General features: G+C 68.7%; 52 protein-coding genes, 2 tRNA genes and 1 other RNA gene (2 of these 55 only partly in view). 37 read left to right on the plus strand and 18 right to left on the minus strand.

Features of this window, described 5'->3' with window-relative positions; all coding sequences use genetic code 11:
• On the plus strand, positions 1 to 41 hold the 3' portion of the coding sequence (locus AB5S17_RS02070) for an AsmA family protein (RefSeq protein WP_369236116.1). It extends 3,832 nt beyond the left edge of the window; the window shows 41 of its 3,873 coding nt (coding positions 3,833-3,873); its start codon lies off the left edge, out of view; it ends in the stop codon at positions 39 to 41.
• A 37-nt stretch (positions 42 to 78) separates the two neighbouring features.
• Here AB5S17_RS02070 and AB5S17_RS02075 read toward each other — a convergent pair whose 3' ends face one another.
• The 4 genes from AB5S17_RS02075 to ssrA all read right to left on the minus strand — a co-directional run bounded on the left by AB5S17_RS02075 (position 79) and on the right by ssrA (position 1,531).
• Entirely contained in the window at positions 79 to 309 is a 231-nt protein-coding gene (locus tag AB5S17_RS02075; RefSeq protein WP_369235617.1) for a ribbon-helix-helix domain-containing protein, read from the minus strand.
• Entirely contained in the window at positions 306 to 509 is a 204-nt protein-coding gene (locus AB5S17_RS02080) for a DUF4169 family protein (RefSeq protein WP_369235619.1), read from the minus strand. The genes AB5S17_RS02075 and AB5S17_RS02080 overlap by 4 nt, the downstream gene beginning before the upstream one ends.
• Positions 510 to 518: 9 nt before the next feature.
• Positions 519 to 1,112: an SspB family protein gene (locus AB5S17_RS02085; RefSeq protein ID WP_369235621.1), complete on the minus strand. Its 594-nt coding sequence runs from the start codon at positions 1,110 to 1,112 to the stop codon at positions 519 to 521.
• A gap of 55 nt (positions 1,113 to 1,167) precedes the next feature.
• Positions 1,168 to 1,531, minus strand: a transfer-messenger RNA (tmRNA) gene (gene ssrA / locus AB5S17_RS02090).
• A 246-nt stretch (positions 1,532 to 1,777) separates the two neighbouring features.
• Between ssrA and AB5S17_RS02095 the strand changes: the two genes are divergently transcribed.
• The 6 genes from AB5S17_RS02095 (at position 1,778) to AB5S17_RS02120 (ending at position 8,315) form a co-directional block, all read left to right on the plus strand.
• Entirely contained in the window at positions 1,778 to 2,572 is a 795-nt protein-coding gene (locus tag AB5S17_RS02095) for a thymidylate synthase (RefSeq protein ID WP_369235623.1), read from the plus strand.
• A 187-nt stretch (positions 2,573 to 2,759) separates the two neighbouring features.
• Positions 2,760 to 3,512: a dihydrofolate reductase gene (locus AB5S17_RS02100; RefSeq protein WP_369235625.1), complete on the plus strand. Its 753-nt coding sequence runs from the start codon at positions 2,760 to 2,762 to the stop codon at positions 3,510 to 3,512.
• Positions 3,513 to 3,695: 183 nt separating this feature from the next.
• The gene (hflK, locus tag AB5S17_RS02105) at positions 3,696 to 4,901 is read left to right on the plus strand and encodes an FtsH protease activity modulator HflK (RefSeq protein WP_369235627.1); all 1,206 of its coding nucleotides are present in this window, start codon (positions 3,696 to 3,698) and stop codon (positions 4,899 to 4,901) included.
• Complete coding sequence (gene hflC, locus AB5S17_RS02110; protein WP_369235629.1) at positions 4,901 to 6,148, plus strand: protease modulator HflC; 1,248 nt, start codon at positions 4,901 to 4,903, stop codon at positions 6,146 to 6,148. Before hflK ends, hflC begins: the two co-directional genes overlap by 1 nt.
• The gene (locus AB5S17_RS02115) at positions 6,145 to 6,330 is read left to right on the plus strand and encodes a DUF2065 domain-containing protein (RefSeq protein ID WP_369235631.1); all 186 of its coding nucleotides are present in this window, start codon (positions 6,145 to 6,147) and stop codon (positions 6,328 to 6,330) included. The genes hflC and AB5S17_RS02115 overlap by 4 nt, the downstream gene beginning before the upstream one ends.
• 443 nt (positions 6,331 to 6,773) lie before the next feature.
• Complete coding sequence (locus AB5S17_RS02120) at positions 6,774 to 8,315, plus strand: Do family serine endopeptidase (RefSeq protein ID WP_369236118.1); 1,542 nt, start codon at positions 6,774 to 6,776, stop codon at positions 8,313 to 8,315.
• A gap of 72 nt (positions 8,316 to 8,387) precedes the next feature.
• Here the strand turns inward: AB5S17_RS02120 and AB5S17_RS02125 are convergent, their stop codons facing one another.
• Together AB5S17_RS02125 and serB are read right to left on the minus strand one after the other, a co-directional pair.
• The gene (locus tag AB5S17_RS02125; RefSeq protein ID WP_369235633.1) at positions 8,388 to 8,960 is read right to left on the minus strand and encodes a GNAT family N-acetyltransferase; all 573 of its coding nucleotides are present in this window, start codon (positions 8,958 to 8,960) and stop codon (positions 8,388 to 8,390) included.
• On the minus strand, positions 8,960 to 9,856 hold the full coding sequence (gene serB / locus AB5S17_RS02130) for a phosphoserine phosphatase SerB (RefSeq protein WP_369235635.1): 897 nt from the start codon (positions 9,854 to 9,856) through the stop codon (positions 8,960 to 8,962). Before serB ends, AB5S17_RS02125 begins: the two co-directional genes overlap by 1 nt.
• Positions 9,857 to 9,861: 5 nt before the next feature.
• Here serB and miaA point away from each other — a divergent pair, with 5 nt between their 5' ends.
• The 3 genes from miaA to AB5S17_RS02145 all read left to right on the plus strand — a co-directional run bounded on the left by miaA (position 9,862) and on the right by AB5S17_RS02145 (position 13,694).
• Complete coding sequence (gene miaA / locus AB5S17_RS02135; protein ID WP_369236120.1) at positions 9,862 to 10,782, plus strand: tRNA (adenosine(37)-N6)-dimethylallyltransferase MiaA; 921 nt, start codon at positions 9,862 to 9,864, stop codon at positions 10,780 to 10,782.
• A gap of 60 nt (positions 10,783 to 10,842) precedes the next feature.
• The gene (locus AB5S17_RS02140; protein ID WP_369235637.1) at positions 10,843 to 11,625 is read left to right on the plus strand and encodes a GGDEF domain-containing protein; all 783 of its coding nucleotides are present in this window, start codon (positions 10,843 to 10,845) and stop codon (positions 11,623 to 11,625) included.
• 281 nt (positions 11,626 to 11,906) lie between these two features.
• Entirely contained in the window at positions 11,907 to 13,694 is a 1,788-nt protein-coding gene (locus AB5S17_RS02145) for an acetolactate synthase 3 large subunit (RefSeq protein ID WP_369235639.1), read from the plus strand.
• A 100-nt stretch (positions 13,695 to 13,794) separates the two neighbouring features.
• On the opposite strand, the gene AB5S17_RS02150 is transcribed toward AB5S17_RS02145, so the two are convergent.
• A complete protein-coding gene (locus AB5S17_RS02150; RefSeq protein WP_369235641.1) occupies positions 13,795 to 15,177 on the minus strand; it encodes a hypothetical protein in 1,383 nt (460 codons plus the stop codon).
• Between the two features lie 209 nt (positions 15,178 to 15,386).
• Between AB5S17_RS02150 and ilvN the strand changes: the two genes are divergently transcribed.
• The 3 genes from ilvN (at position 15,387) to AB5S17_RS02165 (ending at position 19,407) form a co-directional block, all read left to right on the plus strand.
• Positions 15,387 to 15,959: an acetolactate synthase small subunit gene (gene ilvN, locus AB5S17_RS02155; RefSeq protein ID WP_369235643.1), complete on the plus strand. Its 573-nt coding sequence runs from the start codon at positions 15,387 to 15,389 to the stop codon at positions 15,957 to 15,959.
• 282 nt (positions 15,960 to 16,241) lie between these two features.
• A complete protein-coding gene (locus AB5S17_RS02160; RefSeq protein ID WP_369235645.1) occupies positions 16,242 to 18,176 on the plus strand; it encodes a PAS domain S-box protein in 1,935 nt (644 codons plus the stop codon).
• A gap of 103 nt (positions 18,177 to 18,279) precedes the next feature.
• Positions 18,280 to 19,407, plus strand: a complete 1,128-nt coding sequence (locus AB5S17_RS02165) for an ATP-dependent RecD-like DNA helicase (protein WP_369235647.1) — start codon at positions 18,280 to 18,282, stop codon at positions 19,405 to 19,407.
• Positions 19,408 to 19,458: 51 nt separating this feature from the next.
• On the opposite strand, the gene AB5S17_RS02170 is transcribed toward AB5S17_RS02165, so the two are convergent.
• Complete coding sequence (locus AB5S17_RS02170) at positions 19,459 to 19,860, minus strand: hypothetical protein (protein ID WP_369235649.1); 402 nt, start codon at positions 19,858 to 19,860, stop codon at positions 19,459 to 19,461.
• A gap of 227 nt (positions 19,861 to 20,087) precedes the next feature.
• Positions 20,088 to 22,148 carry a hypothetical protein gene (locus AB5S17_RS02175; RefSeq protein WP_369235651.1) on the minus strand — a complete coding sequence of 687 codons (2,061 nt, stop codon included), beginning with the start codon at positions 22,146 to 22,148 and terminating at the stop codon, positions 20,088 to 20,090.
• 201 nt (positions 22,149 to 22,349) lie between these two features.
• Between AB5S17_RS02175 and AB5S17_RS02180 the strand changes: the two genes are divergently transcribed.
• Positions 22,350 to 23,096, plus strand: coding sequence for a pyridoxine 5'-phosphate synthase (locus tag AB5S17_RS02180; protein WP_369235653.1), 747 nt, complete (start codon positions 22,350 to 22,352; stop codon positions 23,094 to 23,096).
• Positions 23,097 to 23,292: 196 nt separating this feature from the next.
• The gene (locus AB5S17_RS02185; RefSeq protein ID WP_369235655.1) at positions 23,293 to 25,260 is read left to right on the plus strand and encodes a potassium transporter Kup; all 1,968 of its coding nucleotides are present in this window, start codon (positions 23,293 to 23,295) and stop codon (positions 25,258 to 25,260) included.
• A 42-nt stretch (positions 25,261 to 25,302) separates the two neighbouring features.
• Here AB5S17_RS02185 and AB5S17_RS02190 read toward each other — a convergent pair whose 3' ends face one another.
• Positions 25,303 to 26,022 carry a GGDEF domain-containing protein gene (locus AB5S17_RS02190; RefSeq protein ID WP_369235657.1) on the minus strand — a complete coding sequence of 240 codons (720 nt, stop codon included), beginning with the start codon at positions 26,020 to 26,022 and terminating at the stop codon, positions 25,303 to 25,305.
• 246 nt (positions 26,023 to 26,268) lie between these two features.
• Between AB5S17_RS02190 and AB5S17_RS02195 the strand changes: the two genes are divergently transcribed.
• The 4 genes from AB5S17_RS02195 to AB5S17_RS02210 all read left to right on the plus strand — a co-directional run bounded on the left by AB5S17_RS02195 (position 26,269) and on the right by AB5S17_RS02210 (position 29,324).
• Complete coding sequence (locus tag AB5S17_RS02195) at positions 26,269 to 26,913, plus strand: TetR/AcrR family transcriptional regulator C-terminal domain-containing protein (protein WP_369236122.1); 645 nt, start codon at positions 26,269 to 26,271, stop codon at positions 26,911 to 26,913.
• Positions 26,914 to 26,927: 14 nt separating this feature from the next.
• Positions 26,928 to 27,947 carry a ketol-acid reductoisomerase gene (gene ilvC / locus AB5S17_RS02200; protein WP_369235659.1) on the plus strand — a complete coding sequence of 340 codons (1,020 nt, stop codon included), beginning with the start codon at positions 26,928 to 26,930 and terminating at the stop codon, positions 27,945 to 27,947.
• Positions 27,948 to 28,480: 533 nt separating this feature from the next.
• The gene (locus tag AB5S17_RS02205; RefSeq protein ID WP_369235661.1) at positions 28,481 to 28,909 is read left to right on the plus strand and encodes a PilZ domain-containing protein; all 429 of its coding nucleotides are present in this window, start codon (positions 28,481 to 28,483) and stop codon (positions 28,907 to 28,909) included.
• A gap of 339 nt (positions 28,910 to 29,248) precedes the next feature.
• A tRNA-Lys gene (locus AB5S17_RS02210) sits at positions 29,249 to 29,324 on the plus strand.
• 127 nt (positions 29,325 to 29,451) lie between these two features.
• On the opposite strand, the gene AB5S17_RS02215 is transcribed toward AB5S17_RS02210, so the two are convergent.
• Positions 29,452 to 30,273: a tetratricopeptide repeat protein gene (locus AB5S17_RS02215; RefSeq protein ID WP_369235663.1), complete on the minus strand. Its 822-nt coding sequence runs from the start codon at positions 30,271 to 30,273 to the stop codon at positions 29,452 to 29,454.
• A 130-nt stretch (positions 30,274 to 30,403) separates the two neighbouring features.
• Between AB5S17_RS02215 and AB5S17_RS02220 the strand changes: the two genes are divergently transcribed.
• The 3 genes from AB5S17_RS02220 (at position 30,404) to AB5S17_RS02230 (ending at position 33,227) form a co-directional block, all read left to right on the plus strand.
• The gene (locus AB5S17_RS02220; RefSeq protein ID WP_369235665.1) at positions 30,404 to 31,801 is read left to right on the plus strand and encodes a M17 family metallopeptidase; all 1,398 of its coding nucleotides are present in this window, start codon (positions 30,404 to 30,406) and stop codon (positions 31,799 to 31,801) included.
• Between the two features lie 47 nt (positions 31,802 to 31,848).
• The gene (locus AB5S17_RS02225) at positions 31,849 to 32,727 is read left to right on the plus strand and encodes a C40 family peptidase (RefSeq protein ID WP_369235667.1); all 879 of its coding nucleotides are present in this window, start codon (positions 31,849 to 31,851) and stop codon (positions 32,725 to 32,727) included.
• A gap of 164 nt (positions 32,728 to 32,891) precedes the next feature.
• Positions 32,892 to 33,227 carry a DUF4156 domain-containing protein gene (locus AB5S17_RS02230; protein WP_369235669.1) on the plus strand — a complete coding sequence of 112 codons (336 nt, stop codon included), beginning with the start codon at positions 32,892 to 32,894 and terminating at the stop codon, positions 33,225 to 33,227.
• A gap of 1,178 nt (positions 33,228 to 34,405) precedes the next feature.
• On the opposite strand, the gene AB5S17_RS02235 is transcribed toward AB5S17_RS02230, so the two are convergent.
• Entirely contained in the window at positions 34,406 to 34,648 is a 243-nt protein-coding gene (locus tag AB5S17_RS02235; protein WP_369235671.1) for an Lrp/AsnC family transcriptional regulator, read from the minus strand.
• 60 nt (positions 34,649 to 34,708) lie between these two features.
• Complete coding sequence (locus AB5S17_RS02240) at positions 34,709 to 35,569, minus strand: alpha/beta hydrolase (RefSeq protein WP_369235673.1); 861 nt, start codon at positions 35,567 to 35,569, stop codon at positions 34,709 to 34,711.
• 459 nt (positions 35,570 to 36,028) lie between these two features.
• Here AB5S17_RS02240 and AB5S17_RS02245 point away from each other — a divergent pair, with 459 nt between their 5' ends.
• The 12 genes from AB5S17_RS02245 (at position 36,029) to AB5S17_RS02300 (ending at position 48,638) form a co-directional block, all read left to right on the plus strand.
• Entirely contained in the window at positions 36,029 to 36,592 is a 564-nt protein-coding gene (locus AB5S17_RS02245) for a type 1 glutamine amidotransferase domain-containing protein (protein ID WP_369235675.1), read from the plus strand.
• A 289-nt stretch (positions 36,593 to 36,881) separates the two neighbouring features.
• On the plus strand, positions 36,882 to 37,994 hold the full coding sequence (locus tag AB5S17_RS02250; RefSeq protein ID WP_369235677.1) for a BMP family ABC transporter substrate-binding protein: 1,113 nt from the start codon (positions 36,882 to 36,884) through the stop codon (positions 37,992 to 37,994).
• Positions 37,995 to 38,001: 7 nt separating this feature from the next.
• Entirely contained in the window at positions 38,002 to 39,117 is a 1,116-nt protein-coding gene (locus AB5S17_RS02255; RefSeq protein WP_369235679.1) for an ABC transporter permease, read from the plus strand.
• Positions 39,114 to 40,037 carry an ABC transporter permease gene (locus tag AB5S17_RS02260; RefSeq protein ID WP_369235681.1) on the plus strand — a complete coding sequence of 308 codons (924 nt, stop codon included), beginning with the start codon at positions 39,114 to 39,116 and terminating at the stop codon, positions 40,035 to 40,037. The genes AB5S17_RS02255 and AB5S17_RS02260 overlap by 4 nt, the downstream gene beginning before the upstream one ends.
• Before the next feature lie 13 nt (positions 40,038 to 40,050).
• Positions 40,051 to 41,067 carry a formamidase gene (locus tag AB5S17_RS02265; RefSeq protein ID WP_369235683.1) on the plus strand — a complete coding sequence of 339 codons (1,017 nt, stop codon included), beginning with the start codon at positions 40,051 to 40,053 and terminating at the stop codon, positions 41,065 to 41,067.
• A gap of 316 nt (positions 41,068 to 41,383) precedes the next feature.
• A complete protein-coding gene (locus AB5S17_RS02270) occupies positions 41,384 to 42,067 on the plus strand; it encodes a cysteine hydrolase family protein (protein WP_369236124.1) in 684 nt (227 codons plus the stop codon).
• Positions 42,067 to 43,182, plus strand: a complete 1,116-nt coding sequence (locus tag AB5S17_RS02275; protein ID WP_369235685.1) for a ring-opening amidohydrolase — start codon at positions 42,067 to 42,069, stop codon at positions 43,180 to 43,182. Before AB5S17_RS02270 ends, AB5S17_RS02275 begins: the two co-directional genes overlap by 1 nt.
• Positions 43,182 to 44,801, plus strand: a complete 1,620-nt coding sequence (locus AB5S17_RS02280; RefSeq protein ID WP_369235687.1) for an ABC transporter ATP-binding protein — start codon at positions 43,182 to 43,184, stop codon at positions 44,799 to 44,801. The genes AB5S17_RS02275 and AB5S17_RS02280 overlap by 1 nt, the downstream gene beginning before the upstream one ends.
• Positions 44,801 to 45,505, plus strand: a complete 705-nt coding sequence (locus tag AB5S17_RS02285) for a cysteine hydrolase family protein (protein WP_369235689.1) — start codon at positions 44,801 to 44,803, stop codon at positions 45,503 to 45,505. Before AB5S17_RS02280 ends, AB5S17_RS02285 begins: the two co-directional genes overlap by 1 nt.
• Before the next feature lie 5 nt (positions 45,506 to 45,510).
• The gene (locus AB5S17_RS02290; RefSeq protein WP_369236126.1) at positions 45,511 to 45,861 is read left to right on the plus strand and encodes a cupin domain-containing protein; all 351 of its coding nucleotides are present in this window, start codon (positions 45,511 to 45,513) and stop codon (positions 45,859 to 45,861) included.
• A gap of 295 nt (positions 45,862 to 46,156) precedes the next feature.
• A complete protein-coding gene (gene atzF / locus AB5S17_RS02295) occupies positions 46,157 to 47,956 on the plus strand; it encodes an allophanate hydrolase (RefSeq protein WP_369235691.1) in 1,800 nt (599 codons plus the stop codon).
• A 31-nt stretch (positions 47,957 to 47,987) separates the two neighbouring features.
• On the plus strand, positions 47,988 to 48,638 hold the full coding sequence (locus AB5S17_RS02300) for a GntR family transcriptional regulator (protein WP_369235693.1): 651 nt from the start codon (positions 47,988 to 47,990) through the stop codon (positions 48,636 to 48,638).
• A gap of 199 nt (positions 48,639 to 48,837) precedes the next feature.
• Here AB5S17_RS02300 and AB5S17_RS02305 read toward each other — a convergent pair whose 3' ends face one another.
• The 4 genes from AB5S17_RS02305 to AB5S17_RS02320 are packed head-to-tail and all read right to left on the minus strand — an operon-like array spanning position 48,838 to position 52,027.
• The gene (locus AB5S17_RS02305; RefSeq protein ID WP_369235695.1) at positions 48,838 to 49,770 is read right to left on the minus strand and encodes an SDR family oxidoreductase; all 933 of its coding nucleotides are present in this window, start codon (positions 49,768 to 49,770) and stop codon (positions 48,838 to 48,840) included.
• On the minus strand, positions 49,767 to 50,150 hold the full coding sequence (locus AB5S17_RS02310) for a hypothetical protein (RefSeq protein WP_369235697.1): 384 nt from the start codon (positions 50,148 to 50,150) through the stop codon (positions 49,767 to 49,769). The genes AB5S17_RS02305 and AB5S17_RS02310 overlap by 4 nt, the downstream gene beginning before the upstream one ends.
• The gene (gene queG, locus AB5S17_RS02315; RefSeq protein WP_369235699.1) at positions 50,125 to 51,279 is read right to left on the minus strand and encodes a tRNA epoxyqueuosine(34) reductase QueG; all 1,155 of its coding nucleotides are present in this window, start codon (positions 51,277 to 51,279) and stop codon (positions 50,125 to 50,127) included. The genes AB5S17_RS02310 and queG overlap by 26 nt, the downstream gene beginning before the upstream one ends.
• 55 nt (positions 51,280 to 51,334) lie before the next feature.
• Positions 51,335 to 52,027 carry a glutathione S-transferase family protein gene (locus AB5S17_RS02320; protein ID WP_369235701.1) on the minus strand — a complete coding sequence of 231 codons (693 nt, stop codon included), beginning with the start codon at positions 52,025 to 52,027 and terminating at the stop codon, positions 51,335 to 51,337.
• A 321-nt stretch (positions 52,028 to 52,348) separates the two neighbouring features.
• Between AB5S17_RS02320 and AB5S17_RS02325 the strand changes: the two genes are divergently transcribed.
• Complete coding sequence (locus tag AB5S17_RS02325; RefSeq protein ID WP_369235703.1) at positions 52,349 to 53,266, plus strand: undecaprenyl-diphosphate phosphatase; 918 nt, start codon at positions 52,349 to 52,351, stop codon at positions 53,264 to 53,266.
• A 101-nt stretch (positions 53,267 to 53,367) separates the two neighbouring features.
• On the opposite strand, the gene AB5S17_RS02330 is transcribed toward AB5S17_RS02325, so the two are convergent.
• Positions 53,368 to 54,375: a complex I NDUFA9 subunit family protein gene (locus tag AB5S17_RS02330; protein ID WP_369235705.1), complete on the minus strand. Its 1,008-nt coding sequence runs from the start codon at positions 54,373 to 54,375 to the stop codon at positions 53,368 to 53,370.
• 366 nt (positions 54,376 to 54,741) lie between these two features.
• On the opposite strand from AB5S17_RS02330, the gene AB5S17_RS02335 reads away from it, so the two are divergent.
• A tRNA-Leu gene (locus AB5S17_RS02335) sits at positions 54,742 to 54,826 on the plus strand.
• Between the two features lie 419 nt (positions 54,827 to 55,245).
• Positions 55,246 to 55,609: the start of a DUF87 domain-containing protein gene (locus AB5S17_RS02340; RefSeq protein WP_369235707.1), read on the plus strand. It continues 1,202 nt past the right edge of the window; the window shows 364 of its 1,566 coding nt (coding positions 1-364); its start codon is at positions 55,246 to 55,248; its stop codon lies beyond the right edge, outside the window.

A 55,609-nucleotide genomic window follows, 5' to 3' on the forward strand; every position in this document is an offset into this window, starting at 1 on the left:
TTCAGGCGCTTCCCGGCGTGAAGAGCCAGGCCGAGTTCTGAGGCCGCGGCCCCGGTTCGACGTGTCGCGCGTCTCCGGTCAGTCCGCGCCCCTGGCCGCGCGCGCCAGCGCGTCCTCCAGAACGAAGATCCGGATCGCCGAGGACAGGTTGGATGCCGGGTCGCGCTCGGCGTCGATCCCGGCGACGAGTCGCGCGGTCGACAGGCCACGCTCTGCCGCGATCGTCCTCAGACGCTCCCAGAACCGGTCTTCGATGCTGATCGAGGTGGAATGGCCGGCGATCGCCACCGACCGCTTGACGATCGTCACGCCTCGTCCGGCGCGGCAGGGTCGGGCGGCTCGCGCCGCGCACCATCGAGACGGTGCGCCGCCCGGTCGCGCTCGGCCTTCGCGGCCTCGCGCAGGGCCTTCGGCGTCCCGAACTTGACGCGATTGTCGGAAGCGGCGCGCTCTGCCGCGTCGCGCGCCCGCCGCTTGCGGACCTGACGCAGGTTGACGACGTCGCCCACGCCGCGGTCTCAGGTCTTCTTGCGGAAAGCGTCGAGCGAAACGACCTCGGCGTCCTTCTTCGAAACGGCCTTGTCATCGCCCTTCGCGCCCGACTTTCCGGCGCCGGCGGCAGCCGTCTCGGCCTTCTTGGCGGGCAGCTTGGTCGGCGCCTCGCCGCCCGCGGGAACGGGCGCGACCGGTTGCGGCGCCACCGGCTCCAGCGAGGCGATCTCGGCCGACTCGGTCTGGGTGTTGGCGGCGGCCGCGCCCTGCACGTCGAACTCCAGCTCGAAGTTCACCGCCGGGTCGTAGAAGCCGCGGATCGCGCTGAACGGCACCAGCAGACGCTCCGGAATGTCGGAGAAGGACAGGCCGACCTCGAAGGCATTCTCGTTGACCTGGAGGTCCCAGTACTGGTGCTGGATGACGATCGTCATCAGCTCCGGATACTTCTCGCGCAGGCGCGAGGAGATCCGCACGCCCGGCGCGGACGTCAGAAAGGTGATGAAGAAATGATGCTCGCCGGGCAGACCGGTCTTGGCGACTTCGCTCAAGACCTTGCGGATCACGCCGCGCAGCGCGTCCTGTGCGAGAACATCGTAACGGATGAGGTCTTGGCCCATTGCGGTGTCCCGAATTTCCTTCCCCCGGCGATACACAAGGTGCGTATCTCATGAAAGTGGAGGCTTCTGTTGCCAGGCGCCTCCGAGCCCCGCCTAGAAGTGCGAACCCCCAGGACTTGAATTGAAGCGTTCGCGCTGCTTACGCAGCGAGACGAGCTTCCGCATAGTTGTCGTTGGCAACTATTGATACGGCCCGATAACGGCGGAACCATGCCGAGCGAAAATTCGATCTTTACGCCCTCGTCGATCCTATTTCGCCCCCGCCACATCCCAGCACACGCAGGCCGCTGGGATGTGGTGGAGGCGCCGGGTACCGCCCCCGGGTCCGAAAGGTTTATTCCATCGAACGTTTATCGCCATAGTCGGACGAATGCCCGACACGGCGGAATATAAGGACAACGCCGGGCGGTGAAAAGGGGATGGCGGCTTGAATCGGCTACGGAATCGCTCGGGCGAGCCGGTTTGATGCGCAGGGGCGGCCGCGTGGCGCGCCGGGCGCGAGCTGTGGATAGGATGCGCGGCATGACCTGCGGCCATGCGCCGGAGCCGTTTCTCCGCTAAAAGCTCGGCGAAGGCCGAGGCGGATCCGCAACGCGGGACGGCTTCGGGCGACGCGGGGGCGCCGGTCGCAGGACGGGCGCCGGGACGTGCGGAAGGCAGCCTGGATGCGACAGTATCTCGATCTTCTCCAGCTCGTGCTGGACACCGGCGCGGTCAAGTCGGACCGCACGGGAACCGGCACGCGCTCGGTCTTCGGCCATCAGATGCGCTTCGACCTGTCCGACGGCTTTCCCCTGCTGACGACCAAGAAGCTGCATATCCGCTCGATCGTCCACGAGCTCCTCTGGTTCCTGAAGGGCGACACCAACATCGCCTATCTCCGCGAGAACGGGGTGCGCATCTGGGACGAATGGGCCGACGAGAACGGCGATCTCGGCCCCGTCTACGGGGCGCAGTGGCGCTCCTGGCCGGACTATCACGGCGGCCATATCGACCAGATCGCCAATGTGGTCCGCCAGATCCGGACCAATCCGAACTCGCGCCGGCTGATCGTCTCGGCCTGGAATCCGGCGCTGGTCGACGAAATGGCGCTGCCGCCCTGCCACTGTCTGTTCCAGTTCTACGTCGCGGACGGAAAGCTCTCCTGCCAGCTCTACCAGCGCTCGGCCGACATCTTCCTCGGCGTGCCCTTCAACATCGCCTCCTACGCGCTGCTGACGGCGATGGTGGCGCAGGTGACTGGGCTCAAGGCCGGCGATTTCGTCCACACCCTCGGCGACGCCCACCTTTACGCCGACCATCTCGACCAGGCGCGGCTGCAACTGACCCGCCAGCCGCTGAATCTGCCGAGGCTGGTGCTGAATCCGGCGGTCGACGACCTCTTCGCCTTCCGCTTCGAGGACATCGCGGTCGAGGACTACGAGGCGCATCCGCACATCAAGGCGAAGGTGGCGGTCTGAGGCGTTCGGGATGCGTCGGTAGAGGCTTTGCGGCGAGGTGGCCCGCGCCGCAAAGCCGAACGCCTCCGGCCGGTGGACCGTCCGTCCTTCGCGCCCTGGGGACGAGCGCGAGGCGCCGCTCGCAGGCGCTTGTCTCGCCCCCTGAATCCTGCCAACAACCGGCCTCCCGATAGAAGGATCCTCGTCCTTGGCTGGTAGGAAACGAGTCAAGCTGCCGTCGGCGACTGCGCTGGTCGCGCGGTCGAAGGGCGGACACGTCATCGGCCGCGAGAACCAGCTGCCCTGGCATCTCGGCAGCGACCTCCGGCTGTTCCGTCAGCGCACCACCGGCCACGCGGTGATCATGGGGCGGCGTACCTACGAGTCGATCGGCCGGCCGCTGCCGAACCGGCTGAACATCGTCCTGTCGCACCGGCCGATCGAGACCACCGACCAGCTGAAATGGGCGAACAGCCCGTCGACCGCGCTGCTGATCGCCGACGCCTTCAGCATCATCAACGCCAGGCGGGAATTCTTCCTGATCGGCGGCGCGACGGTCTACGAACTCTTCGGGTCCCTGATCAACAAGGTGTTCCTGACCGAGGTCGCGGCGGACGGCCTGACGGGCGACGCCTATTTCGACTGGACCTTCTCCGAGGATTCCTGGTGGCGGGCGCCGGGCGTGCGCTCGTTCCCGGCCTCCGAGCGCGACGACTACGCCTTCGACGTCGCCTGCTACATCAGGCGGGTGCAGCGGCTGCGCACGCAGGTCGAGGAGGACTTCGTCCGCCAATATCCGCATCTCAGGGCGTTTGTCGGACCCTATGAAGACGAGGATGCGGAGGTCGCCGAGGAGACGCAGCTCGATCTCTTCGGCGATCCCGCGCCGATGGCCGGGGCTCCGGACCGCGAGCCGGAGATGACGGAGTTCGAGGCGCGGCAGCTCGACCTTTTCGCCTGACATCGGCCCCGCGGACCGTTGCACCGCGTTCACCATCGCCGGCGGCGCCTGGGCAATTCGGTCGCACGCGCGTTGAAAGCCGATTTGGCAATTCTTATAAGGCCTGAGACACTTTGGTGGGCGTCAAACTGTACGCCGGGAATCTCCCTCGCATCCTAGCCCTAGCATCTTGAAAGGACTTCAATGCCCTGGAGTAATCAGACCGGCGGCGGCGGCTGGAAAGGTGGCGGCAACGGCGGCCCCTGGGGCCAGCGCCCGCAGGGCCCGCGCCCTGGCGGCGGTGGCGGAGGCGGCGGTTCGCCGGATCTGGAAGACATCCTGCGGCGCGGCCAGGACCGGCTCCGCCGCGCGATGCCGGGCGGCTCCGGCGGCGGCATGATCGGCTGGGCTCTCCTCGCCGTCGTCATCCTGTTCGCCCTTTGGCTGTTCAAGGCGATCTACACCGTCCAGCCGGATCAGGTCGGCGTCGAGATGGTGTTCGGCAAGCCGAAGGCCGAGCTGTCGCAGCCGGGCCTGCACTTCATGTTCTGGCCGATCGAGACGGTCGACACGGTTCCCGTCGTGGAAAGCCAGATGTCGATCGGCGGCAGTCAGACCAGCGACAATTCCGGGCTGATGCTGTCCGGCGATCAGAACATCGTCAACGTGCAGTTCGCCGTCCTCTATCAGGTCGACAACCCGACCAACTACCTCTTCGACGTCGAGGATCCCGTCGGGATGCTGAAGCAGGTCTCCGAGAGCGCGATGCGCGAGGTCGTCGGACGCCGCCCCGTGCAGGACGTCTTCCGCGACGACCGCGCCGGCATCGCCGAGGAAGTCCGCAAGATCACCCAGGACACGATGAACGAGTACAAGGCGGGCCTTCGGGTCAACGCCATCTCGATCGAGGACGCCGCGCCGCCGAGCCAGGTGGCCGACGCCTTCGACGAGGTGCAGCGCGCCGAGCAGGACGAGGACCGTTTCGTCGAGGAGGCGAACCGCTACCGCAACCAGCAGCTCGGCCAGGCCCGCGGCCAGGCGGCGCAGATCCGCGAGGACGCGGCGGCCTACAAGGACCGCGTCGTGCAGGAGGCCGAAGGCGAGGCGCAACGCTTCAGTTCGGTACGTGAACAGTACGAGAAGGCGCCGGCGGTGACCCGCAAGCGCATGTTCCTTGAGACGATGGAGGGCGTTCTCAAGGACTCCAAGAAGGTGATCGTCGAGCCCGGCGCGTCCGGGACGTCGGGGATCGTCCCCTACCTGCCGCTCGACCAGCTGCAGGGCCCGAGCGGAAGCCGGAACGGCGGCCGCAGCGGCACCGCGAGCGGCGGCGCATCCCGCAGCGGCAGTGCTTCCGGCAGCGGCGGCACCTCGCTGTCCAATTCCAACGCGCAGGCGAGGAGCAACTGATGGCCAACCGCATCTACGCTGCGCTCGCCGCGCTCGCCGTCGTCCTGCTCCTGATCTGGAACTCGACCTTCGTCGTCAACGAAAAGGAGCAGGCGCTGGTCCTGCGCTTCGGCGAAATCCGCCGGGTGGTCGACCAGCCTGGGCTCTACTTCAAGCTGCCGTTCTCCTTTATCGGGGCGGATAACGTCCAGACCCTGCCGGACCGGCTGCTGCGCTTCGATCTCGACAATATCCGCGTCCAGGTCTCGGGCGGCAAGTTCTACGAGGTCGACGCGTTCATGGTCTACAACATCGCCGATGCCGCGAAGTTCAGGCAGACCGTGTCCGGCTCGATCCCGCAGGCCGAGCAGCGACTGCGCACGCGCCTCGATGCGGCGCTGCGCCGGGTCTACGGCCTGCGCGGGTTCGAGGCGGCCCTGTCGAACGAACGCGGCGAGATGATGCGCCAGGTGCGCGACGAGATCCGGCCGGACGCCGCCCAGCTCGGCATCGACATCGACGACGTGAGGATCCGCCGCACCGACCTGACGCAGGAGGTCTCGCAGCAGACCTACGAGCGCATGCAGGCCGAGCGGCTGGCCGAGGCGGAGCGCCTGCGGGCCCGCGGCCAGGTCGCCGCCCGGCAGATCAAGGCCGGCGCCGACCGCGAGGTGGTGGAGACCGTCGCGGCGGCGCAGCGCGAAGCGGAGATCCTGAAAGGGCAGGGCGAGGCGGAACGCTCGCGCATCTTCGCCGAGGCCTATTCGAAGAACCCCGAGTTCTTCGACTTCTACCGGTCGATGGAAGCCTACCGGCAGGCGCTCGAGAACAGCGGCACCACCATGGTCCTGTCGCCGGACACGGAATTCTTCCGCTACTTCAAGAGCGATACCGGCGACATGCCGTCCGCGCCGGACCAGCCGGCGACCGGCAATCCCGCCGGCCCGGGAAGCGGATCGGCCGGCGGCACGTCCGGACCTGCCGGGACGTCTTCCGGCATTCCGGGGACGGCCGCGCCGCGGCCGGAGGCGGCCATCCGGCCGGCGCCCGGTTCCGCAACGGGTAGCGCCGCGTCCGCAGCGCAGCCGGCCGGCGCCGGTGGCTCGGCTGCACAGGCTTCCACCGCCGCGAACGCCAGCGGCGCGGCAAGCACCGGCGGAGCGGCTCCGGCGACAGGCGCATCGCCTGCCGCGTCGTCCGCTCCCGGGGCGTCCGGCGCGAACGAAGCCCAGGCTTCGCCCGCCCTGGCGCCGTCCGTCGCGCAGTGACGGATTTCTTCGACGCGCTCGGTCTGCTCCTGGTGATCGAGGGCATCTTCTACTGCCTGTTTCCGGGCGCCGTGCGGCGCCTGGCGGAACGCGCCGGCAGCCTGCCGGAATCCCGCATGCGGATCGGCGGGCTGATCGCCGCCTGCCTCGGCGTCGGTGTCGTCTGGCTCGTGCGCCAGTAAGGCCGGCCGCCGGGGCCGCTGCCGCGCCAGCGCGATCACGCTTGCCGGAACGGCCAACAAAGCCCTTGATTCAGCCGGAATTCTCGGCTCCCGTCTGCGTCGCGTGACAGATCCGCAATGCGCGCCGCGGCGGACGTCAGGCCGAACTCGAGGAATCTGCGATGACCACGACGCCGCTCCGATCGATCCTTTCCGCCCTGGCGGTCTCGATCCTCACCGCCGGGACGGCGGCGTCCGCACAGACCGCGGCGCCGGGGGCTGCCGCACCGCAGGCCCCGGGGTCTCAGGCCAAGGCGCCTGATGCCGCGGCGCCGAAGAGCGTGCCGGACAAGGTCGCGCCGGTGACGCCGCCGCAGGCGGAGGACTCGCAGGCCGAGCCGCGGGCATCATCCCGCGCGCAGCCGAAGACGGCGGAACCGGCCGCTCCGCCGGCGGGCGGGTCGATGCAGTCGGGTCAGGCGGCGCAGGCGCGTCCGGCACCGCCCGAATCGAGCGTTCCCGCGCTGCCGGTGCCGCCGGCCGACGCAGGGGTGGCGGCAGAGCCCGGCGGCGAGATCGTTCCCGAGCCCGCCAACTCCAACTTCGCCCACGGCCCGAAATCCGTCGCCGATCTCGCAGAGGGTCTGCTGGATGCGGTGGTGAACGTCTCGACCGCCCAGTCCGTCGACATGCCGGGCCGGGGCGTTCCGCCCCTCCAGGCGCCGGAAGGCTCGCCGCTGCAGGACTTCTTCAACGACCTCTTGAAGAACGGCCAGGGCAACAGCGACCAGCGCGTCCAGTCGCTTGGCTCGGGCTTCGTGATCGATCCGTCCGGCGTCATCATCACCAACAACCACGTGATCGCAGACGCCGACACGATCACGGTGAACTTCGCCGACGGCACGCAGCTCGACGCGAAGCTGATCGGCAAGGACACCAAGACCGATATCGCCGTGCTGAAGGTGAAGCCGCCGCATCCCCTGAAGGCGGTGAAGTTCGGCGATTCCGACCACATCCGGATCGGCGACTGGGTGATGGCGATCGGCAACCCCTTCGGCCTCGGCGGCTCGGTGTCGATGGGCATCGTCTCGGCGCGGGGCCGCAACATCAACGCCGGGCCCTACGACAACTTCATCCAGACCGACGCGGCGATCAATCGCGGCAATTCCGGCGGGCCGCTGTTCGACATGAACGGCAATGTCGTCGGCATCAACACGGCGATCATCTCGCCGACCGGCGGCTCGATCGGCATCGGCTTCTCGATCCCCTCGAAGCTCGCGGTCAACGTCATCGACCAGCTGCGCAAATACGGCGAGACCCGCCGCGGCTGGCTCGGCATCCGCCTGGAGGCGGTGACCGACGACATCGCCAGCGGCCTCGGCCTCGCCTCCGCGCACGGCGCCGTCGTCATGGGCATCGTCCCGGGCGGCCCGTCCGACAACGGCAAGCTGAAGGTCGGCGACGTCATCGTCGGCTTCGACGGCGAGAAGGTGGACAGCTCGCGCGACCTGCCGCGCATCGTCGCGGAGACGCCGGTCGGCAAGACCGCGAAGGTCGACATCCTGCGCAAGGAGAGCGCCTCCGCGCCGCCCAAGCCGATGACGGTGGAGGTGACGCTCGGCCGGCTCGAGGACGGCGAGAAGATGATGGCCGACGCCGAGAAGCCGGACACCAAGAAGCCGGCGGCTCCCGCCGCCAAGGGCAAGGCGGTTGAGATCCTCGGGATGAAGCTGTCGAATCTCGACGATGCGGCGCGCAAGAAATTCGGTCTGTCGAAGGACGCCAAGGGCGTCGTCGTCTCGTCCGTCGCGCCGAACTCGAACGCGGCGGAGAAGGGGATCGAGGCCGGCACGACGATCCGCGAGGTCGCGCAGGAGGAGGTCTCCACCCCCGCCGACGTCGAGGAGAAGATCGCCAAGCTGAAGTCCGACGGACGCCGCAATGCGCTGCTGCTCCTCGCGGCCGCCAACGGGGACCTGCGCTTCGTGGTGGTGCCGCTGGACTGACCGGATCGATGATGCCCGGCGGAGATCGCCGGGCGGCAGACTAAGGCTGCATGGGGCGGACAGTCGTGCGCCTCAGCCGGCGGAGGAAGCCGACCGCTGCGCCTGCCAGTCCGCGCGGCTCAGCCGGAAGAGCCGGTGCTCGACGAGTTCGGGAAACCGGTCGGGGTCGACGTCGGGATGGGCGAAGGTCTCGGCCGGTGTCATCCCGATGCGACGCATGACGGCCTGCGACGCCTCGTTCGTCACGACGCACTGCGCGACGACTTCCTGCACGCCGAGCGTCTCGAAACAGGCGGCGGCGCTCGCGAGGGCGCCCTCGGTCGCGTAGCCGCGGCCCCAATATTCCGGCAGGAGCCGCCAACCGAGTTCGACGGCGCCGGCGAAGGGGTGGTGGTCGCCGAGCCGACCGGCGCCGAGCATGCCGACGACCGCGCCTGTCGAAAGCTCCTGCAGCGCCAGAAAGCCGATGCCCTCGCGCGCGTAGCGGTCCTCGACGAGGTCCATCATCGCGTCGGACTCGAGCCGGGTCCGGCGCATCGGGAAGAACCGCATCACGACGTCGTCGCTGTTGAGCCGGTGGAAGACATCCCGGTCGGCCTCGCGCCAGCGACGCAGCATCAGCCGCGGCGTGAGGAGCCCGTCCATCAGGCGAACTCGTCGCGCCGGTAGCCCTGGATAAACAGGAGGGCGGTGAGGTCGCCGTGGTCGATGCGATGCGGCGCGCGGGCGGCGACCGCCGGCTTGGCGTGCAGCGCGACGCCCGTGCCGGCCAGGCCGATCATGCCGAGGTCGTTCGCCCCGTCGCCGACGGCGATGGCGTCCTCGGGCCCGATGCCCCGGGCCGCCGCGATCTCCTGCAGCGCCGTCACCTTCGCCTCGGCGCCGAGGATCGGCTCGGCGACGCGGCCGGTCAGCTTTCCCGCCTCGATCAGCAGGACGTTGGCGCGGTTCTCGTGGAAGCCGAGCATCGCAGCGATGCGGCTCGTGAAGACGGTGAAGCCGCCGGAGACGAGGGCCGTGTGGGCGCCGCTCGCGCGCATCGTGCGGATCAGCGTCTCACCGCCCGGCGCCAGCGTGATCCGCTCGGCGATCACCTTGTCGACGACCGCCTCGGGCAGGCCTTCCAGCAGCGCGACGCGTTCGCGCAAGGCGGGCTCGAAGGCGATCTCGCCGTTCATCGCCCGCGCCGTGATCGCCGCGATGTGGTCCTTGATGCCGACTTCGGCCGCGAGCTCGTCGATGCACTCCTCGCCGATCATGGTGGAGTCCATGTCGGCGATCAGAAATCGCTTGCGCCGCGTGCGGGCCTCCTGCACCACGCAGTCGAACCCGGCGGCGCTGGCGGCGACCGAAAGCTCGCGCCTTTGCGCTTCGCTCGGCGCGGTCTCGACGGTGAGGTCTGCGGCATAGCCGGGGTGCAGCCAGTCGGCCGTATCCGGGCCGAGCCCGAGCACGGCGGCGACGTCCTCGAGGGCGCGCGCGGGAAGGCCCGGTCCGGACGGGGCGGCGATCAGCGTGGCGACATGCATGGGAAACGGCATCGGTGATTTCGGGAAAACAGGCGATTCTGATAGCGGGGCCGACCGCGAGCGGCAAGTCGGGCCTGGCTCTCGAACTCGCCGAGCGCTTCGGCGGCACCGTGGTCAATGCCGATTCCATGCAGGTCTATGACGGTCTCCGCATCCTGACAGCGCGGCCGGACGCCGGGGATCTCGCCCGCGCGCCGCACCGGCTCTACGGCCATGTCGATCCGCGCGATGCCTATTCGGCCGGCGCCTATACACGCGACTGCGAAGTATTGCTGACGGAATTGCGCGGCGCCGCCATCCTGCCGATCTTCTGCGGCGGGACCGGACTGTATTTCAAGGCCTTGCTCGGACTTCTCGATACCATGCCGGCGGTTCCCGACTCCTTGCGGCAGGCCTGGCGTCGCCGGCTGGCAGAGGAGGGGCCGGCGGCGCTCCATAGCCTCTTGGTCGAGCGCGACCCGGCTGCCGCGGCGCGCATCGCTCCGGCGGACGGCCAGCGGATCGTCCGGGCGCTCGAGATTGCCGATGTGGCGGGAAGACCGCTGTCGGAACTGCAGGCGGGGCAGGGGCGGCCGCTCATCGACGGCGGGCGCTGCGTGAAGATCGTGCTGACGCCGGACCGCGCCGTCCTGCGTGAGCGGATCGCGCAACGCTTTGATTCCATGGTGGAGTCCGGCGCAATGGAGGAGGTCCGGGACTTCCGCCGCCGGTTCGGGGCGGTGGGCGGAACCGCAGGCAAGGCGATCGGCCTCGCCGAGCTTGGCGCGGTCATCGACGGACAGGCGTCGCTTGAAGCCGCGAGCGAGAGGGCGATCGCGCGCACGCGCCAATACGCCAAGCGGCAGGAGACATGGTTCCGTCACCAGTTCGGCCCGGACTGGCTCAGGATTCCCTTGAGGAATGTGACGGAAATCGCTGCCTTGGAGGTATTCCGTTAAGCCGCCGGTGAGCAGAGCCGGCTATGGATCGATCGCACATCATTCAGGACCGATCGATCGATGAAACTGGGCAAGGCCGAATTGCCGGTGGTTCTGCTGCTCGCCGCGCTCGCGGCTGCGGCTGCCTCCTTCAGTGCGGACCACCTGCTCGCTCCGCCGGCCCTCGGCGTGCTGCTGCGCGGCGCACCGGCGGCGCCCGTGGCAGCGGCGTTCTGGCTCGGCGTCACCTCCCTCTGCGGCGCGATGATCCTCTGTATCGGCTGGGTCCTGCCGGCGGTTCGGCGACAGTCGAAGGAACAGGGCAAGCTGCAGTCGCTGACCGGACTGCTGAAGCAGCGTTCGCAGGATCTGGAGCGGGCGGCCTCGACCGACGCGTTGACCGGCATGCACAATCGCCGCTTCTTCGACGAGGCCCTGCGCGAATACATCGCGGCGTTCGCGCAGGTCGGGCGGCCGCTCGGCCTCGTGATCATCGATCTCGATCGTTTCAAGGCGATCAACGACAGCTACGGCCACGACGTGGGCGACGAGGTCCTGAAGGCCGTAGCCGTCTGCCTGTTCGAGTTCACGCGCTTCCACGACGTCGTCGCCCGTCTCGGCGGCGAGGAATTCGCGGTGATGGCACCCAACATGGACATGCCGGCGCTGCGGCGTTTCGCCGACCGGATGCGCGAGGCGATCGAGGCCCTGATCATCGAGGTCGGCGGCCGGCGCGTGCCCGTGACCGCCTCGCTCGGCCTGGCGGTCACGCAGGGCGGCGACGATTCCGCGGCGCTGTTCAAGCGCGCCGACGTCAACCTCTACCTCGCCAAGCACAGCGGCCGGAACCGCGTCTGCGCCTGACGCTCCGGGGTGCCCGGCGCCCTTCGATGGCGAGCCCCGGCGGCTCATGCAACAAAAGCGTTGACAGGGGTGGCGGGGCAGGCCTAGCTTCCGGCCCATGACGAAGAACATTCTCGTAGTAGGAGCGCGCACACGCGAGACGGTCTAGAGGCCGTCCGGCGATAGCCACGTGTGCGCGACATCAAGGGCCCCGACGGGCCCTTTTTTATTGCCCCCGAGTCCCGAACTCGAGATTTCCAGGAAAGACAGCGCCTCTGACGGCGACAGGAAACGGAACGGACATGATGGACGCGAATGCTGCGAAGCGGGAGATGACGGGCGCCGAGATGGTCGTCCAGGCCCTGAAGGACAACGGCGTCACCGACCTCTTCGGCTATCCGGGCGGCGCGGTGCTGCCGATCTACGACGAGCTCTTCCAGCAGGACAGCGTCCGCCACATCCTCGTGCGCCACGAGCAGGGCGCCGGCCACGCGGCCGAGGGCTATGCCCGCTCCACCGGCAAGCCCGGCGTCATGCTGGTCACCTCCGGGCCGGGGGCCACCAATGCCGTCACGGCGCTGCAGGATGCGCTGATGGACTCGATCCCGCTCGTCTGCATCTCCGGCCAGGTCCCGACGACGCTGATCGGCTCCGACGCCTTCCAGGAGTGCGACACTGTCGGCATCACCCGGCCCTGCACCAAGCACAACTGGCTGGTCAAGGACGTCAACGACCTCGCCCGGGTCCTGCACGAGGCCTTCCACGTCGCGACGACCGGCCGCCCCGGTCCGGTCGTCGTCGACGTGCCGAAGGACGTCCAGTTCGCCACCGGCTTCTACACCCCGCCGCCGTCCAACCGCACCCACGAGAGCTATCGGCCGAAGCTCGACGCGGATCACGACCGGGTCGCCGCGGCGGTGGCGCTGCTCGCCGGAGCGAAGCGGCCGATCATCTATTCCGGCGGCGGCGTCATCAATTCGGGCCCCGAGGCGACGCGCCTGCTGCGCGAACTGGTCGAGATGACCGGCTTTCCCATCACCTCCACGCTGATGGGCCTCGGCGCCTATCCGGCGTCCGGCAAGAGCTGGATGGGCATGCTCGGCATGCACGGCACCTACGAGGCGAATCTTGCCATGCACGGCTGCGACGTCATGCTGTGCATCGGCGCGAGGTTCGACGACCGCATCACCGGCCGGCTCGACGCCTTCTCGCCGAACTCCAAGAAGATCCACATCGACATCGACCCGTCCTCGATCAACAAGAACGTCCGGGTCGACCTGCCGATCATCGGGGACGTGGCGCATGTTCTGCGCGATCTCATCGCGACCTGGAAGGCGCAAGGGGCGAAGACCGATCGCCCGGCGCTCGCCGCCTGGTGGGACGAGATCGAGACCTGGCGGGCGCGCGACTGCCTCGCCTATCGGCCGAACGACGACGTGATCATGCCGCAATACGCCATCCAGCGGCTCTATGCGGCGACGCGGGGCCGCGAGACCTACGTCTCGACCGAAGTCGGCCAGCACCAGATGTGGGCGGCGCAGTTCTACGGCTTCGAGGCGCCGAACCGCTGGCTCACCTCCGGCGGTCTCGGCACGATGGGCTACGGCCTGCCGGCCTCGATCGGCGCGGCGATCGCGCATCCGGACGCGTTGTCCGTCTGCATCGCCGGCGATGCCTCGGTGCTGATGAACATGCAGGAGATGTCGACCGCCGTGCAGCACGGCGCCAACGTCAAGATCTTCATCCTCAACAACCAGTATATGGGCATGGTCCGGCAGTGGCAGCAGCTGCTCCACGGCAACCGGCTGTCGCACTCCTACACCGAGGCGCTGCCGGACTTCGTCAAGCTCGCCGAGGCCTATGGCGGCGTCGGCATGCGCTGCGAGAAGCCGGGCGACCTCGACGCGGCGATCGAGGAGATGCTGGCCGTCGACGCGCCGGTCCTCTTCGACTGCCGCGTCGCCAACCTCGCCAACTGCTTCCCGATGATCCCGTCGGGCAAGGCGCACAACGAGATCCTGCTGCCGGAGGAGGCGACGGACGAGGCGGTGGCGCGGGCGATCGACGCCAAGGGCAAGGCGCTCGTCTGATCCACGGCGTGGCCGAAACGTACGGTATTGCCCCATGACGAACGGCCGGCGCTGCAAAGCGCCGGCCGTTTACGCGACTGGCGTCCGGTTGGCGTGCCCGTCAGCCGCCCTTCTTGAACTCGACCCGGCGTCCATCCGAGCGGACTTCCAGGACGAAGGGGGTGCCGCGGGAGTCGTCGCCGGAAAAGACGAAGAAGCTGCGATAGTTGTCGCGGCTCGACAGCATGACGCTCTTCACGTCGGCACCCGGCAGGACCGCGTCGGTGATGTGGGCGATCGGCGGGGGCACGTCCTCCGGCGCGATCTGGCGGTCGACCTTGCGCACATGCCCGTCCGGATCCACCGCGACCAGGACGGTGGCGCCGCGGCGGGTCTTGCCGCGCAGCGCGTAGATCTTCTGGGTCTTGTCGCCTTCCAGCGAGACGCTGTCGAACCGCGCGCCGGGAAGCGCCATCTCGGCATTGCCGATCACGGTCATCGGCACCGGGATCATGTCCGGCTCGCCGGTCTCGCCCGAGGCGATGCGCTCGTGCGATTTCGGGCTGTTGCCGTGGCCGGCTTCGCCCGGCGGCGTGGCCTCGTCGGCCCGCACGGCGGGCTTGTCCGTTTCGTCCGCGCCGGCCGCATCCTTGGCCATCGCCGTCTCGCCGGCCGCACTGTCGTCGCGCGCGGCCTCGCTGACCGAGGCGGACGGCGTCTGGCCGGCGACGCCGGCGGCATGCACCGCCATCGCGGTGTTGGGGGTTGGCGCTGAGCCGGCCGGGCTCGTCCCGCCAGTGCTGCCGTTCTGTGTCAGCGCCTGCGGCGGCTCGGCGAGATCCGCATTCCCCTTGATCTGGGAGGACGCCTGCTCGGCGCTCTGGTCGATCGCGGTCGTCGGCTGGTGTTCACCGGTCGCTTCGGCGTTCGCGGCCTTGCGGGCAGGCGCCGTGCTCGACTGGTCGGCGCCATTCGGCCCCGGCTGGAGCGTATCCGGCGTCTTGCCGAGATCCGCCCCGCCCTTCATCTCCTCGGCGGCATTCTTGCCGCTTTCTTCGATGGCATCGGATGCCGTCCCGCCACCTTGCGCGGTGGACAGGTCGGCGGGCCCGCCAGCCGGCCCGGCCTCGGCCGCGGATGTCGCCTGCGGCGCGATCGCCGGCGGCTTCTGGAGGTCGGCTCCCTGTTTCAGCTCGGACGCAGCCTTGGCGGCGCTCCGGTCGATCGCCTGCGCCGGGGCGGTCTGGTCCCCGCTGCCGGCCGCGGCGTCGCCGGCCTTGCCGGAACCGGCATCGCCATTTCCGCTCTCCTGCGGCACCGCGACCAGCGAGCCGTTCCGGCAGGTCAGGAGGAACGTGCCGTCCATCCCCTGCACCGTCAGGAGGAGTTCGAACCCCGCCTTCGTGGCCGCGGGGGCGCACTGATCGCCGGAGGCGGTCTGCGCGCCGGCAGCGGCGGGCACGGCGACCAATGCCGCCGCAGTCAGGAAGGTGAGCTGTCGCATGTCGAAGTCTCCCGCTTGTCCCGCGCCCGGCCTGGGCGTCCGCCTGTCCTGCACTCGGCCGGACCCGGTCTGTCGCATGGCTAGATGCAATCCGGATGACCATCGTCCAGCTTGGTGGCATCGGCGGCGGTCGATCAGCACGATCGCTTTCAATTTGCGAATTCCCGGCTATGGTGCCGCTTCCGTGATCATCTGCCCGGGTTTTCCTCATGAGCCAGACCGTTCAGCCGCCCGCATCGGCCTATTTCATCACGCCGGAGAAAGAGGCGATCGAGACGCGGACGCTCGCCATCCTGGTCGACAACGAGCCGGGTGTGCTGGCGCGGGTGATCGGCCTGTTCTCCGGCCGCGGCTACAACATCGAGAGCCTGACGGTGTCGGAGACCGAGCATGAGCGGCATCTGTCGCGCATCACCGTCGTCACCCGCGGCGCGCCGCACGTCATCGAGCAGCTGAAGAGCCAGCTCGACCGGATCGTGCCCGTGCACCGCGTCGTCGATCTCACCCGCGCTGCGGGCGAGGACGGCGAGACCGGCCCGATCGAGCGCGAACTCGCGATCGTCAAGGTGGCGGGGCAGGGGGAGCGGCGGGTCGAGGCGCTGCGGCTGTCCGACGTCTTCCGCGCCAAGGTGATCGACTCCTCGATCGAGCATTTCGTCTTCGAGATCACCGGCCGGCCCTCGAAGATCGACAAGTTCGTCGCGATCATGGCGCCGCTCGGCCTCGTCGAGATCTGCCGGACCGGCGTCGCGGCGCTGTCGCGCGGTAAGGACGGGATGTAGGCCCGGGCCGGCGCCCAAGGACGGGCGGCGAAACGCGATTGGGATCGCCGCAGTCTCGCCTGCCGCCGGGCCTGCGTCCGCGCTTCCGAAGGGGCCGGAACCCGCGCGTGAAGCCCGGTTGAGTCGTGCAAGGAGCGCCCGTGCCGAACCTTCGGTTGCTCCGGCGGCCCGTCTTCTACTCCGCGTTCCGCCGCAGCCGGCGCTGCCGGAGCAAAAATCAGCTATTGCTTGAACTTTATTGCGATATGTTAACTTATTAGGCGGATGACTCGGGAGAGCGACATGCAGCACGCGGGGCTTCCGCCGTTTCAGGAAGGCGAGGAAGACCGCTATCGTCTGCTGGTGAACGCGATCACCGACTATGCGATCTACATGCTCGACGCCGGCGGCTACGTTTCCAGCTGGAACGCCGGCGCGCAGCGCTTCAAGGGCTATGAGAGCTCGGAGATTCTCGGCCGCCACTTCTCGCAGTTCTTCACGGAGCAAGACCGGGCCTCGGGACTGCCGCAGCGGATCCTCGCGACCGCCGCGCGGGAGGGCCGGTTCGAAAGCGAAGGCTGGCGTGTGCGCAAGAGCGGCGAACGCTTCTGGGCGCATGTGATCGTCGATTCGATCCTCAGCCCGTCCGGCGAGATCCTCGGTTTCGCCAAGGTCACGCGCGACCTCACCGACCGGCGCAAGAGCGAGGCCGCGCTGAGGAACAGCGAGGCGCAGTTCCGCATCCTGGTGAACGGCGTGACCGACTACGCGCTGTACATGCTGGATCCGGAGGGGCATGTCTCCAGCTGGAACGCCGGCGCAGAGCGGATCAAGGGCTATTGCGCAGACGAGATCCTCGGCCAGCACTTCTCGCGGTTCTACACGCCGGAGGATCGCGAGCGCGGGGAGCCGCAGCGCAGTCTCTCGATCGCCGCACGGGAGGGCCGGTTCGAGACGGAATCCTGGCGCATGCGCAAGGACGGCAGCCGCTTCTTTGCGCATGTCGTGCTGGATGCGATCCATGACGAGCACGGCGCGCTGATCGGCTTTGCCAAGATCACCCGCGACGTCACGGAACGCCGCAACGCCGAGCATCAGCTCGATGCGGCGCGCGAAGCCCTGTTCCAGTCGCAGAAGATGGAGGCGATCGGCCAGCTGACGGGCGGCATCGCGCATGATTTCAACAATCTCCTGACGGCGGTGCTCGGCAATATCGAACTGGCGCTGAAGCGGCTGCCGGAGGACGCCGAGGTCGTGCCGCTCCTGCGCAACGCGCTCACCGGGGCCGAACGCGGCGCCGCGCTGATCGAGCGGATGCTGGCCTATGCCCGGCATCAGGAACTGAAGCCCATGGCGGTGGCCGTCGCCGATCTCGTGCGCAGCCTTCGGGATCTGATGGCGCGCTCGCTCGGCCCCGACGTCTCGGTCGTGATCGATCTGCCGGACGCCGTCTGCTCCGTCCAGGCCGATCCGAACCAGCTGGAATCGGCGGTCCTGAACCTGATGGTGAACGCCCGCGACGCGATGCCGTCCGGTGGCACGATCACGATCGCCCTCCATGAGGAGACGATCGCGGCCGGCCACGAGACGCGGCTGCGGCCAGGCCGCTACGTCTGCCTGTCGGTGATCGACAGCGGCGAGGGGATGGACGAGGCGACGCTGGCGAGGGCGCGCGAACCCTTCTTCACCACCAAGGGGGTCGGCAAGGGCACCGGGCTCGGGCTCTCCATGGTCCACGGCCTGGCCGAGCAGCTCGGCGGACGGCTCGTCATGAAGAGCCGGCTCGGGGAGGGCACCACGATCTCGCTGTGGCTGCCGGCCTCGGTGGAACTCGCGCCGCAGCCGGCTGCGCCCGGCGACGAGCCGTTGCCGGCTGCCGAGCCCTCTCGCAGCCTCACCGTGCTCGCCGTCGACGACGACGGACTGGTGCTGATGAATCTCGAGGCCATGCTGGAGGATCTCGGCCACCGTCCAGTGGTGGCGATGTCGGGAGAAGAGGCGCTGAAAGTCCTCGGCAATTCGCCGGAGATCGATCTCGTCATCACCGATCACGCCATGCCCCGGCTGACCGGCGCCCAGCTCGCCAGGACGGTTGCGGCGAGCCGGCCGGATCTGCCGGTGATCCTGGCGACGGGCTATGCCGAACTCCCGGCGGGAGAGAGCTGCCGGGTCCAGATGCTGGCAAAGCCCTACGGGCTGCGTGAACTGGAACGGGCGATCGCCCTCGCCACGGCGTGAGGCGCGAGGGCGCGGCGGTAGGCAGACGCGGCGCGGCATGCTCTAAAGCCCGGGTGGATCCCGAACGGGAATCACGGTCTGTTCACGCGCCGGCGGAGTGCTCTTGAAACTGTCACCCCAGCAGGACGAGGCCCTGAAGGCCGTCGCCGACTGGCTCGATCGCGGCGATCAGCCGATCTTTCGCCTGTTCGGCTATGCCGGCACCGGCAAGACCACGCTCGCCCGGCATTTCGCCGAGGGCATCGACGGCGCCGTGCAGTTCGCCGCCTTTACCGGCAAGGCGGCACAGGTGCTGCGCTCCAAGGGCGCCAAGAGTGCGCGCACCATCCACTCGCTGATCTACCGGCCGCGCGGCGAGGAGACGGTCGAGGACGAGGTGAGCGGCGCCTCGCGGGTGTCGCCGACCTTCTCGCTCAACCGCCAGAGCCCCGTCGCCAAGGCCAAGCTCGTCGTCGTCGACGAATGCTCCATGGTGGACGAGGCGCTCGGCCGCGACCTCATGACGTTCGGCACGCCGATCCTCGTCCTCGGCGATCCCGGCCAGTTGCCGCCCGTCTCCGGCGGCGGCTTCTTCACCGAGGCAGAGCCGGACTTCCTCCTGACCGAGATCCACCGCCAGGCCCGCGACAACCCGATCGTCGAGCTGGCGCTCGCCGTGCGCGAGGGCCGCGAGCTGATGTACGGCGACTACGGCACGGCGCAGATCATCTCCAAGCGGGAGGTCGAGCAGGAGAAGGTCCTGGCGGCAGACCAGGTACTCGTCGGCACCAACCGCACGCGCCGGCGCTACAACGCCCGCCTGCGGGAGCTGAAGGGCTTCGACGGACCGCTGCCGATGGCCGGCGACAAGCTGGTGTGCCTCAGGAACGACCCCGCGAAGGGGCTGCTCAACGGCTCGCTCTGGCAGGTGATGACCGCCTCGCGCGAGACCGCCAAGCCGGGCATCAATCTGCTCGTCAAGCCGGACGACGACGACATCGATCAGGGGGCGGCGAAGATCCGCCTGCTGAAGTCGGCCTTCGAGGAGCCGGACGCCGAGGTCCCCTGGGCGACCAAGAAGCGCTTCGACGACTTCGACTTCGGCTATGCGCTGACGGTGCACAAGGCGCAGGGGTCGCAGTGGGACGACGTCATGCTCTTCGACGAGAGCTGGGCGTTCCGCGACACGCGCGAGCGCTGGCTCTATACCGCCATCACGCGCGCCGCAGAGCGCCTCACCATCGTCAAGTGAAGCGCGCCCTGCCTCTTTGTCAGAGGCCGGTCCGCGGGACCATCGTTCGGATCATTCCGCCGGCGCCAGCGTCGGCACGGACGCCGTGGCCGGGCTCCTGACGAACAGCCACAGGAACATCGCCCCGCCGATGATGACGATCGGCGCGCCGATCATCAGGAACGGGTTCGGCTGCCCGCTGGCATCGATCATCACCTTGCCGGTGAGAAGGATCACTGTGCCGGCTTCGTAGACGACGAGCTGCGGCAGGGCGAGCCGGCTCTCCCGGAGCGTCGGCCAGGCCTTGTGCGTCAGCCCGAACAGCACCGAGGCGACGAAGCCGAGCAGGCCGATATGGGCGTGCGACTGGGCGAAGTTCGGATGGCCGCTGGCGCCGAGCCAGGTGCCGAACGCGGCCGAGCCGATCAGCCAGGCGAGGCCGAGGGAGATGTAGAGCTTGTCGATGTTGCGCATATCAGAATTCCCGATCAGCGAAGTGTTTGAACGGCTATGAAGACTGCATGTGCCCCGAACATCTCCACAAGCACGGCCCGATCCCGGCACTGTCTCAAATCGAAAACATTGCGGCGACGGCTCGTATTGCAGAGGCGAGTTCTTGACGAACCCGGCGCCAGAAAACAGAAGAGGCGGCCTTCGTCAAGGCCGCCTCACGCAAGGTCAAGAAAAAGATGCGGGTGCTGTCAGCAACCACTGCCCAAGAGATAGGCCCTGCCGTCCTGGACGCGGTCCACCTTCACGGAGCAGCCGTTGCCGAGGTCGGCCGAGGAGCCGGCCTTCACCTGCTGGCGACCGGCGCCCATGACGTAGATCGTCGCGGCATTGTCGTTGATCGCCGACAGGAAGACCATGTGGTTGCCGACGTTCTGGGTCTCTCCGACCTGCAGCCCGCCACTGCCATTGCCGTTCGAGGACTGCTGCTGACCGCCGGCAGGCTGGGCGGCAGCGCCATTGGCCGGCTGCTGGTTCGTCGGCTGGCCGCTGGCCACGCCATTCGGCTGGGCATTGCTGCCGGACTGCTGGCCGGCGCCATTGCCGGAGGCCGGCTGCATCTGCTGCTGGCCCGAGGCCGGCTGGGCCGCACCGGCAGGGCTGCCCGACGCGCCGCCGTTGCAGCCCTGTGAGGTCAGGCTCGCCTGGTCGTTGTCGACGCTCTTCAGCGTCACCTGGCAGCCATTGCCGGCATCCATCGACGAGCCGACCCGGACCACCTGCCGGTCGGCACCGCCCTGCGGGAAGGCTGCGCCGTTCGCCATCGGCAGGAGCGTCGCCTGGTTGTCGCCGATCGCGGAGACGAAGATCTTCGTCTGTCCGAAATTCGCGACGCTGCCGACGGAGACGGTCGCCGAGGTGGCGCTCGCCTGCTGTCCCGACGGCTGAGCCTGCTGGCTGCCGGCATTGCCCTGCTGCTGCCCGCCGGACGCCGCCTGCTGCTGCGCGTTGCCGGCGGCCGGCCGGGAGTTGCCGGCACTGCCGCTGGAGGCGTTCCCGCCGGACTGGTTGTCGCCGGCCGGCGCGGCCGCCTGCGAGCCGGAGGCGTTGCCGCCGTTACATCCCGCGGCCGCCAGGCTCGCCTGGTCGTTGTCGATGCTCTTCAGTGTCACCTGGCAGCCATTGCCGGCATCCATGGACGAGCCGACCGTCACCGTCTGCCGATTCGTGCCGCCCTGCGGGAAGGCGGCGCCGTTCGCCATCGGCAGGAGGGTGGCGGCATTGTCGCCGATTGCCGAGACGAAGATCTTCGTCTGGCCGAAGTTCGCGACCCCGCCGACGGGAACCGTCGCGGAGGTGGCGGCAGGCTGCTGCCCGCCGGCAGCGCCGGCGTTCGCCTGCTGGCCCGCGCCCGGTGAGGCGGCCGCCTGCTGCTGTCCGCCGGCGGATACGTTCTGCTGCGCGGTGCCCTGGCGGGTATTGCCGTTCGCTGCGGCCTGCTGTCCGTTGCCGGCCGCGGCGCCCTGCTGGCCGCTGCCGGAATTGCCGCCCGCGGCCTGCTGCTGGCCCTTGCCCGAGCCGCCTCCGCAGCCGTTCGCCGAGAGATAGGCCGCGCCGGCCGCGATGCCCGCCACCGTCACCTGGCAGTCGCCGGCGACGCTGACCGAGGCGCCGGGCTGCACAGACTGCAGGCGGCCGCTGATGCCGATGGTCGCGGACTGGCCGTCCGAGGCGAGGCCGGAGAGCTGGACCGTTTGACCGCCGAAGATCGCCGCCTGGCCGGGCAGGAGGATCGCGCCGCTGGGGCCTATCTGGTTGGCGAGAGCCGCAGGATCGCCGCCGGCCTGGCTTCCGCCGGCCTGTCCGCCGTTATTGCCGCCGCCGGACGCCGCCGGACGCTGGCCGAGCTGCTGCACCGACTGCTGCACGCCCTGCAGCGCCTGCGCGATCTGGTCGAGCTTCTGCGACATGTCGTTGGAGTTTTGCGAGGCCTGTGCCGCCTGGCCCTGCTTCTGGACCGCCTGCATCAGCGCATCGGTCCGCGTCTGGACCTCGTTGCCGAGCTTGGCGATCTCCTGCTGCAGGCCGCCCACCGCCTGCTTCACGCCGGCGCTCGTCTGATCCGCCTGCTGCGACAGGCCGCTGTTCAACTGCTGGACGTTGGTCTGGATGTCGGCGATCGGCTTCTTCAGCTGATCGACCTCCCGCGTCACCTGCCGGTTCACGCTGCCGACATTCGGACTGATCAGCCAACCGATGAACAGGCCGACGAGGCCTGCGATCACGATCGGGATGAATTTCGAGCCACCCATGGGTCTCCCTCCCAACACAGCCAATGGGGGCAGAAGACAGGGGCGGGCGGGGGAATGTCAACATGGCAGCCGCCTGAGAAATTCTCTCTATCGGCGCATTGACGGCCGCCGCCTCGACCCTAGGCAGCCGGGCGGCTGGCGTCCGGGCGAGCGATGCAGTATGCCCCCGCCATCCGGGACAGGACGAACGGCGAGGGGATCATGGCGACGGCTCTTTCGGTCAATCTCAACGCCGTGGCGATGCTGCGCAACCGCCGCGACCTGCCCTGGCCGAGCGTCACCGGGATCGGTCGCATCGCGCTTGCGGCGGGCGCGCACGGGCTGACGGTCCACCCGCGGCCGGACCAGCGCCACATCCGCTTTTCCGACCTTCCGGCGATCCGGCAGCTGATCGACGACGAGTTTCCCGGCGCCGAGTTCAACATCGAGGGCTATCCGAGCGGGGACTTCCTCGACCTCGTCGCCGCGGCGCGGCCGGAACAGGTGACCCTGGTGCCGGACGATCCGAGCCAGCCGACCTCCGACCATGGCTGGGACTTCGTTGCCGACGCCGCGCTCCTGAAGCCGGTCGTCGCGCGGCTGAAGGCAGAGGGGGCGCGCGTGTCGCTGTTCGCCGATGCCGAGCCCGGCGCGATGGCGGCTGCCGCCGACACCGGCTGCGACCGCGTCGAACTCTACACCGGACCCTATGGCGGCACCTTCGCCGATCCCGACGCGGCCGCCCGGGAAGTGGAGCGGCTTGGTGCCGCAGCCGATGCCGCCTTCGCCGTCGGCCTCGGCGTCAACGCCGGTCACGACCTGACGGTCGCGAACCTTCCCCCGCTCGTGCGCCGCATCCCGGGGCTCGCCGAGGTCTCGATCGGCCACGGCCTGACCGCCGATGCGCTGGAATACGGGATGGCGGAGACCGTTCGGCGGTTCCGCCGGGCCTGCGGCCAAGTCGTCTGAAGACCGGAGTGCTGTAGAGCGGCAGAAGAGCGATGGTCCGCACGCGGCTCGTCATGGGGATGACTCACGGAGGCTTAGCCATGCATCGACGCCGCGCCTTGCAGTCTTGCAGCAACAGGACTATCTAGCGCCCGGGTTTTGCATCGCAGCAAGGGCAACTGGGCCGCCCCGCCAGATCGCGCGGCCGAGTACATTGATGATCACCACCACTGCAGACGACAGCGCTTCGCCGAATGAGGCGGCGGGCAAGCCCGCGGACGCGTCACATTCCCCAGCCGATGCGGCCAATCACGAAGTGCATCAGGCGCATGGGGGCTCTCTTCCGATTCTGATCCTCGGCGCGCTCGGCGTCGTCTACGGCGATATCGGCACCAGTCCGATCTACGCGTTGCGCGAGGCGCTGAACGTGGCGGCCTCCGACGGCGCGCTGGTGCGCGAGGACGTGCTCGGCGTCCTATCGCTGATCGTCTGGTCGCTCGTGCTGATCGTGACGGTGAAATATGTCAGCTTCGTCCTGCGGGCGGACGACGAGGGCGAGGGCGGCACGCTGTCGCTGATGTCGCTGGCGCGCAAGGGCTTCACCGCGCAGCCGGCGATCATCCTGATCCTCGGCGTCGTCGGCGCCGCGCTGTTCGTCGGCGACGCGATGATCACGCCGGCGATCTCGGTGCTCTCGGCCGTCGAGGGGCTGAACACGGTGACCCCGGCCTTCGAGCCCTATATCGTCCCGATCACCATCGTCATCCTGTTCGCGCTGTTCGCGGTCCAGCGGTTCGGCACCGGCGTCGTCGCGGCCGTCTTCGGGCCGGTGATGTGCCTCTGGTTCCTGGCGCTCGGCGCCTCCGGCCTCGTCCACATCTTCGACGATCCGTCGGTGCTGTCGGCCTTCGATCCGGCGCATGCGATCTTCTTCCTGATCGACAATCCCGGGCTGTCCTTCGCCGCGATGGGCGCCGTGTTCCTGGCGGTGACCGGCGCCGAGGCGCTCTATGTCGATCTCGGCCATTTCGGCCGTAAGCCGATCATCGCCGCCTGGCTGATCCTCGTCTTCCCCTGCCTGCTGCTCAACTATTTCGGCCAGGGCGCCTATGCGCTGAAGACCGGCGGCAACCTCTCCAACATCTTCTTCGACATGCAGGCCGGCTGGGCGCTCCTGCCGATGGTGGTGCTGGCGACGCTCGCGACGGTTATCGCCAGCCAGGCGGTGATCTCCGGCGCCTATTCGCTGACCCGCCAGGCGGTGCAGATGAACATCCTGCCGCGCGCCGGCATCCGCCACACCTCCGAGACCCAGTCCGGCCAGATCTACGTGCCCCGCGTCACTTGGCTCCTCGGCCTCGGCGTCGGCCTCCTTGTGATCGGGTTCCAGCATTCGAGCAGTCTCGCCGTCGCCTACGGCATCGCGGTCACCGGCCAGATGCTGGTGACGAGCGTGCTCCTGTTCATCGTGATGCGCCGGGTCTGGCGCTGGGCGCTGTGGCTCGCCGTGCTGCCGACGCTGGTCTTCGTCGTCGTCGACAGCGCCTTCCTCGCCGCCAACGGCGCCAAGGTGGCGCAGGGCGGCTGGGTGTCGCTGGCGGTGGCGTCGGTGATGTGCCTCGTCATGTGGACCTGGGTGCGCGGCAGCCGCTGCCTCGTCGACAAGACGCGCCGCAACGAGGTGCCGCTCGACCTGATCGTGCGGCAGATGGAGAAGAAGCCGCCGACGACCGTGCCGGGGACGGCGATCTTCCTTACCGGCGATCCCGACTTCGCGCCGACGGCGCTGCTGCACAGCCTCAAGCACTACAAGGTGCTGCACGAGACCAATGCGATCATGACGATCCAGACGTCGGCCTCCCCGCACGTGCCGGACGAGCAGCGGGTGCGCATCGAGCGGATCAGCGAGCACTTCATGAAGGTCTGCCTGACCTACGGCTACATGGACGAGCCGAACGTGCCGCGTGCTCTCGTCCTGTGCCGCAAGCAGGGCTGGAAGTTCGACATCATGACGACGTCCTTCTTCCTCTCCCGCCGCTCGCTGAAGGCCTCGAAGGACGTCGGCATGCCGCTCTGGCAGGACCAGCTGTTCATCGCGCTGACCCGCAATGCCACCGACGCGACGGCCTATTTCCAGATCCCGACCGGGCGGGTGGTGGAGATCGGCACGCAGGTGGTGATCTGAGGCGCGAGCCCCACGCCGGCATCGTCGCAGGCGTTCCGGCCTTCACCGTCCGTCTTGCGAGATGACGAAGCAGTCGCGCCCCGCGGCCTTGGCGGCATAGAGGCAGTCGTCGGCCCTCTTCATCGCCGCCTGGAGGCTCGAGCCGGGCGTGATCGTCGCTCCTCCGATCGATACCGTCAGGCCGATCCGCCGTTCCGCGATGACCCGACCATCGGTGCGCATCCGCCGGCAGATCCCGGCCGCGACAGGCTCGATCCTTTCCTGATCCGCAGCCGGGAGGAACACGGCGAATTCTTCGCCGCCAATCCGGCCGACGAGCGCGTCGGGCGGAACGCAACAGGCGAGCGTCGCGCCCAGTTGCTGCAGTGCCTTGTCGCCGACGTCATGGCCATGGCTGTCGTTGATGCGTTTGAAATGATCGGCATCGACGAGCAGGACCGCTCCGCCCCGGCCCATGGCCTGGCGCGCCGATTCCAGGAAGTAGTTGCGCGCCAGCGCGCCTGTCAGCGGATCGAATTTGACGAAAGCCTCGATCTTGTCGATCGCCGCGGTGACCATCCGCACGATCCGGAGCGCAAAGACGGACACCGGGAAGGCGATCACCAGAGGCAGCCCGATCGCGAGCAGCATGGCGAACGCTCGCGCCTGGAGGGGCAGGGCCAGGGTGACGACATAGACGAAGGCAGCCGTCGGCATCACCGCGATCAAGGTGATCAGCAGCGACATCCGGAAGATGTCTCGATTGGTGCGCACGGACGGCATGCCGCGGTTCTATCCTTCCTGCCTTAAGAAGCTTTCGACGGCATCGCTGCATTTCTCCGGAGTGCGGCCGGACGGTCCGCGACCTTCGCGATGTCTTGAGCAGGGCGGCGCCCACACGCCTCCTGTGGCTCTGCCCCTTGCGCGCCGCCGTCAACCGCGCTATCGAGCCGAACCGTAACGTACGGTACGGCCGCTGCCGCGGTGGATGGGGGACCCGTGAACCAGCAGAGCGTCGACATCGAGCAGATGAGCGCGCGTCAGCGCGACGTGCTCGACGCCGTGCTGGCGCTGGTGCGCGAGGAGCACCGCGCGCCGACGATGACCGCCGTCGCCAGGGCCGCCTCCTGTTCGAAGGAGACGCTCTACAAGTGGTTCGGCGATCGCGACGGCCTGCTAACCGCCATGGTGCAGTGGCAGGCCTCGCGGGTGAGGGGCCTGCCGCTTCCCTCCGGCAGCCTCGACCGCGCGGCGCTGATCGGCAGCCTGACGGAATTCGCGCGCAACTGGCTGGCGGTGATCTCCGGCCCGACCTCCGTGGCGCTGAACCGGCTCGCCATCGCGGAAGCCGGATCCAGCGGCGCCGACCTCGGCGCCATCGTCCTCAGGAACGGCCCGATCGCGATGGCGCGGCGGCTGACGCCGGCGCTGGAGGCGGGACGGTCGGCGGGTCTTCTCGCCTTCACTGATACCGACGATGCGGCCCGCGTGTTCTTCGGCCTGGTCGTGCGCGACGTGCAGATCCGCCTCCTCCTTGGCGAAGCGCCGGCGCTGAGCGAGGCTGCGATCGCGCGCGATGCGAGCCGGGCGGCCCACCAGTTCTTCGCCCTTTACGGGGCGGACGAGAAACGGCCGGCAACGGCCGGAGCCAAGCAGTCAACAGAGACAGTCTAGAAGGAGGACATCTCATGCGCGTCTATTACGATCGCGACGCCGATCTCGGTCTCATCAAGTCGAAGAAGGTCGGCGTGATCGGCTATGGCAGCCAGGGCCGGGCCCATGCGCTGAACCTGAAGGATTCTGGTGTGTCGGACATCGCGATCGCGCTGCGTCCGGGGTCTGCGACCGCCAAGAAGGCCGAGGCCGACGGCTTCAAGGTGATGAGCGTCGCCGAGCTCGCCGGCTGGGCGGACCTGATGATGATGGCGACGCCGGACGAACTCCAGGCCGACATCTATAAGAACGAGATCGCGCCCAACATCCGCGACGGTGCGGCGATCGCCTTCGCCCACGGCCTGAACGTCCACTTCGGCCTGATCGAGCCGAAGTCGACCATCGACGTGCTGATGGTCGCGCCGAAGGGCCCCGGCCATACCGTGCGCTCCGAGTATCAGCGCGGCGGGGGGGTGCCCTGCCTCGTCGCCGTCCACCAGGACGCCTCCGGCAACGCGCTCGACCTCGGCCTTTCCTACGCCTCGGGCGTCGGCGGCGGCCGCTCGGGCGTCATCGAGACGACCTTCCAGGAAGAGTGCGAGACCGATCTCTTCGGCGAGCAGGTCGTGCTCTGCGGCGGCCTCGTGGAGCTGATCCGCGCCGGCTTCGAGACGCTGGTGGAAGCCGGCTACGCGCCGGAAATGGCCTACTTCGAGTGCCTGCACGAGGTGAAGCTGATCGTCGACCTCATCTATGAGGGCGGCATCGCCAACATGAACTACTCGATCTCGAACACCGCGGAGTGGGGCGAATACGTCTCCGGCCCGCGCATCATCACGCCCGAGACCAAGGCGGAGATGAAGCGGGTGCTCTCCGACATCCAGACCGGCAAGTTCACCTCGGAATGGATGCAGGAGTACCGCTCCGGCGCGGCGCGCTTCAAGGGCATCCGCCGGCGCAACGACAAGCACCAAATCGAGGAAGTCGGCGAGAAGCTGCGCGGCATGATGCCGTGGATCAAGGCCAACGCCCTGGTCGACAAGGCGCGCAACTAGGCGGAGGCCGACGTTCTCCGCCGATCCACGGCCTCTTCCTTGCCCGCCCTCGCGGCTTTGCCGCTGCGGGCGGGCGGGGGATCAAGGCCAACGCCCTGGTCGACAAGGCGCGCAACTAGGCGGAGGCCGACGTTCTCCGCCGATCCACGGCCTCTTCCTTGCCCGCCCTCGCGGCTTTGCCGCTGTGGGCGGGCGGGGGATCAAGGCCAACGCCCTGGTCGACAAGGCGCGCAACTAGGCGGAGGCCGGCGTTTTCCGCCGATCCACGGCCTCTTCCTTGCCCGTCCTCGCGGCTTTGCCGCTGCGGGCGGGCGGGGATCAAGGCCAACGCCCTGGTCGACAGGGCACGCAACTAGATGCGAGGGGCGCGGTGCCGATGACGGGCGCCGCGGCCACGACCGTCCGTCTTTCCCCGAGCTTTGGTCTCGGGAGCGGGCGCCCGCGAGGCCGGGCGAATCGCGCGCCGCGGCTTAAGCCAATCTCAACGTCTCTGTCCTACCGTGCCGAATCGCGGGGTTCGACGGAGGCCGCAAATGACAGCGATTCCCGAAGACGAGAACCAAGAGGCGGAGCGCCGGGTCGCGCCGCGCATGCGCGTTCTGAAGCGCGCCAAGGTGATCTTCAACAACGGCTTCTCCACCTTCGACTGCGTGGTGCGCAACGTGTCCGCCACCGGCGCTCTCCTGACTCTCGCCGAATCGGCGCATCTGCCGAAGGAATTCTCGATCCGGATCGGCGAGGAGAAGGAATCGCGCCCTGCCAAGCTGATCTATCGCCGCGCGATGTTCGCGGGCATCCGCTTCCTCGACATCCCCGAGGAGATGCTCGGCACCGAGCCGTCGGTGCCCGGCCCGGCCGCGGACGCTGCCGCCGCGGAGCCGGCGGCCCCGGGCGGCATCCGCCGCATCGAGCCGGAACATCTGCCGGACGCGGTGACCCGGCTCTTCGCCTGGTCGCGCTGAGGCGCCGCCGGATCTTGCCTTGAGCCGCTTCTATGCGGGTGGGCCATACCGACCGCACATGCCGGGTAGCGTCACCTGAGACGCCGGCGGAATCGCTCTCTTGCGAGTCTTGGCCCGGATCCCGGGCTCCCATCCCAACACTTTTTTGGCCGGCATTGCCGCAGCGGCGCTGGGTTGGCGAGGAAGCCTTCGGCGACCCGGAGGTGAGGAGAAGCTGCAGTCTTCGCCCAAATCCTCCCTGTTTCTCGCACCCGCAAAATTCGCACGACAGAAGCGTGACAAAGGGGTGGACAGGGCGGGGGGGCCTGTTTATACAGCCGCTACCGCCAAGGCGCGGCCGGGTGATTAGCTCAGTTGGTAGAGCAGCTGACTCTTAATCAGCGGGTCGTAGGTTCGATCCCTACATCACCCACCATTCTTTTTTGACGCTTGAGCCACAGACGGCGGGGACACCGCTGGAAGGTGCGACGATTTTCGGCGCTGAGGGCACCGCATGAGACCGGACCGTCGCCACACGGTCCCGGTCGTCGCGGCCGACGTCTTCAGCCGCGCTTCTCCTTCGCCTTGTCCTTCAGCATCGACCAGGTGTTCTGCTGGTTCAGCATCTGCTTGAGATAGGCGACGTTCGCGGCCGCGTCCTCGGGGGAGAGTTCCGACGTCGCGATCTTCTGGGCTTCCTCGAAGCGGCCCTGCAGGCCGACCACCAGCGCCAGGTTCTGGCGGATGCGGCTGTCGCCGCCCGGCTGCGCGGCCGCGGCGCGCAGATAGCTCTCCGCCGACTTCAGATCGTTGCCGAGAAGGTAGGACATGCCGAGGTTCGACAGGACGGAGGGATCGTTCGGCTGGATGTCGAGCGCCTTTCGGTAGAGCACGCGCGCCTGGTCGAACTGGCCCATCTGGTCGAGGATGGCGCCCTCGGCCGAGAGCAGCCGCCAGTCCGGCGAATCCGGCGTCTGGGCGCGGCGGATGGTCTCCAGCGCCTTCGGCAGGTCGCCCGATGCCGCCAGCGCCTTGCCGTAGGCGGAAAGGACCTCGCGGTCGTTCGGATGGGCGATCGCCACCTGGCGCATCACCGCCAGCGACTGGTCGTTGCGGCCCGCCATCTGCAGCGCCGCCGCGTAGCCCATGCCCACCCTCTTATCCTTCGGCTCCGCGTTATAGGCGCGGTCGTAGGACTGCAGCGCTCCCTGCAGTTCGGCGGGCGACATCTCTGAGATCGGCTTCGCGCTGCCGGAGCGGCTGATCGAGCCGGTCGTCTCGTTCGACACCGAGGCGCAGCCGGATCCGGCCAGGAGGGCCGCCGCCGCCGCGCAAAGAAGCCCCTGCCGCAACCGGCGAATCGGTCTAATGTCGCGCCCGAGCATGAACTGGCTTCCTCATCCTGTTCGACATAGATGCTGAACCCGGATCGGCCGATCCGGTGTGGCGAGCCGACAATATTTTGTTAACCCTAACGGTCGGTTAATGGGTGCCGATCGGGACGAAGGACGCGTTATGACCGTCAGCCTGATGCAAGAGACGCCGGAAACCGCCCGGCCCGTCTTCACCGTTTATGAAGGCGAGTTCGACGCTCTGCCCGAAGCCGCGCAGGCCTGGGCGAAGACGGTCCGCTTCGGCGGCGAGGCGGGCAGCGTGCTGATCGTGCCGGGCGAGGGCGGTGCGGCGTCGGCTGCGGTGCTGGGGCTCGGCAGAAAGGCAGGGGCGAGGGGAAGCGCGGAGCGCCGTGCGCTCCTCGCCGGAGCGCTGGCCGAGAAACTGCCGGAGGGCGACTGGCGGATCGATGGCGAGGCGCTGCCGGGCGATCTGGCGCTCCTGGCTCTGAAGCTCGGCGGCTATGCCTTCGACCGTTACCGCCCCGCCAAGGCCGCCGGCCAGAAGGGCGCCGCCCGCGTTGCAGCGCCGGCCGGCGCCGCGATCGCCGAAGCCGAGCGCATCGCCGGCGGCGTGTTCCTCGCGCGCGACCTCATCAACACGCCGACCAACGACATGGGGCCTGCGGACCTCGAAGCGGCGGTGCGCCGTCTGGGGGAGGCGTTCGGCGCGCGCGTTTCGGCGATCGTCGGCGATGCGCTCATCGAGCAGAACTTCCCGATGATCCACGCCGTCGGCCGCGCCAGCGCGACCGCGCCGCGGCTGATCGATCTCAGCTGGGGCGCCGAAGACGCGCCGAAGGTGACGCTGGTCGGCAAGGGCGTCTGCTTCGATACCGGCGGGCTCGACATCAAGCCGTCCTCCGGCATGCTCCTGATGAAGAAGGACATGGGCGGGGCTGCCAACGTGCTCGGCCTTGCCCACATGATCATGGCGAGCGGCCTGAAGGTGAGGCTGCGGGTGCTCATCCCGGCGGTCGAGAATTCGATCTCCGGCGCGGCCTTCCGGCCGAGCGACATCCTCACCAGCCGCAAGGGCAAGACCGTCGAGATCGGCAACACCGACGCGGAGGGCCGTCTGGTGCTCGCCGATGCGATGGCGCTCGCCGACGAGGAGGCGCCGGAACTGATGATCGACATGGCGACGCTGACGGGCGCTGCGCGCGTCGCGATGGGCCCCGACGTTCCGCCCTTCTACTGCGACGACGAGACATTTGCCGCCGACCTGGCGCAATCGAGCCTTGCCGTCGCCGATCCCGTCTGGCGCCTGCCGCTCTGGCAGCCCTATGCCGCCAACCTCGCCTCGAAGATCGCCGACACCAACAACGTCACCTCGGACGGCTTCGCCGGCTCGATCACCGCCGCGCTGTTCCTGCAGGGCTTCGTCGAAAATGCGGCATGCTGGGCGCATTTCGACATCTATGGCTGGCGGCCGAAGCCGAGCCCGATCGGCCCGGTCGGCGGCGAGGCGCAGGCCATCCGCGCGCTCTACCACGTCCTCAAGGCGCGCTATCCCGCCTGATTTCCGGCGTAAGCCGCCAGCTCTCTCTGGACTGCGAGCCGATCCGCATGACCGACGATACGCTTGATCCCCGCGTCAACGCCTTCCGCGACGACCTCGCCGACATCCGCCTCGAGGGGCAGGTGGCGGCTGGCTGCTTCGTCGCGGGAGAGGCACGGCGCGTCATCCGCCCGGTGGCGCCGCTTCGCCGCCGTCCGGGGCAGGACGCGCCGCTCGACACCGAACTCCTGTTCGGAGAGACGGTGATCGTGTTCGAGACGGGGGAGGCGGGATGGTCCTGGGTTCAGGCCGACCGCGACGCCTATGTCGGCTATGTGCCGACGGACGCGCTCGGGCCCCGCGGCGACCGGCCGCCGACCCATGTCGTCGCCGTGCCGCGCACCCTGGTCTTTCCGGCCCCGGACATCAAGCGGCCGCCGCTCCACGACCTGCCGATGGGGGCGCTGGTGACGGTGACGGGCGCCGCCGAGGACCACAACGCGCGCTATGCCCGGATCGCGCCGGCCGGCTGCATCGTCGAACAGCACCTGACGCCGGTCGCGACGCCGGTGCCCGACTTCGTGGCGGTCGCCGAGCGGTTCCTGGGGGTGCCCTATCTCTGGGGCGGGCGCACGGCGAACGGCATCGACTGCACGGGCCTCACGCAGATCAGCCTGATGATGGCCGGCATCGCGGCGCCGCGCGACAGCGACATGCAGGCCCGCGACCTCGGCACGCGGCTCGCCGGGATCGAGGCGCTGCAGCGTGGCGATCTCGTCTTCTGGAAGGGCCATGTCGGCATCATGCTGGACGGCCAGCGGCTCCTCCACGCGAACGCCTTCCACATGATGACGGCGATCGAGCCGCTCGACGCCGCCATCGCGCGGATCGAGAAGAAGGGCTCTTCCGTCACCAGCATTCGCCGGCTCGGCGCTGCGGGCGAATGAGGCTCCGGACGCGGACGGCCGGTTCGCGCGGCTTTCCTCCGTAGGGGTCCGGCCGAGGGCGATCGAAGCTTGCCCTATTATGGCTCGCCCTCGCGTGCCATGGACACCTCCTGCGGCGAGACGATTCGCCATCCTTCCGTTGTTCGAGTGACGAGAGACCGATCATGCGCGCCCTCCTTCCGACCGCCGCCCTTGCCCTTCTGTCCGGCCTTGCCGGCTGCGTTTCGACGCAGCCCGGCCCGGATTCGGTGAATCTCGTGAAGTCCCAGTCGGCGCTGTCGGAATGCCGCTACATCACCACCGTCTACGGCAACGAGGCTGCCTCGCCCGAGAGCGCCGGCAACCCCGATGCGCCGATCCAGGACATGCGCAGGGCGACGGCGGCGCTCGGCGGCAACACGCTCTATGTCGGCGCGACAGCCGCGCCAACGTCCGCCACGGGACCGGCAACGGCCGCACGGCCCGCGCCTCGCACGCAGGGCGATGCCTATCACTGCTGATGGTCGAATACCCGGCGCCGACCGGGCCCTCCGGCGCGGGTTCAACCGGAAGTACCGCCGAACGAGTTGCGCGCACAGATTCGGATTAGCGTCGACCGGGCTCGGTGCGCTTTCCGTCCGCGGCAGACAATGCCTGCATCATCGGATCCGGCTTAGGAGACGCTCCTTCACCGGCCGACGCATCGCCGATCGCCGCGGTCCCGCGGCCGGATAGCTTCGAGCGCGGAGATGCGCCGGTGATGTCGCCATCCGGCCGCTGCCGATAGGATTCGGGACGGGGTACATGGAAGCTCGACCCTTTTGCGCCGGATTTGCCGATTATGACCGGCACAACGCGTAGGTTGTGGTGTGATGTGGCCGGCCGTGGGCTGCGATTCATCGTTGCCGCCGTGCAACATACGGGTTCATTCGCTTGACACTTGCTGTCCATGGCTACACTGGATCGGCTGGTTCGGCTTTACTCCGGATAGAGTTTGACGATGGGAAATTCGATGAAGGCCTGGATCCGGCGATCAGACATTGTTGTCCGGGATCTCGCTCTGCTCGCGGTCGGGATCGGCGCGATGGCGCTGCTCGTCTCTGTCTTGCATGCCTAGGGCTATAGGCGCTGGCGCTTATGAGCGCCTGCTTCGCGCTGCCGCGCAGCATCCCCGCCATCCATCCGGCACGTCGTCGTGGATCGCGGCGGCGGGCGGACAATAAACTCTGCTGTGAGTTTAAAGTCGGCGGACTCGGTGCTCGCTGCCGTGGCTTTGGCGGCTCTTGCGACTGGGCAGCCGCGGCTCGCAGCGAAGCGGCGTGAGGTTGCGCGGTGGCGGCCTCGTCGACCGAGAGAATGCCTTCGCCGCGATCATCCACCCGTCAGGAAGGGCGAGATGATGTCGATGCCCTTGGGGCATTATTCCGAAACTATCCGGGTGTTGCCGTCCGAAGTTCGCAGGGACTGCCGGAAAGGCGATCCTTGCGACCTTCAAGGCTGTTCTCTGCCAGCTTCCGGAGCCGCGGTGGCTGCCGTGGCTAGAACTGCCGGCGCCTTTGGGCCGAATGTGTCCGGAGCATGGGAAATATCGTGCCGCCTCGGTACCGGGCTCCCGACGCGGCGGGCAGGCCGCTTGTTGCAGGCATTCATGCGGCAATGCTGCCTGGGTTGGGTGGACACCGAGCCGCGGGCGGCTCGTCTATCCAAACGCTTTGAAGGCCACCAGCGTGAACGTATCGGCGACGCCGTCGATGACCTGCAGGCGCTGCGTGACGAAGTGTCCGATGTCCTGGTCGTCCGGCAGATAGAACTTGGCGATCAGGTCGTAGTGGCCGGAGGTGGAGAACACCTCGGAGATCTGCTCGACCTCCTGCACGAGTTCGTCGGCGACCTTGTAGGCCGCACCCGGCCGGCACTTGAACTGGACGAAGATCGTCTGCATCGCATGGCTCCTGCCGCATCGGCGCGGCGCATGAATCCGTTTGAGGGTCCGCGGACCGTTTCAGGCCGCGCGGCCCGCCGTCAAGATCGCGACGAGCTCGCTCTGAGGATCGGCAAGGTCGTCGACGACGTCGAAATGATGGCGCCCCGGCCGCTCGATCGCCCGCGTCCCGACGCCGAAGCCGTGCCAGACGTTCGCGAGCAGCGTGTTCTGGCGCCGGAACTCGGGAAGTTCGGCGCCGCCGACGAGGCAGGTGATGTCAATTGCGGCCCGCGGTTCGAGCAGCGCCGGACTTTCGGCGCGGGCGGTCCCGGCATCGAGGCGCAGGACCGCGTTCATGCCGGTCCGCATGATCGGGCGAAGATCGTGGCAGCCGCTGATCGACACCGCGCGGTCGATGCGCCCGGCTGTCTCGGCTGCGATCGGCGCGTCGACGCAGAGCATGCGCGAGACCAGGTGGCCGCCGGCGGAATGGCCGGAGAGGCGGATCGGCCCTGCGATCCGCTTCGCGATCCGGTCGAGGAAGGAGCCGATCTCGCGAGTGATGTCCGGGATCGTCGTCTCCGGACAGAGCGTATATTCCGGCAGTGCCACGGCGAAGCCGCGGGCGAGGGGGCCGGCCGCGAAATGCGACCAGTTGCCGATCTCCTGGCTCTTCCAATAGCCGCCATGGACGAAGACGACGAGACCGACCGGCTCGGCCTCCGGCAGGAACAGGTCGTAGTGCTCGCGCGGCTGATCGCCGTAGGAAACGCCGAGTTCGGCCCGGCCGGCGGCGGAGAGCCTGTCGCGGAAGGCGCCGGCCTCGGCCTGCCAGCGCGGCAGATAGGTCTCGGCGCCGGCAATCGACCCGCTGTTGTCATAGGCAGTGTCGTAGTCACGGATCGGTTCCCCGCCGGTCCAGATCACGTCGAAGTCCATGCGCAGCTTTCCCTTCGAGAAATCAACTTCGGCCACAGGCGGCGGCCGCAGTCGCCGACTTAACAGAACGTCCGGATGCCCGGCAGTCCGCCGGCTCCCGCGCTGGCACCATTTCCGATCGTCCGGTGCGGCGCAATGCACGACGGCTCGCCTGACCGAGCCCGAGGGGAGGACCGCGATTCCGCCGGCTGCGGCCAGAGCCTCAGCTTCGACAAGACGATCAGGTCGACCGACGCGACCGGATCGCGCCGCCTGACGCGGCCAAGACGCAACGCCGGCCGCGCCCCACGATACCCGTCTTTCGGAACTCATTGGCGGGACATGTGTTTTTCTCCCGAACAAAACATCACGGTGCAACACGACAGGGCCGTGCAGGACGAGACGTCGAGGCGACCGCACTCGGGCGCCATGACGTCTCGCTTTGCCGACCCCGATTTGCCCAAGAGAAGGACGGACATCATGCCGAGCATCAAGCAATCCAAGATCGCCATTCTCGCCACCGACGGCTTCGAGCAGGTGGAACTCACCGGGCCGCTGGAAAAGCTGAAGGAGGCGGGCGCCGAGGTGCATGTCATCTCGACCAAGGCCGGCTCGATCAAGGGCTGGGACCAGGACCACTGGGACAAGGATATTCCCGTCGACAAGCAGCTTTCCGAGGTGCGCGTCACCGATTACGACGCGCTGGTGCTGCCGGGCGGCCAGATCAATCCGGACAAGCTGCGCGCCGACCCGAAGGTGGTCAGCTTCGTGCGCGAGTTCTTCAACTCCAAGAAGCCGCTTGCTGCGATCTGCCATGCGCCGTGGCTGCTGATCGAGGCCGGCATCGTGCGCGGCCGCGACATCACCTCCTTCAATTCGATCAAGACCGACGTGAAGAACGCCGGCGGCAACTGGATGGACAAGGAAGTGGTGGTGCACGAGGCGCTGATCACCTCCCGCAATCCCGGGGACATCCCGGCCTTCGTCTCCAAGATCATCGAGGAGGTCGAGGAAGGCCGCCACGAGGACCGCAAGGTCGCCTGATCGGGCATCGGTCGGTTTGGATGCAGGGTCGGCGCCGAAAGGCGCCGGCCCTTTTTCGTGGGCGCAACCGAGCGCCACGCGGACGCCTGCGACGCCGCAGCAGCCGATCGTGCCACCGGGCGAAGCGGCCGATCCCGCAGCACGTTGCCCAAAATCTTCGCATTCCGTCGGGGGAAGCCGCGCTGCGGACGTCTGCAAAGCCTCCGATCACGGCACTTCGGCGATTGGCACGGTCATTGCATGCAATCTTGTCGACGCCCCTCGGGCTTCTTCAAACGGAGCATGCGACATGACCTTCCTGCCAATGACGCGCCGCCGCTTTCTGATGACGGGCGCCGCCCTGGGCGCCCTGCCGCTCGTGTCGCGCGTTTCGCCGGCCGCCGCGGCGAGCCTGACCGCGGGCTTCATCTATGTCGGCCCGCGCGACGACTTCGGCTACAACCAGAGCCATGCCGAGGGCGCTGCGGCGATCAAGGACATGCCCGGCCTGACGATCACCGAGGAGGAGAACGTCCCGGAGAGCGACGCCGTCGTGAAGACGATGGAATCGATGATCCAGCTCGACGGCGCCTCGCTGCTCTTCCCGACCTCCTTCGGCTATTACAGCCCCTTCGTCGTCGACACGGCGAAGCAGTACCCGGACGTCCAGTTCCGTCATTGCGGCGGCCTCTGGACCCCCAAGGACCCGGCGAACGCCGGTTCCTATTTCGGCTATATCGGCACGGCGCAGTACATCTGCGGCATCGTCGCCGGCCACATGACCAAATCGAAGAAGCTCGGTTTCGTCGCGGCCAAGCCCATCCCGCAGGTGCTGATGAACATCAACGCCTATACGCTGGGCGCAAAGAGCGTCGACCCGTCGATCCAGACGCAGGTGATCTTCACCGGCGACTGGGCGATGCCGGTGAAGGAGGCGGAGGCCGTCAACGCGCTGGTCGACCAGGGCGCCGACGTCCTCACCTGCCATGTCGACAGCCCCAAGGTCTTCGTGCAGACGGCTGCCGGCCGCGGCGCCTATGTCACCGGCTACCACACCAGCCAAGCGCCGCTCGCCCCGCAGAAGTATCTCACCGGCGCCGAATGGCACTGGGCGACGATCTACAAGATGTTCGCCGAGAAGGCGCTGAAGGGTGAGACGCTGCCGAACTTCGTGCGCGGCGGCCTGGCCGAGGACTTCGTCAAGATCAGCCCCTATGGGCCGGCCGTCACCGACGCTGCCAGGAAGCAGGCCGACAGCGTGAAGGCCGAGGTGATGAAGGGCGACTACGCCGTCATCAAGGGCCCGCTGAAGGACAACAAGGGCAACATCGTCGTTGCCGCCGGCAAGGCCTATCCCGAGACCGCGATCGAGCTCGAGAAGATGGACTACCTCATCGAGGGCGTCATCGGCTCGACGTCGTGAGGTGGCGATGAGCGAGATCCAGCAAGCCGCTCCGATCATCCGGGGTCTGCCGCGTCCGCTCATCGGCGAGACGGCCGGCCGCCGTCTCGAAGCCGTGCTGATCCCGATCCTCGCGCTGATCGCGGGGCTCGGCCTCTTCGGCGTGTTCATCGCGCTGGTCGGCAAGTCGCCGGAGGACTTCTACTACCTCGTCTATCGCGGCGGCTTCGGCACCTGGTTCTCGCTCCAGAACACGATGACGCGCACCGCGCCGCTGCTCCTCACCGCGCTCTGCGTCGCGCTGCCGGCGCAGCTCGGCCTCGTCGTCATCGGCGGGGAGGGTGCGTTCGTCCTCGGCGGTCTCGCGGCGGCGGCGGTGGGCACTTGGCTTGCCGGCGCGCCGGCCGCCGTTGGGATCATCGCCATGGCGCTCGCCGGCATGGCGCTCGGGGGCCTGTGGATCGGCATCGTCGGGGCGCTGCGGCACTATCGCGGCGTCAACGAGACGATCTCCAGCCTGCTGATGGCCTATATCGCCATCGCGCTGATGCAGCATTTCGTCGAGGGGCCGCTGCGCGATCCCGCCAGCCTCAACAAGCCGTCGACGACGCCGCTGCCGACCGCCTTCCGGGTCGGCGACATGCCGGGGATGGACGTGCATTGGGGATTTGCCATCGGCGTCCTCGCCTGCCTCGTCGCCGGCTTCGTCCTGTCGCGCACGACGTTCGGATTCGCGGCCCGCATCGCCGGCGGCAATGCCCGCGCCGCCGCGGTGCAGGGTCTGCCCGTCGGCCGGCTGATCCTCGCCTTCACCGCTGCGGCCGGCGCCGCGGCCGGCCTCGCCGGCATGATCGACGTCGCAGCGGTGCAAGGGTCGGCCAACGCCTCGCTGATCGCCGGCTACGGCTATACCGGCATTCTCATCGCCTTCCTCGCGCGGCAGAACCCGATCGCCATCATCCCGATGGCGCTGCTGATCGGCGGCATCGAGGCGGCCGGCGGGCTCGTCCAGCGGCGCATGGACCTGCCGGATGCGACTGTGCTCGTCCTGCAGGGCATTCTGTTCGTCGCGATCCTGGTGTCCGAGACCCTGTCCGGCCGCCTCCTGCCGGCGCTCGGCCCGACGCGGGGAGGCGCGAAATGAGCGCTGACCTCGGCCTCTGGGCGGTGCCGCTCGCCGTCCTCGGCGGCATGCTCCGCGTCTCGACGCCGTTCCTCTTCGTCAGCCTCGGCGAATGCGTGACGGAGAAGTCCGGCCGCATCAATCTCGGCCTCGAGGGCACGCTCGTCTTCGGCGCCATGGCCGGCTATGGCGGCTCGCTCATCACCGGATCGCCCTGGCTCGGCGTGCTGGTCGCCGGTCTCGCCGGAGTCCTTTTCGGCCTGATGCACGGCCTCCTCTGCTCGCTGCCGCGGGTGAACGACATCGCGGTCGGCATCGCGATGATGCTGCTCGGCACCGGCGTCGCCTTCTTCTTCGGCAAGCCGCTGATCCAGCCGGCGGCGCCGATGCTGCCGGCGATCCCGTTCGGCGCCTGGTCGTCCCTGCCGCAGCTGCGCTCGGCGCTGGAGGTCTCGCCGCTGTTCCTGATCGGCATCGTGGTCGCGGCGCTGCTCGCCTTCATGTTCAAGCGCACGCGGCTCGGCCTCGTCATCCGCATGGTCGGCGACAGCGCCGATGCGGCCCGCGCCATGGGCTATTCGATCCTGCCGGTGCGGATCGGCGCGACCGCCTTCGGCGGCTTCATGGCGGGCGTCGCGGGGGCCTATCTCTCGCTCTACTATCCCGGCTCCTGGAACGAGCACATCTCGTCCGGCCAAGGGCTGATCGCGGTGGCGCTGGTGATCTTCGCGCGCTGGAACCCCTTCGCCTGCTTCGGCGCGGCGCTGCTCTTCGGCGGGGCCGGGGCGCTCGGGCCGGCGCTGCAGTCGGTGGGCGTGACGGAGGGCTACTACCTCTTCTACGCCGCGCCGTACGTCCTCACCCTCGTCATCCTGTTCTTCACCTCCTCGCGGAACCGCGCGCTGGAAGGCGCGCCGCGCGAGCTGTCGATCACAAAATAGGAGAGGTCTCGCCATGAACGGATTGGGCGGACTGAACAAATCGCCGAACGGCGTCGTCATCGGCTGCGTGCAGCTGCAGTTGCCGACCGTCGCGACGATGGCCGACCTGAAGGCGCAGACCGAGAAGATCGTCTGGATGGTCGGCAAGGCCCGGCGGAACATGGCGACGATGGACCTCGTCGTCTTCCCCGAATATTCGCTGCACGGCCTGTCGATGGACATCAATCCGGAGATCATGTGCCGGCTCGACGGGCCGGAGGTGGCTGCGTTCAAACAGGCCTGTGTCGATAACAGGATCTGGGGCTGCTTCTCGATCATGGAGCTGAACCCCGGCGGCATGCCCTACAACACCGGGCTCGTCATCAACGACGCCGGCGAGATCGTCCTCAACTATCGCAAGCTCCATCCCTGGGTGCCGGTCGAGCCCTGGGAGCCCGGCGACCGCGGCATCCCCGTGATCGACGGACCGAACGGCTGCAAGCTGGCGCTGATCATCTGCCATGACGGCATGTTTCCGGAGATGGCCCGCGAATGCGCCTACAAGGGCGCGGAGATCATGCTGCGGACCGCCGGATACACCGCGCCGATCCGGAACTCCTGGCGCTTCACCAACCAGGCCAACGCCTTCCAGAACCTGATGATCACCGCGAATGTCTGCATGTGCGGCTCGGACGGCTCGTTCGATTCCATGGGCGAGGGCATGATCGTCGACTTCGACGGCACCGTCATCGCCCACGGCACGACCGGCCGCGCCGACGAGATCATCACCGCCGAAGTGCGCCCGGACCTGGTGCGCGAGGCGCGCATCGGCTGGGGCGTCGAGAACAACATCTACCAGCTCGGCCATCGCGGCTATGTCGCGGTGAAGGGCGGCGCGCAGGACTGCCCCTACACCTTCATGCACGACATGGTGGCGGGCAAATACCGCGTGCCGTGGGAGGATGAAGTCAAGGTCACCGACGGCACCTCCTGCGGTTTTCCGGCGCCGACGCGGGTGTTCGGGGAGCGCTTCAAGGACGCGGCGGAGTGATGGGGATGGTGGCCTTGCTTCAGGAAGTGGCGGCCGGCGCGCCCCCCTCTGTCCTGCCGGACATCTCCCCCACGCGGGGGGAGATCGGCAGCTTTGGCGGCAGCCTCCCGACCTCCGACCTCTTTGCCGAAAGCGACGCTGGCGATTGGCCGATGGCTTTCGCGCGAGATCGATCTCCCCCCTCGCGGGGGAGATGCCCGGAAGGGCAGAGGGGGGCGCATCGGGGCGCCGGCCCGAACCAGTCTCGAACCGATGCGAAGCGAGGACCCCGCCAATGACCGCCACCCTCGACGAGCGTATCGATGCCGCCTTCGTGCTGGGCGGGCGCACGGTCGCATCCGACCCCTATCCCTGGCCGTTCGACGGCGATCTCAGGCCCGAGAACACCGCCATCGTCGTTATCGACATGCAGGTCGATTTCTGCGCGCCCGGCGGCTACGTCGACTCCATGGGCTACGACCTGTCCAACACGCGGGCACCGATCGAACCCATCGCGAAACTCCTCGACGTGGCGCGGGCGAAGGACTTCACCATCATCCACACCCGCGAGGGCCACAAGCCGGATCTCTCCGACCTTCCCGCCAACAAGCGCTGGCGCTCGCAGCGGATCGGCGCGGGCATCGGCGACCAGGGACCGTGCGGGCGCATCCTGGTGCGCGGCGAGCCGGGCTGGGAGATCATTCCGGAGCTGCAGCCGCTGCCGGGCGAGGCGATCATCGACAAGCCGGGCAAGGGCTCCTTCCTCGCCACCGACTTTGACCTCGTCTTGCAGACGAAGCGCATCCGCAACATCGTCCTGACCGGGGTCACCACCGATGTCTGCGTCCACACCACCATGCGCGACGCCAACGACCGCGGCTACGAGTGCCTCCTGCTCTCCGATTGCACCGGGGCGACCAAGATGGAGAACCACCTCGCCGCGCTCGACATGGTCAAGATGCAGGGCGGCGTGTTCGGCGCGGTGGCGACGAGCGACGCCTTCATTGCGGCGATCTCCTGATGCGGCAGGCAAAAGTCCACCGGATCGCGACGCGGGCGCCGGACGACGTGTCGGGGCTCCAGGCGATGATCGGCGACGGGCGGATCGATCCGGCGGGGATCGTCGCGATCCTCGGCAAGACCGAGGGCAATGGCTGCGTCAACGACTTCACCCGCGCCTTCGCCGTTTCGGCGCTGAAGGCGGCGCTGTCGGCGCATCTTCCGCCCGACGCCGTCGCCGGCATCGCGACCGTCATGTCCGGCGGCACCGAGGGTGCGCTGTCGCCGCACCTGATCGTCCTCGAACGCGGCTCCGCGACCACCTCCGACGGTCCGGCCCTCGCCATCGGCTGTGCCCATACCGGCGATCTGGCGCCGGAACATCTCGGCCGCATGGCCGAGGTCTGGATGGTGGCGGAGGGCGTCGCCAAGGCGATGCACGATGCCGGCATCGAGGATCCCGCCGACGTCCACTTCGTCCAGATCAAGTGCCCGCTTCTGACTGCCGAGCGGATCGCGGAAGCGGAAGCGCGCGGCGAGACCGTCGCGACGCGCGACACGCTGAAGTCGATGGGCCTTGCCCGCGGCGCCTCGGCCCTCGGCGTTGCGCTGGCGCTCGGCGAGATCGAAGCGCATGCGATGAGCGACGCGATCATCGGCCGCGACACCAGCCTGTGGTCGGGCCGCGCCAGCACCTCGGCGGGTGTCGAGCTGATGAACCACGAGATCGTCGTTCTCGGCATGAGCAAGGCCTGGTCCGGCCCGCTCGTCGTCGACCATGCCGTCATGGCGGATGCGATCGACATCCTGCCGGTTCGCGACGCGCTGCGGCGCCTCGGCTTTGCGGCCGACGGCCAGCTGACGCCGGCCGAGCGCGAGCGCCTCGTCGCGCTGCTCGCCAAGGCCGAGCCCGGCACCGCCGGCCGCCTGCGCGGTGCGCGCCACACCATGCTGGACGACAGCGACATCTCGGCCACCCGCCACGCCCGGGCCTTTGCCGGCGGCGCGCTCGCCGGTCTGACCGGCACGAGCGAACTCTTCGTGTCCGGCGGGGCCGAGCACCAGGGCCCCAACGGGGGCGGCCCTGTCGCCGTGATCGCCCGACGTCTGCCCCGTTCGCCGGAAGGAGACAGCTGATGTCCGCCGTCACGCCCTTGCATGATCCCGCCGACGGCCTGGAAGCCGCGCCGCCGCCTTCGAGAGACGATCACCGCGAACGACCGCTGCTGGAGGCGGTGGGCCTCACCAAGCGGTTCGGGTCCTTCACGGCACTCGATGACGTCTCCCTCTCGCTCCAGGCGGGCGAGTTCCACGCCCTCCTCGGCGAGAACGGCGCCGGCAAGTCGACGCTGGTGAAGTGCATCCTCGGCTACTACCACCCGGATGCCGGCGGCGTGATCCTCGACGGGCGCGAGCAGGCGATCGACAATCCGCGCGACGCCCGCCGGCTCGGCATCGGCATGGTCTATCAGCACTTCACCCTCGTGCCGGCGATGACCGTCCTCGAAAACCTGGTGATGTCCCGCGTCGACGTGCCCCGGCTGATCGACTGGAAGACAGAGCGCCGCGCGCTGACGGAGTTCCTGGCGACGATGCCGCTCAAGGTTCCGCTCGACACGCCGGTGGACCGGCTGTCGGCCGGCGAGCGGCAGAAGACCGAAATCCTGAAGCAGCTCTATCTCGGCTCGCGCATTCTCGTCCTCGACGAGCCGACTTCGGTGCTGACGCCGGACGAGGCGCGCGAGGTGCTCGGCTTCCTGCGCGCCCGCGCGTCCGAGACCGGCATGGCCGTGCTCCTCATCACCCACAAGTTCGCCGAGGTGACCGCCTTCTGCGACCGCGTCACGGTGCTGCGCCGCGGCGCCAAGGTCGGCGAGGGCAGGGTGGCGGACCTCTCGACGACGCAGATGGCGGCGATGATGATCGGCGAGCGCGAGCTCGCCGCGGTGCCGGACCGGGCGGCGATCGCCCGCAGCGTTCAGCCGGTCCTGTCCCTTCAGAATGTCCGCTCCGGCACCGCCGCGACGCGCGGGTCGGTCGCCATCGACCGGCTCGACGTTTTCGCCGGCGAGATTGTCGGCATCGCCGGCATTTCCGGCAACGGGCAGAAGCGGCTGGTCGACCTCTTCTCGGGCCAGGAACATCCGGACAGCGGCACGATCCGCGTCAAGGGCGAGCCCTACGATGCCAGCCGCCGGGCGGCGCAGGCGCTGAAGGTTCGCTGCCTGCCGGAGGAACCCTTGCGCAACGCCTGCGTCGGCCGGATGAGCGTCTCCGACAACCTCGCCTTCCGCTCCTTCGACCGCAACGCCGAGGGCGCGCCGATCCGGCTGCTCGACAAAAAGCGCATGCGCTCCGAGGCCGAGCGGATGATCGCGGCCTATTCGGTGAAGACGCAAGGCCCTTCCGCGCCGATCGCGACCTTGTCCGGCGGCAATGTCCAGCGCGCGGTGCTCGCTCGCGAACTCGGCGGCGAGGCCGACCTTCTGGTCGCCGCCAATCCGTGCTTCGGCCTCGACTTCGGAGCCGTCGCCGACATCCGGGCGCAGCTGATCGCGGCGCGCAACCGCGGCACGGCCGTGCTGCTGGTCTCCGAAGACCTCGACGAGATCGTCGCCCTGGCGGACCGCATCCTCGTCATGTTCGAGGGCCGCATCGTGTTCGAATGCGCGGGCGGCGAGACGGCGGACGTCCGGGAGATCGGCGCCCATATGGCCGGCCACTCGGCGGCGGAGACGATCGGGGAGATCGCCTGATGTCCCCGATCCCGGCCCGGCCCTTCGCCTTTCCGCTCGACCCCTCTCAGGTCGCGCTGATCGTCATCGACATGCAGCGCGACTTCCTGGAGCCCGGCGGCTTCGGCGCGTCGCTCGGCAACGACGTCTCCCTGCTGCAGGCGATCGTCCCGGCGACGGCACGGCTCATCGCGGGGTTCCGCGCCGCCGGCCGACCGGTGATCCACACGCGCGAATGCCACCGCGCCGACCTCTCCGACTGTCCGCCGGCCAAGCGCTCGCGCGGCGCGCCCGGCCTTCGCATCGGCGACACGGGGCCGATGGGCCGCATCCTGATCGCCGGCGAGCCGGGTGCGGAGATCGTGTCCGAGCTCGCTCCCCTGGAAGGCGAACTGGTGATCGACAAGCCCGGCAAGGGCGCCTTCTACGCCACCGATCTGGCGGATCATCTGGCGAGGCTCGATGTGACGCAGCTGGTCTTTGCCGGCGTGACGACGGAGGTCTGCGTGCAGACGACCATGCGCGAGGCGAACGATCGCGGCTACGAATGCCTGATCGCGGAGGACGCGACGGAGAGCTACTTCCCGGACTTCAAGCGGGCGACGATCGAGATGATCACCGCGCAAGGGGCGATCGTCGGATGTGCCGCGCCGGTCGGCGCGATCGTCGCCGGGCTCGGCGGAGCTGCGGGGACGAACGCGCCGCTCCTGGCGGCAGAGGCGTGACGGCGATGCCGCAGGTGTTTCCCGCGCTGCTCGGGCTGAACCTTGCCAACGCACCCTTCGAGCCCTTCCGCGACGGCGTCGAGATCGCCCATCTCTATCGCGCGGCGGAGGGCGCGGGTCCGGCGGTGGCGCTGCTGCGCTACGCCCCTGGCGCGTCCGTGCCGCTGCACGAGCACCTGGGGCTCGAGACGATCTGCGTCCTCATCGGTTCGCAGTCCGACGACAACGGCCTCTATCGCGCCGGCGACGTCGTCTTCAACGAGGCGGGCACGCGCCATCGCGTCTGGTCGGAGGAGGGCTGCATCGTGCTGATCTCCTGGGCGGCGCCGGTGCGGATCGTGGGGGAAGAAGGGTGAGGGCGCGTTCCCGCGAACGCCTCGCCCGTCGCGCCCCCCTCTGCCCTGCCGGGCATCTCCCCCACGAGGGGGGAGATCGATCTCGCGCGTGCGTCACGCTCGGCCGGCAGCGATCGAGGCTGACATCAACGTTCACGGGGCGGGAGCCGAAGCGGAAGCTGCTGATCTCCCCCCTCGCGGGGGAGATGGGCGGCAGCCCAGACGGGGGCGCGACGGGCGCCGTGTTCGACAGGACAGTGCCCCGGCCCGCAGTCCCTTATCGCGCCAAGAAGAACAATGCCTCGCGGAGGAAACCATGACCGAGCTGCCGACCATTCTCGACTTCCCCGGCCTGCGGGCCCTCTACGCCGGCGGCGCGAGTCCGGCGGACGTCGCGGCTGCGGTGGCGGACCGGCTGGAGACGGGTGACCCCGCTGCGTTCATCGCGAAGGTCTCGCGCGAGGAACTGATTGCCGCCGCCCAGGCCCTCATGGATCGTGCGCCGGACCCCTCCAGCCTGCCGCTCTGGGGCCTGCCCTTCGCTGTGAAGGACAATATCGACCTCGCGGGCGTTGCCACGACCGCCGGCTGCCCGGACTACGCCTACCTCCCTGGGAAAAGCGCCACCGTCGTCGAGCGCCTCCTCGCAGCCGGCGCGCTCTTCGTCGGCAAGACCAATCTCGATCAGTTCGCCACCGGGCTCAACGGCACCCGCTCGCCCTACGGCGCGCCGCGCTGCGTCTTCGATGAATCCTACGTCTCCGGTGGCTCCAGTTCCGGGTCTGCAGTGGCGGTCGCCGCCGGCTGCGCCGCCTTCGCGCTCGGGACTGACACGGCCGGCTCGGGCCGCGTGCCGGCCGCCTTCAACAACATCGTCGGCATCAAGCCGTCGCCCGGCCGCGTCTCCACGACCGGCGTCGTACCGGCCTGCCGCTCGATCGACGTCGTCACGGTCTTCGCCGCCAGCGTCGCCGACGGCGTGGCCGTGCGGCGGGTGGCGGAAGGCTTCGATCCTGCCGATGCCTATGCCCGCCGCTTCGGGGCCGTGACGTTGCCGGGGACACTGCGGCTCGGCGTGCCGGCGGAGGCGGAGCGCGAGTTCTACGGCAACGGCGCCTATCGCGCCCTCTACGAGGCGGCGATCGAGCGGGCGGCGAGCCTCGGCGCGACGATCGTGGCGTTCGACTATCGCCCGTTCCGTGAGGCGGCGGCGCTGCTCTACGAGGGGCCGTGGGTCGCCGAGCGGCTGGCGGCGATCCTTGAATTCCTCGACGCCAAGCCGGAGAGCGTCGAACCGACGGTGCGGCGGATCATCGAGGGCGCGCGCGGGATGAGCGCCGTCGACGCCTTCCGGGGCGTCTACCGCCTGGAGGAACTGCGCCGGCAGGCCGAGGCCGAATGGGCGAAGGTCGACGCGCTGCTGCTGCCGACCTCGCCGGACATCCAGACGGTGGAGGCGATGCTCGCCGATCCGTTGGCGCTCAACGCCCGCTTCGGCCGCTTCACCAACTTCGCCAACTTCTTCGGCTGCGCGGCGATCGCCGTGCCGGCGGGCTTCACGGATGCGGGACCGCCCTTCGGCGTCCAGCTCGTCGCTCCGCGCGACACTGACGACGCGCTGGCCGCATTCGCGTCCGAGATGCACGAAGCGGCCGGTTGCGGCGCCGGCCTCGCGCGCGGTTTCCGGCCACCGCGGGTGGAAAGGAGCCGTTCAGCCAGCCGCATCGAAATCGCCGTCGTCGGCGCGCATCTGACCGGCATGCCGCTGAACCACGAATTGACCGATCGCGGCGGCGTGCTCTTGCGCAACGATCGCACCGCTCCGGACTATCGCCTGCATGCGCTGGGCACGACGCCGGCGAAGCCGGGCCTGATGCGTGAGCCGGGCTTTGCCGGACCGGGAATCGCGGTCGAGATCTGGTCGCTCGATCCCGCGGCCTTCGGCGATTTCGTCGCGACGATCCCGCAGCCCCTCGGGATCGGCCGGCTGACGCTGGCGGATGGAAGCGCCGTCTGCGGCTTTCTCTGCGAGCCGGCAGGGCTCGCCGGCGCCCGCGACATCACCGCCTTCGGTGGCTGGCGGGCGTATTGCCAATCTGCGGTCGCAGCCGCTTGACCCTTCAGGCGACCCGGCTATGAGCGAGCGAGTGAGCAAGCGCACGCAGACGGACATGATTCGCGAGACCCTGGCCGACCGGATCGTGCATGGGTTCCTGCGGCCGGGCGAGCCGATGGACGAGACGTCCATCGCCGCCGAATTCGGCGTGTCGCGCACGCCGGTGCGCGAGGCGCTGCGGCAGCTGGAGGCCAACGGCCTCGCGCTGTCGCGCCCGCATCGCGGCGCCGTCGTCACCAAGCTGACCGAGCGCGAGCTCGACGATACCTTCGTGGTCATGGCCGAGCTGGAGGCGCTGTGCGCCCGACTCTGCGCCACCACCATGGCCGGCGCCGAACTCGACGCCTTCGCGCTCCTGCATCACGAGGGGGCAGCGCACGCCGCGGACAACGACATCGAAGCTTATCGCGCTCACAACGAGCGCTTCCACAACGCCATCTATGCCGGCTCGCACAACCCGTTCCTGGAGCGGACGACACTGTCGGTCCGCCGGCGGCTGGCGCCCTTCCGGAACCTTCAGTTCGAGGCCTTCCATCGGCCCGACGCCTCGCATCGTGAGCACGGGCTGATCGTGTCGGCGATCATCGCCGGCGACGGCGAGGAGGCCGCGGCGACGATGCGCCGGCATATCCTGACCGTCCGCAAGGCGGTGGACACGGTCCAGCCGCACACGGAGGGTTGAGCCTGTCCGGGCAGAGGCGGCCGAAGGGCGGCCTTTTCCTCCCCCGAGGGGAGAAGTGCCGGCAGGCGATGAGGGGAGAGCGGTCCGCCAGCAGGGTTCCGGTGGTGCCTCTGCTGCCACTCCTCCACCGCGAGCGCCATCGCCCCGCCGCTCTGCGGCCACCCTCTCCCCGTGGGGAGAGGAAAGGCGCCTCCCTCGGCTACGCCTCGTCCTTGTGAAAGCGCTGATAATCCCCCGCCAGCTCCTTCAGCCCTTCCCGGTACGTCGGGTAGCGGAAGGCGTAGCCGGCGTCCTTGATCTTCGCGTTCGAGACCCGCTTGTTCTCGCCGTAGAACGAGCGCGCCATCGGCGACAGCTCGGCTTCGTCGAACGCCACCTCCGGCGGCGGTTCGACGCCGGCCAGCTCCGCCGCATGAGCGACGACATCCTGCGGCGGGGCGGGTTCGTCGTCGGTGACGTTGAAGACGCCGCCGAGACGCTTCTCGGCGAGCAGCGTCAGCGCGCCGGCGATGTCGTCGACATGGATTCGGTTGAACACCTGGCCGGGCTTCACCAGCCGCTTGGCGGTGCCCTTGGCAAGGTTGACGAAGCCGTTGCGGCCGGGACCGTAGATGCCGGAGAGGCGCAGGATCGCCAGCGGCACGCCGCGGGTCTCGGCGAGCGCCTGCCAGCCGTTCTCTGCCGCGACGCGCCCCTTGGAGCGCTCGGAGGCGGGCCTCAGTTCGCTCGTCTCGTCGACCCAGTCGCCGTCATGTTCGCCATAGACCCCGACGGTCGAGAGATAGCCGATCCATTCGAGGTTCGGGCTGCCATGGCCGATTTCGTCGGCATACCAGCGCAGCACCGGATCGCCCGGCGCGGCGTTGGCGCCGCCGACCGAGGCGCCCTTCGGCGCGGGATGGCCAGGCGGCACCGAAACGAGGAGATGCGTCGCGCGGTAGAGCGTCGAGGCGATGCCGTCGCAGGGATGCGCGCCGTCGAACACGAAGGGCTTCAGCCCGTGCGTTGCGAGCGACACCGCCTTGTCGGCCGTCCGCACGGTCGTCCCGACGATGTCGTGCGGGTCGCGCGTTTCGGCAAACCGACCAGCGGAATAGCCGTGCCCGAAGATGAAGAACTTGAGATCGGTCATGCGCCGAAACGCGGCAGGCGCCAGGCCGGCCCGACCAGTTCGTCGACCTCGAGGCGCCCAATCCTGAGCCGGCCGATCTCCGCCTCGCCGATGCGCGCCCGACCGACCGACAGGCGGCCGATCGCGAAGGCGCCGACGGCCACCGCGCCGACCGCGGCGGCCCCGAGAGCGAGCGCGCCGACGGCGCCGAGCCCGAGTGCGGCCGAACCCGCGGAGACATCGGGCCTGAGCGAGCCGGAATGGCTCTGCAGCTGATAGAGCGCGCGGCGCGCCTTCGCCTCGATCGTCTCCGCCGGCGGCTCCGGCAGCGTCGCGGCCGGCTCGCCGATCGCGCCGGCGCGCGCCTCTGCCGGTTCAGTCTTCGCTCGTCTCCAGGCCATGCCATTCGCTCCCGACCAGAGGATCCGTCTCACTATCAAGCGCGGCGGCGCGCCGTTGCAAGGCGCCGGCCGGATCGAGACGCGACAGCGCCCAAACCGCCATCGCCCGCACCAGCGGCGCCGGGTCCTGAAGCAGCGTCTCGACATGGGGCAGGAGGCCCGGATCGCCCGAATTGCCGGCCGCGATCAGGCAGTTGGAGACGAACTTGTCGCGGCCGATCCGCTTGATCGGCGAGCCCGAGAACAGCGTCCGGAATGCCGCATCGTCGAGCGCCAGGAGATCGGCAAGGCGCGGCGCCTTCAGCTCCTCGCGCGCGACGAGCTTGGCCTCCTGCGCCTCGCGCGCGAACTTGTTCCACGGGCAGACCGCCAGGCAGTCGTCGCAGCCATAGATGCGGTTGCCCATCGCCTGCCGGAACTCGCGCGGGATGACCGCTCGGGTCTCGATCGTGAGGTAGGAGATGCAGCGCCGCGCATCCAGCTGGTAGGGCTGCGGGAAGGCATTCGTCGGACAGACGTCCTGGCAGGCGCGGCAGGAGCCGCAGAGATCGCGGGCGGGCGTGTCCGGCGCAAGGTCGAGCGTCGTGAAGATCGAGCCGAGGAACAGCCAGGAGCCATGCTCGCGGCTGACGAGGTTGGTGTGTTTGCCCTGCCAGCCGAGCCCCGCCATCGCGCCGAGCGGCTTTTCCATCACCGGCGCCGTGTCGACGAACACCTTCACGTCCGGCTGCCCGAGGCCGGCCTGGCGGGCCCGGGCAACGATCCGGCCGGCGAGTTCCTTCAGCCTGCCCTTGATGACGTCGTGATAGTCGCGGTGCCGGGCATAGACCGAGATCGCGCCGCGGTCGGGGCGCTGCAGGACCGCCAGCGGGTCCTCGTCTGGCCCGTAGTTCATGCCGAGGACGACGATCGAGCGGACCTGAGGCCACAGCGCCCTGGCCGAACGGCGGCGTTCGGCAGTCTCGGGCATCCAGCCCATCGTCCCGTGCCGCCCCGCCGCGATGAAGTCGACCAGCCTGTCGCCCGCCGTCACATCGCCTTCGCCGGGCGCGATGCCGACGGCGGAAAAGCCGAGACGAGCGGCATCGGCGGCGATGAAGGATTTCAGGCTGGCGGTGTCGTCGGGCATGGCCGCGATATGGCGACGACGGGCGCCCCGCGCATCCCGCCGCTGCGCGCCCGCCTCAGAAATCCAGTTCGGCGTATTGCGAGGAGGGCGGCAGGCCGCGCACGCGCTCGCCGAGCAGCGGGCGGAAGGACGGCCGGGACTTCAGCCGCATGTACCAGTCCTTGACCGCGGGTTCCGCGTCCCAAGCGACTTCGCCGATATAGTCGAGCGCCGAGAGTGCCGCAGCGGCCGAGATGTCGGCATAGGACAGGCGCGGCCCGGCGAGCCAGTCGCGGCTCTCCGCCAGCCAGCCGAGATAGCGCAGGTGATGCTTGAGGTTCGCCCGCGCCGCCCGGATCGCCGACGCGTCGGGCGGGCCGCCGCCCTCGTCGGGCTTCATGTCGAGCTTGAAGACGCGCTCGCGGATCAGATAGCGCGTCACCTCCGAATCGAGCTTGTGGAGGAACCACTCGGTCAGCCGCCGTGCCTCCGCGCGCTCGATCGGCTTTTCCGACATCAGCCGCTTGTCGCGCTGGAAGGCGCCGCGGGTCTCGTCGAGATACTCGCCGATGACGATGCCGCCGATGATCGCCGGCCCGTTGTCCTCGATCAGTACGGGCAGGGTGGCGGCCGGGTTCAGCGCCAGGAATTCGGCCCGCCGCTGCCACGGACGTTCCTCCACCAGCTCGCAGCGTTCGCCATATTCACCCAGCACAAGCCGTATGAAACGGGAGGCGGCGGACATCGGATGGTGGTGGAGCTTCAGCATTCAATCGGGCTGGATGTTGCAAGAGGCATCGGGGCGACACGCCTCTTTGTGACGTGGCGGTGCTCGTCGCCGGAAAGCGCCGCGCACCGCCGCTTGCTCGGACGATCGCAGAATTTCGTCAACGAAGTGCGAACGCGTGTTCTGCATGCGAGGGCAGGGACATAGCAGGCTGCGACAGCCTGACAAGTGGCTTGCCTCGGCCCCGAAATTGCCGCAGGGGATCGCGCGCGCGGCAGGCGATCGCTCGCCCGGAACGGCGCTTCAGCCTTGGGCCAGCCTTCGGGAGCAAGAAGGCCGCGCTTGTCAGGAGAAAGGCCTTCCATGGACATCGGGGCATATGTCGACGCCACGATCCTCGGCATCGTCGAGGGGTTGACCGAGTTCATCCCGGTGTCGTCGACCGGACACCTGCTGCTCATGGACCAGCTTCTCGGCTTCCGTTCGACCGGCCACGTCTTCGAGATCGTCATCCAGCTGGGCGCGATCCTGGCCATCCTGCTCGTGTATTTCGGCCGGCTGTGGCAGCTCTTCATCACGCTGCCGACCAGCGGCCGAAGCCGGCACTTCGTCGCCGGGCTGATCATCGCCTTCCTGCCGGCGGCGGTGATCGGCGTTCTCGCGCACGACTTCATCAAGCGCGTCCTGTTCGAATCGCCGATGGTCATCTGCATCGCGCTGGTCGTCGGCGGGATCCTGCTCCTGATCATCGACAAGGTGCCGCGCAAGGTGCGCTTCGACGACGTCATGAAGTATCCGCTGCCGCTGTGCCTGAAGATCGGCTTCTTCCAGTGCCTGGCGATGATCCCCGGCACATCGCGATCGGGCGCGACCATCGCCGGCGCGCTTCTGATGGGAACCGACAAGCGCTCGGCGGCCGAGTTCTCCTTCTTCCTGGCGATCCCGACGATGATCGGGGCGACCGCCTACGACCTGTTCAAGAACCGGCATGCGCTGTCGACGGACGATCTCGGCCTGATCGCGGTCGGCTTCGTCATGGCCTTCATCTCGGCGCTGTTCGTCGTGCGCACGCTGCTCGACTTCGTGTCGCGGCGCGGCTTCGCCGTCTTCGCCTGGTGGCGCATCGTCGTCGGGACGATCGGCATCATCCTGCTGGTGACGGTTGCGCCGGCGGAGCCGGTGCGTTCGGAGCAGCCGGTCCAGGCGACGGATGGCGCGGGCGCGCCAGTCGCGGGGCCGGCGACGGAAGGCAAGGAAGGCCGCCTGCCGCATCAGCGCTGACGGCATCAAGGCTCGGCCAGTGCCGAGCCTCCGGATCGCGGCGGCGAGCCCGCGAAGGCGCTCGCCGCTTCCGGATGATGCCGAGCCCGGATGGCCTCGGCTCAGACGAGGTCCTGCTGCTTCTCCGGCTTCATCGCCCCGCCCTGCGGCTGGGGCACGGTGAACTGGCCCTGCGGGCGGAAGCGGATGAGATAGGTCGGCAGGATCGCATCCAGCGTGCGCGGCTGCCGGCCGAAGGCTTTCAGCGTCCGCCCCTCGGCCTTGGCCGCATCCGAGACCACGTTGTCGTGGCGCAGCTGGGCGACCTGGTCGGGCGTCAGCGGCGCGCCCGGCACATGCTGCAGCAGCTTTGCCATCGTCGCGGCGGTGCCGAAGCCGATCGAGACGAAGCGGCGCTTGCGGGCGATCACCCGCAGCATCTCCTCCATCATCTCGCGGAAGGTCAGGATCTCCGGGCCGCCGAGTTCGTAGATGCGGCCGCCCGGCACCTTGCCTTCGACCGTATCGGCGATCGCCTCGGCGACGTCGCCGACATAGACCGGCTGGAACCGCGTCGTGCCGCCGCCGATCAGCGGCAGGAAGGGCGCCCTGCGCGCCATGTCGGCAAAGCGGTTGAAGAACTGGTCCTCGGAGCCGAACACGATCGACGGGCGCAGGACATACGAATCCGGCAGCGTCTCGAACACCGCAGCCTCGCCGGCGGCCTTGGAGCGCGCATAGCCCGATTCGGAGTTCGCATCGGCACCGATCGCCGAGATGTGCGTCAGCGGCGCGCCGACATTGCGCGCGGCTTCGGCGACGGCGCGCGCGCCGAGGGCCTGCACCGCCTCGAAGCTCTGCTTGCCGCTCTCGGCGAGGATCCCGACGAGGTTGACGACGTGGTCGGCGTTCTCCACCGCCCGGTCCACCGACCAGCGATAGCGCAGATTCGCCTGGATCGGCTGGATCTGCCCGAAATTGCCGTTGACCCGGACGCGGTAGGCGAGGTCGGGCCGGCGGGTGGCGACGCGGATGCGGTGGCCGCGCCGGGCGAGGGCCCGCGTGACGTGATTGCCGAGAAAGCCCGAGCCGCCGAAGACCACCACCGTCTTGTTCGTGTCGACCGTCATGTTCGCCCTTATCCTTCGCCGCAGCGTCCGGCCGCGCATCGCGGCGGCCGGATCACACGCCAATCATGATCGTAAGGCCGCTCATAGCCGGTTCGGGAATGGAGGTGAAGGCGGGAATGGCGGCGATTCGGCATTGCGCGGCGGCGAGAGCGCAACGAGACGCCCGATCGCCGGTCGGCCCGGGCCACCACTCGCCCCGGCTGTCCCGAAGCGGCGGCCGGCCCGGGGCGAGACAGGATGCGCCCTCCAGGGCTCTCCCCGTGTACGGCGGGGACCTCCCGCCCGAGGGCTCGGCGACTGCAATTTCGGGCGCTGCCAGAATTCGCGTTGACAGGCCCATCGTCTCTCTCTAGACGTCCCTGCCGAGCCCAGGTGGCGGAATTGGTAGACGCGCACGGTTCAGGTCCGTGTGCCGCGAGGCGTGAAGGTTCGAGTCCTTTCCTGGGCACCATTTCCCTATCCGTGACGGTGTGAAGCCGATCGGATAGCAGCCCCACACCACAGACATCGAAGCGCCGATCCGGCATCGTCCGGAGATGGGCGTGTGTCTGTACACGATCCCATTGTCGATGATCTTGCCGGCCTTCGTGGCCTGGCTCGAACCCGTGTGATTCGGTCCCGGAAAGGCCGGTGACGCTGCCGCGACGCCGCGCGGCTTCCTCGCGCGTCGCATCCGCTGCCGGCACTCCCGGCTTTCCACCGCCTTTCTCCCCGACGGTCCGATCCTGTGGACAGGCGGGCCAGCGCGGGACTCCTGCCGGCGTCCGCGTGCTAACCTGGAACAGGTGCCGGCGCGGCAGTCTCTCCGGCCGTTGGGGCCGCCGTCCGGCACGCACCACCGCACACACTGCACAGTATGAAGGGCATGCGATGACCGTTGCCGTCGACCTCGGCACGACCCAGACCGGCGAGCCGGCGGAGCTCGATCTGGAAGAACTCCTGTCCACCCGCCTGCTCGTCCAGGGCAATTCCGGCTCGGGCAAGTCGCATCTCCTGCGCCGGCTCCTGGAGCAGAGCGCGCCCTACGTGCAGCAGGCGATCGTCGATCCGGAAGGCGACTTCGTCACGCTGGCGGATCGTTACGGCCACGTCGTCGTCGACGCCAACCGCACGCCGAACGAGCTCGCCCGCATCGCCGGCCGGATCCGCCAGCACCGCGCCTCCGTGGTTCTCAACCTCGAAGGGCTCGACGCCGAGGTGCAGATGATGTGCTCGGCGGCGTTCCTGAACGGCC

The organism is Jiella sp. M17.18 (assembly GCF_041027365.1).
Lineage (GTDB): Bacteria > Pseudomonadota > Alphaproteobacteria > Rhizobiales > Rhizobiaceae > VKMB-3413.

Bases quoted from the DNA above. Each gene is read 5' to 3' on its own strand.
- AB5S17_RS02085 (WP_369235621.1), bottom strand. From the start codon at position 1,112: ATGGGCCAAGACCTCATCCGTTACGATGTTCTCGCACAGGACGCGCTG.
- AB5S17_RS02095 (WP_369235623.1), top strand. From the start codon at position 1,778: ATGCGACAGTATCTCGATCTTCTCCAGCTCGTGCTGGACACCGGCGCG.
- hflK (WP_369235627.1), top strand. From the start codon at position 3,696: ATGCCCTGGAGTAATCAGACCGGCGGCGGCGGCTGGAAAGGTGGCGGC.
- hflC (WP_369235629.1), top strand. From the start codon at position 4,901: ATGGCCAACCGCATCTACGCTGCGCTCGCCGCGCTCGCCGTCGTCCTG.
- AB5S17_RS02120 (WP_369236118.1), top strand. From the start codon at position 6,774: ATGCAGTCGGGTCAGGCGGCGCAGGCGCGTCCGGCACCGCCCGAATCG.
- AB5S17_RS02125 (WP_369235633.1), bottom strand. From the start codon at position 8,960: ATGGACGGGCTCCTCACGCCGCGGCTGATGCTGCGTCGCTGGCGCGAG.
- serB (WP_369235635.1), bottom strand. From the start codon at position 9,856: ATGCCGTTTCCCATGCATGTCGCCACGCTGATCGCCGCCCCGTCCGGA.
- AB5S17_RS02140 (WP_369235637.1), top strand. From the start codon at position 10,843: ATGAAACTGGGCAAGGCCGAATTGCCGGTGGTTCTGCTGCTCGCCGCG.
- AB5S17_RS02145 (WP_369235639.1), top strand. From the start codon at position 11,907: ATGATGGACGCGAATGCTGCGAAGCGGGAGATGACGGGCGCCGAGATG.
- AB5S17_RS02150 (WP_369235641.1), bottom strand. From the start codon at position 15,177: ATGCGACAGCTCACCTTCCTGACTGCGGCGGCATTGGTCGCCGTGCCC.
- ilvN (WP_369235643.1), top strand. From the start codon at position 15,387: ATGAGCCAGACCGTTCAGCCGCCCGCATCGGCCTATTTCATCACGCCG.
- AB5S17_RS02160 (WP_369235645.1), top strand. From the start codon at position 16,242: ATGCAGCACGCGGGGCTTCCGCCGTTTCAGGAAGGCGAGGAAGACCGC.
- AB5S17_RS02170 (WP_369235649.1), bottom strand. From the start codon at position 19,860: ATGCGCAACATCGACAAGCTCTACATCTCCCTCGGCCTCGCCTGGCTG.
- AB5S17_RS02175 (WP_369235651.1), bottom strand. From the start codon at position 22,148: ATGGGTGGCTCGAAATTCATCCCGATCGTGATCGCAGGCCTCGTCGGC.
- AB5S17_RS02180 (WP_369235653.1), top strand. From the start codon at position 22,350: ATGGCGACGGCTCTTTCGGTCAATCTCAACGCCGTGGCGATGCTGCGC.
- AB5S17_RS02185 (WP_369235655.1), top strand. From the start codon at position 23,293: ATGATCACCACCACTGCAGACGACAGCGCTTCGCCGAATGAGGCGGCG.
- AB5S17_RS02190 (WP_369235657.1), bottom strand. From the start codon at position 26,022: ATGCCGTCCGTGCGCACCAATCGAGACATCTTCCGGATGTCGCTGCTG.
- AB5S17_RS02195 (WP_369236122.1), top strand. From the start codon at position 26,269: ATGAGCGCGCGTCAGCGCGACGTGCTCGACGCCGTGCTGGCGCTGGTG.
- ilvC (WP_369235659.1), top strand. From the start codon at position 26,928: ATGCGCGTCTATTACGATCGCGACGCCGATCTCGGTCTCATCAAGTCG.
- AB5S17_RS02205 (WP_369235661.1), top strand. From the start codon at position 28,481: ATGACAGCGATTCCCGAAGACGAGAACCAAGAGGCGGAGCGCCGGGTC.
- AB5S17_RS02215 (WP_369235663.1), bottom strand. From the start codon at position 30,273: ATGCTCGGGCGCGACATTAGACCGATTCGCCGGTTGCGGCAGGGGCTT.
- AB5S17_RS02220 (WP_369235665.1), top strand. From the start codon at position 30,404: ATGACCGTCAGCCTGATGCAAGAGACGCCGGAAACCGCCCGGCCCGTC.
- AB5S17_RS02225 (WP_369235667.1), top strand. From the start codon at position 31,849: ATGACCGACGATACGCTTGATCCCCGCGTCAACGCCTTCCGCGACGAC.
- AB5S17_RS02230 (WP_369235669.1), top strand. From the start codon at position 32,892: ATGCGCGCCCTCCTTCCGACCGCCGCCCTTGCCCTTCTGTCCGGCCTT.
- AB5S17_RS02235 (WP_369235671.1), bottom strand. From the start codon at position 34,648: ATGCAGACGATCTTCGTCCAGTTCAAGTGCCGGCCGGGTGCGGCCTAC.
- AB5S17_RS02240 (WP_369235673.1), bottom strand. From the start codon at position 35,569: ATGGACTTCGACGTGATCTGGACCGGCGGGGAACCGATCCGTGACTAC.
- AB5S17_RS02245 (WP_369235675.1), top strand. From the start codon at position 36,029: ATGCCGAGCATCAAGCAATCCAAGATCGCCATTCTCGCCACCGACGGC.
- AB5S17_RS02250 (WP_369235677.1), top strand. From the start codon at position 36,882: ATGACCTTCCTGCCAATGACGCGCCGCCGCTTTCTGATGACGGGCGCC.
- AB5S17_RS02255 (WP_369235679.1), top strand. From the start codon at position 38,002: ATGAGCGAGATCCAGCAAGCCGCTCCGATCATCCGGGGTCTGCCGCGT.
- AB5S17_RS02260 (WP_369235681.1), top strand. From the start codon at position 39,114: ATGAGCGCTGACCTCGGCCTCTGGGCGGTGCCGCTCGCCGTCCTCGGC.
- AB5S17_RS02265 (WP_369235683.1), top strand. From the start codon at position 40,051: ATGAACGGATTGGGCGGACTGAACAAATCGCCGAACGGCGTCGTCATC.
- AB5S17_RS02275 (WP_369235685.1), top strand. From the start codon at position 42,067: ATGCGGCAGGCAAAAGTCCACCGGATCGCGACGCGGGCGCCGGACGAC.
- AB5S17_RS02280 (WP_369235687.1), top strand. From the start codon at position 43,182: ATGTCCGCCGTCACGCCCTTGCATGATCCCGCCGACGGCCTGGAAGCC.
- AB5S17_RS02285 (WP_369235689.1), top strand. From the start codon at position 44,801: ATGTCCCCGATCCCGGCCCGGCCCTTCGCCTTTCCGCTCGACCCCTCT.
- AB5S17_RS02290 (WP_369236126.1), top strand. From the start codon at position 45,511: ATGCCGCAGGTGTTTCCCGCGCTGCTCGGGCTGAACCTTGCCAACGCA.
- atzF (WP_369235691.1), top strand. From the start codon at position 46,157: ATGACCGAGCTGCCGACCATTCTCGACTTCCCCGGCCTGCGGGCCCTC.
- AB5S17_RS02305 (WP_369235695.1), bottom strand. From the start codon at position 49,770: ATGACCGATCTCAAGTTCTTCATCTTCGGGCACGGCTATTCCGCTGGT.
- AB5S17_RS02310 (WP_369235697.1), bottom strand. From the start codon at position 50,150: ATGGCCTGGAGACGAGCGAAGACTGAACCGGCAGAGGCGCGCGCCGGC.
- queG (WP_369235699.1), bottom strand. From the start codon at position 51,279: ATGCCCGACGACACCGCCAGCCTGAAATCCTTCATCGCCGCCGATGCC.
- AB5S17_RS02320 (WP_369235701.1), bottom strand. From the start codon at position 52,027: ATGCTGAAGCTCCACCACCATCCGATGTCCGCCGCCTCCCGTTTCATA.
- AB5S17_RS02325 (WP_369235703.1), top strand. From the start codon at position 52,349: ATGGACATCGGGGCATATGTCGACGCCACGATCCTCGGCATCGTCGAG.
- AB5S17_RS02330 (WP_369235705.1), bottom strand. From the start codon at position 54,375: ATGACGGTCGACACGAACAAGACGGTGGTGGTCTTCGGCGGCTCGGGC.